At 46.7% G+C, this 57017-nt stretch carries 59 protein-coding genes and 6 pseudogenes (2 of these 65 cut by a window edge); 31 read left to right on the plus strand and 34 right to left on the minus strand.

Features of this window, described 5'->3' with window-relative positions; genetic code table 11:
* Positions 1-52: the end of a class I SAM-dependent methyltransferase gene (locus tag MKR94_RS01675; RefSeq protein ID WP_241645162.1), read on the plus strand. The gene continues 524 nt to the left of window position 1, outside the view; 52 of the gene's 576 nt are visible here — the last part of the coding sequence; its start codon lies beyond the left edge, outside the window; the stop codon is at positions 50-52.
* Between the two features lie 12 nt (positions 53-64).
* Here the strand turns inward: MKR94_RS01675 and MKR94_RS01680 are convergent, their stop codons facing one another.
* From MKR94_RS01680 to MKR94_RS01695, 4 genes are all read right to left on the minus strand, one after another.
* On the minus strand, positions 65-1231 hold the full coding sequence (locus MKR94_RS01680; RefSeq protein ID WP_241645163.1) for an amidohydrolase: 1167 nt from the start codon (positions 1229-1231) through the stop codon (positions 65-67).
* 1 nt (position 1232) lies between these two features.
* Positions 1233-1805, minus strand: a complete 573-nt coding sequence (locus MKR94_RS01685; RefSeq protein ID WP_241645164.1) for a TorD/DmsD family molecular chaperone — start codon at positions 1803-1805, stop codon at positions 1233-1235.
* A 126-nt stretch (positions 1806-1931) separates the two neighbouring features.
* A complete protein-coding gene (locus MKR94_RS01690; RefSeq protein ID WP_099825181.1) occupies positions 1932-2180 on the minus strand; it encodes a GlsB/YeaQ/YmgE family stress response membrane protein in 249 nt (82 codons plus the stop codon).
* 142 nt (positions 2181-2322) lie between these two features.
* Positions 2323-2976 carry a transglycosylase SLT domain-containing protein gene (locus MKR94_RS01695; RefSeq protein ID WP_241645165.1) on the minus strand — a complete coding sequence of 218 codons (654 nt, stop codon included), beginning with the start codon at positions 2974-2976 and terminating at the stop codon, positions 2323-2325.
* 251 nt (positions 2977-3227) lie between these two features.
* Here MKR94_RS01695 and ldcA point away from each other — a divergent pair, with 251 nt between their 5' ends.
* The 5 genes from ldcA to MKR94_RS01720 all read left to right on the plus strand — a co-directional run bounded on the left by ldcA (position 3228) and on the right by MKR94_RS01720 (position 6520).
* Entirely contained in the window at positions 3228-4151 is a 924-nt protein-coding gene (ldcA, locus tag MKR94_RS01700) for a muramoyltetrapeptide carboxypeptidase (protein WP_241645166.1), read from the plus strand.
* 38 nt (positions 4152-4189) lie between these two features.
* The gene (locus tag MKR94_RS01705; protein WP_338327998.1) at positions 4190-4540 is read left to right on the plus strand and encodes a hypothetical protein; all 351 of its coding nucleotides are present in this window, start codon (positions 4190-4192) and stop codon (positions 4538-4540) included.
* A gap of 101 nt (positions 4541-4641) precedes the next feature.
* The gene (locus MKR94_RS01710) at positions 4642-4890 is read left to right on the plus strand and encodes a glycine zipper domain-containing protein (RefSeq protein ID WP_241645168.1); all 249 of its coding nucleotides are present in this window, start codon (positions 4642-4644) and stop codon (positions 4888-4890) included.
* A 283-nt stretch (positions 4891-5173) separates the two neighbouring features.
* On the plus strand, positions 5174-6088 hold the full coding sequence (locus MKR94_RS01715; RefSeq protein WP_241645169.1) for a DMT family transporter: 915 nt from the start codon (positions 5174-5176) through the stop codon (positions 6086-6088).
* Between the two features lie 249 nt (positions 6089-6337).
* Positions 6338-6520: a hypothetical protein gene (locus MKR94_RS01720; RefSeq protein ID WP_099822707.1), complete on the plus strand. Its 183-nt coding sequence runs from the start codon at positions 6338-6340 to the stop codon at positions 6518-6520.
* A gap of 51 nt (positions 6521-6571) precedes the next feature.
* On the opposite strand, the gene MKR94_RS01725 is transcribed toward MKR94_RS01720, so the two are convergent.
* Positions 6572-7408, minus strand: a complete 837-nt coding sequence (locus MKR94_RS01725; protein WP_241645170.1) for an endonuclease — start codon at positions 7406-7408, stop codon at positions 6572-6574.
* Between the two features lie 196 nt (positions 7409-7604).
* Between MKR94_RS01725 and MKR94_RS01730 the strand changes: the two genes are divergently transcribed.
* Positions 7605-8525 (plus strand): Kdo(2)-lipid IV(A) acyltransferase, encoded by a 921-nt coding sequence (locus MKR94_RS01730; protein WP_241645171.1) that lies wholly within the window; start codon positions 7605-7607, stop codon positions 8523-8525.
* Positions 8526-8551: 26 nt separating this feature from the next.
* Here MKR94_RS01730 and MKR94_RS01735 read toward each other — a convergent pair whose 3' ends face one another.
* Together MKR94_RS01735 and MKR94_RS01740 are read right to left on the minus strand one after the other, a co-directional pair.
* On the minus strand, positions 8552-9298 hold the full coding sequence (locus tag MKR94_RS01735; protein ID WP_241645172.1) for an ABC transporter permease subunit: 747 nt from the start codon (positions 9296-9298) through the stop codon (positions 8552-8554).
* Positions 9299-9316: 18 nt separating this feature from the next.
* A complete protein-coding gene (locus tag MKR94_RS01740) occupies positions 9317-10267 on the minus strand; it encodes an extracellular solute-binding protein (RefSeq protein ID WP_241645173.1) in 951 nt (316 codons plus the stop codon).
* A 187-nt stretch (positions 10268-10454) separates the two neighbouring features.
* Between MKR94_RS01740 and MKR94_RS01745 the strand changes: the two are divergent.
* A pseudogene (locus tag MKR94_RS01745) lies at positions 10455-11458 on the plus strand (Gfo/Idh/MocA family oxidoreductase).
* 49 nt (positions 11459-11507) lie between these two features.
* Here MKR94_RS01745 and MKR94_RS01750 read toward each other — a convergent pair.
* Positions 11508-12509 (minus strand): zinc-binding alcohol dehydrogenase family protein, encoded by a 1002-nt coding sequence (locus tag MKR94_RS01750; RefSeq protein WP_241645174.1) that lies wholly within the window; start codon positions 12507-12509, stop codon positions 11508-11510.
* A gap of 177 nt (positions 12510-12686) precedes the next feature.
* Between MKR94_RS01750 and MKR94_RS01755 the strand changes: the two genes are divergently transcribed.
* Positions 12687-12926, plus strand: coding sequence for a DinI family protein (locus MKR94_RS01755; protein ID WP_241591855.1), 240 nt, complete (start codon positions 12687-12689; stop codon positions 12924-12926).
* A gap of 41 nt (positions 12927-12967) precedes the next feature.
* Here the strand turns inward: MKR94_RS01755 and MKR94_RS01760 are convergent, their stop codons facing one another.
* Both MKR94_RS01760 and MKR94_RS01765 read right to left on the minus strand, forming a co-directional pair.
* Entirely contained in the window at positions 12968-14356 is a 1389-nt protein-coding gene (locus tag MKR94_RS01760) for a sugar porter family MFS transporter (protein WP_241645175.1), read from the minus strand.
* Between the two features lie 185 nt (positions 14357-14541).
* The gene (locus MKR94_RS01765; RefSeq protein ID WP_241645176.1) at positions 14542-15129 is read right to left on the minus strand and encodes an Lrp/AsnC family transcriptional regulator; all 588 of its coding nucleotides are present in this window, start codon (positions 15127-15129) and stop codon (positions 14542-14544) included.
* 141 nt (positions 15130-15270) lie between these two features.
* Between MKR94_RS01765 and MKR94_RS01770 the strand changes: the two genes are divergently transcribed.
* Positions 15271-16953, plus strand: coding sequence for an alpha-keto acid decarboxylase family protein (locus MKR94_RS01770; RefSeq protein WP_241645177.1), 1683 nt, complete (start codon positions 15271-15273; stop codon positions 16951-16953).
* Here MKR94_RS01770 and MKR94_RS01775 read toward each other — a convergent pair.
* The 5 genes and pseudogenes from MKR94_RS01775 to MKR94_RS01790 all read right to left on the minus strand — a co-directional run bounded on the left by MKR94_RS01775 (position 16943) and on the right by MKR94_RS01790 (position 19656).
* Positions 16943-17848, minus strand: coding sequence for a DMT family transporter (locus tag MKR94_RS01775; protein WP_241645178.1), 906 nt, complete (start codon positions 17846-17848; stop codon positions 16943-16945). The two genes, MKR94_RS01770 and MKR94_RS01775, sit on opposite strands and share 11 nt — an antisense overlap.
* Positions 17845-18174 (minus strand): hypothetical protein, encoded by a 330-nt coding sequence (locus tag MKR94_RS01780; RefSeq protein WP_241645179.1) that lies wholly within the window; start codon positions 18172-18174, stop codon positions 17845-17847. Before MKR94_RS01780 ends, MKR94_RS01775 begins: the two co-directional genes overlap by 4 nt.
* Positions 18175-18210: 36 nt before the next feature.
* A pseudogene (locus MKR94_RS17100) lies at positions 18211-18285 on the minus strand (hypothetical protein); the annotation flags it as partial.
* A gap of 78 nt (positions 18286-18363) precedes the next feature.
* Complete coding sequence (locus MKR94_RS01785; RefSeq protein ID WP_241645180.1) at positions 18364-19116, minus strand: SDR family oxidoreductase; 753 nt, start codon at positions 19114-19116, stop codon at positions 18364-18366.
* Between the two features lie 63 nt (positions 19117-19179).
* On the minus strand, positions 19180-19656 hold the full coding sequence (locus MKR94_RS01790; protein WP_241645181.1) for an OsmC family protein: 477 nt from the start codon (positions 19654-19656) through the stop codon (positions 19180-19182).
* Between the two features lie 1168 nt (positions 19657-20824).
* Here MKR94_RS01790 and MKR94_RS01795 point away from each other — a divergent pair.
* The 4 genes and pseudogenes from MKR94_RS01795 to MKR94_RS17420 form a co-directional block, all read left to right on the plus strand.
* A complete protein-coding gene (locus MKR94_RS01795) occupies positions 20825-22045 on the plus strand; it encodes a cupin domain-containing protein (protein WP_241645182.1) in 1221 nt (406 codons plus the stop codon).
* Between the two features lie 209 nt (positions 22046-22254).
* Positions 22255-23283, plus strand: a complete 1029-nt coding sequence (locus MKR94_RS01800; protein WP_241645183.1) for a TIGR04086 family membrane protein — start codon at positions 22255-22257, stop codon at positions 23281-23283.
* A gap of 270 nt (positions 23284-23553) precedes the next feature.
* Entirely contained in the window at positions 23554-23781 is a 228-nt protein-coding gene (locus MKR94_RS01805) for a putative quinol monooxygenase (RefSeq protein ID WP_241645184.1), read from the plus strand.
* Between the two features lie 93 nt (positions 23782-23874).
* A pseudogene (locus MKR94_RS17420) lies at positions 23875-24045 on the plus strand (DUF4225 domain-containing protein); the annotation flags it as partial.
* Here the strand turns inward: MKR94_RS17420 and MKR94_RS01815 are convergent.
* Positions 24042-24356, minus strand: coding sequence for a hypothetical protein (locus MKR94_RS01815; RefSeq protein WP_241645185.1), 315 nt, complete (start codon positions 24354-24356; stop codon positions 24042-24044). The pseudogene MKR94_RS17420 and the gene MKR94_RS01815 sit on opposite strands and share 4 nt — an antisense overlap.
* 574 nt (positions 24357-24930) lie before the next feature.
* Here MKR94_RS01815 and MKR94_RS01820 point away from each other — a divergent pair.
* The gene (locus tag MKR94_RS01820; protein ID WP_241645186.1) at positions 24931-25431 is read left to right on the plus strand and encodes a hypothetical protein; all 501 of its coding nucleotides are present in this window, start codon (positions 24931-24933) and stop codon (positions 25429-25431) included.
* Positions 25432-25447: 16 nt separating this feature from the next.
* On the opposite strand, the gene MKR94_RS01825 is transcribed toward MKR94_RS01820, so the two are convergent.
* Complete coding sequence (locus tag MKR94_RS01825) at positions 25448-26032, minus strand: glycoside hydrolase family 19 protein (protein WP_241645187.1); 585 nt, start codon at positions 26030-26032, stop codon at positions 25448-25450.
* Positions 26033-26438: 406 nt separating this feature from the next.
* Here MKR94_RS01825 and MKR94_RS17105 point away from each other — a divergent pair, with 406 nt between their 5' ends.
* The 3 genes from MKR94_RS17105 (at position 26439) to MKR94_RS01840 (ending at position 27818) form a co-directional block, all read left to right on the plus strand.
* Positions 26439-26786, plus strand: a complete 348-nt coding sequence (locus MKR94_RS17105) for a HigA family addiction module antitoxin (RefSeq protein ID WP_422047489.1) — start codon at positions 26439-26441, stop codon at positions 26784-26786.
* 319 nt (positions 26787-27105) lie between these two features.
* Positions 27106-27474, plus strand: coding sequence for a tlde1 domain-containing protein (locus MKR94_RS01835; protein ID WP_241645188.1), 369 nt, complete (start codon positions 27106-27108; stop codon positions 27472-27474).
* Positions 27471-27818 (plus strand): hypothetical protein, encoded by a 348-nt coding sequence (locus MKR94_RS01840; protein ID WP_241645189.1) that lies wholly within the window; start codon positions 27471-27473, stop codon positions 27816-27818. Before MKR94_RS01835 ends, MKR94_RS01840 begins: the two co-directional genes overlap by 4 nt.
* 200 nt (positions 27819-28018) lie before the next feature.
* Here MKR94_RS01840 and MKR94_RS01845 read toward each other — a convergent pair whose 3' ends face one another.
* The 6 genes and pseudogenes from MKR94_RS01845 to MKR94_RS17020 all read right to left on the minus strand — a co-directional run.
* On the minus strand, positions 28019-28219 hold the full coding sequence (locus tag MKR94_RS01845) for a hypothetical protein (protein WP_277755581.1): 201 nt from the start codon (positions 28217-28219) through the stop codon (positions 28019-28021).
* Positions 28220-28228: 9 nt separating this feature from the next.
* On the minus strand, positions 28229-28354 hold the full coding sequence (locus MKR94_RS01850; RefSeq protein ID WP_241645191.1) for a phage tail protein: 126 nt from the start codon (positions 28352-28354) through the stop codon (positions 28229-28231).
* Positions 28354-28767 (minus strand): phage tail tape measure protein, encoded by a 414-nt coding sequence (locus MKR94_RS01855; protein ID WP_241645192.1) that lies wholly within the window; start codon positions 28765-28767, stop codon positions 28354-28356. Before MKR94_RS01855 ends, MKR94_RS01850 begins: the two co-directional genes overlap by 1 nt.
* A gap of 68 nt (positions 28768-28835) precedes the next feature.
* Positions 28836-29705 (minus strand): DUF968 domain-containing protein, encoded by an 870-nt coding sequence (locus MKR94_RS01860; RefSeq protein ID WP_241645193.1) that lies wholly within the window; start codon positions 29703-29705, stop codon positions 28836-28838.
* Between the two features lie 204 nt (positions 29706-29909).
* Entirely contained in the window at positions 29910-30311 is a 402-nt protein-coding gene (locus MKR94_RS01865) for a hypothetical protein (RefSeq protein WP_241645309.1), read from the minus strand.
* A 48-nt stretch (positions 30312-30359) separates the two neighbouring features.
* Positions 30360-30650: pseudogene (locus MKR94_RS17020) on the minus strand (ORF6N domain-containing protein); the annotation flags it as partial.
* Between the two features lie 404 nt (positions 30651-31054).
* On the opposite strand from MKR94_RS17020, the gene MKR94_RS01875 reads away from it, so the two are divergent.
* The 3 genes and pseudogenes from MKR94_RS01875 to MKR94_RS01885 all read left to right on the plus strand — a co-directional run bounded on the left by MKR94_RS01875 (position 31055) and on the right by MKR94_RS01885 (position 32861).
* Positions 31055-31663, plus strand: coding sequence for a lysozyme family protein (locus MKR94_RS01875; RefSeq protein WP_241645194.1), 609 nt, complete (start codon positions 31055-31057; stop codon positions 31661-31663).
* On the plus strand, positions 31660-32064 hold the full coding sequence (locus MKR94_RS01880) for a lysozyme inhibitor LprI family protein (RefSeq protein ID WP_241645195.1): 405 nt from the start codon (positions 31660-31662) through the stop codon (positions 32062-32064). The genes MKR94_RS01875 and MKR94_RS01880 overlap by 4 nt, the downstream gene beginning before the upstream one ends.
* 127 nt (positions 32065-32191) lie before the next feature.
* Positions 32192-32861 (plus strand): annotated as a pseudogene (locus MKR94_RS01885) (IS1 family transposase).
* Positions 32862-33028: 167 nt separating this feature from the next.
* On the opposite strand, the gene MKR94_RS01890 reads toward MKR94_RS01885, so the two are convergent.
* The 4 genes and pseudogenes from MKR94_RS01890 to icd form a co-directional block, all read right to left on the minus strand.
* Complete coding sequence (locus tag MKR94_RS01890) at positions 33029-33520, minus strand: hypothetical protein (protein ID WP_241645196.1); 492 nt, start codon at positions 33518-33520, stop codon at positions 33029-33031.
* Positions 33521-34236: 716 nt separating this feature from the next.
* Entirely contained in the window at positions 34237-34686 is a 450-nt protein-coding gene (locus tag MKR94_RS01895; RefSeq protein WP_241645197.1) for a hypothetical protein, read from the minus strand.
* A gap of 76 nt (positions 34687-34762) precedes the next feature.
* Positions 34763-35455 (minus strand): annotated as a pseudogene (locus tag MKR94_RS17025) (conserved phage C-terminal domain-containing protein); the annotation flags it as partial.
* A 49-nt stretch (positions 35456-35504) separates the two neighbouring features.
* The gene (gene icd, locus MKR94_RS01910; protein ID WP_241645198.1) at positions 35505-36755 is read right to left on the minus strand and encodes an NADP-dependent isocitrate dehydrogenase; all 1251 of its coding nucleotides are present in this window, start codon (positions 36753-36755) and stop codon (positions 35505-35507) included.
* Between the two features lie 380 nt (positions 36756-37135).
* Between icd and rluE the strand changes: the two genes are divergently transcribed.
* The 9 genes from rluE to MKR94_RS01955 all read left to right on the plus strand — a co-directional run bounded on the left by rluE (position 37136) and on the right by MKR94_RS01955 (position 46024).
* Positions 37136-37741 carry a 23S rRNA pseudouridine(2457) synthase RluE gene (gene rluE / locus MKR94_RS01915; protein ID WP_241645199.1) on the plus strand — a complete coding sequence of 202 codons (606 nt, stop codon included), beginning with the start codon at positions 37136-37138 and terminating at the stop codon, positions 37739-37741.
* 18 nt (positions 37742-37759) lie between these two features.
* Positions 37760-38200 carry an NUDIX domain-containing protein gene (locus MKR94_RS01920; RefSeq protein WP_241645200.1) on the plus strand — a complete coding sequence of 147 codons (441 nt, stop codon included), beginning with the start codon at positions 37760-37762 and terminating at the stop codon, positions 38198-38200.
* Between the two features lie 156 nt (positions 38201-38356).
* Positions 38357-39310 carry a DMT family transporter gene (locus tag MKR94_RS01925; RefSeq protein ID WP_241645201.1) on the plus strand — a complete coding sequence of 318 codons (954 nt, stop codon included), beginning with the start codon at positions 38357-38359 and terminating at the stop codon, positions 39308-39310.
* A gap of 92 nt (positions 39311-39402) precedes the next feature.
* On the plus strand, positions 39403-40524 hold the full coding sequence (gene mnmA, locus MKR94_RS01930) for a tRNA 2-thiouridine(34) synthase MnmA (protein ID WP_241645202.1): 1122 nt from the start codon (positions 39403-39405) through the stop codon (positions 40522-40524).
* Complete coding sequence (hflD, locus tag MKR94_RS01935; protein ID WP_338327999.1) at positions 40524-41177, plus strand: high frequency lysogenization protein HflD; 654 nt, start codon at positions 40524-40526, stop codon at positions 41175-41177. Before mnmA ends, hflD begins: the two co-directional genes overlap by 1 nt.
* Positions 41178-41214: 37 nt before the next feature.
* Entirely contained in the window at positions 41215-42585 is a 1371-nt protein-coding gene (gene purB, locus MKR94_RS01940) for an adenylosuccinate lyase (protein ID WP_241645203.1), read from the plus strand.
* A 100-nt stretch (positions 42586-42685) separates the two neighbouring features.
* A complete protein-coding gene (gene phoP, locus MKR94_RS01945; RefSeq protein ID WP_241645204.1) occupies positions 42686-43357 on the plus strand; it encodes a two-component system response regulator PhoP in 672 nt (223 codons plus the stop codon).
* Complete coding sequence (phoQ, locus tag MKR94_RS01950; RefSeq protein WP_241645205.1) at positions 43347-44813, plus strand: two-component system sensor histidine kinase PhoQ; 1467 nt, start codon at positions 43347-43349, stop codon at positions 44811-44813. Before phoP ends, phoQ begins: the two co-directional genes overlap by 11 nt.
* 68 nt (positions 44814-44881) lie before the next feature.
* Positions 44882-46024 carry a ribosomal protein uL16 3-hydroxylase gene (locus MKR94_RS01955; RefSeq protein ID WP_241645206.1) on the plus strand — a complete coding sequence of 381 codons (1143 nt, stop codon included), beginning with the start codon at positions 44882-44884 and terminating at the stop codon, positions 46022-46024.
* 38 nt (positions 46025-46062) lie between these two features.
* Here the strand turns inward: MKR94_RS01955 and cobB are convergent, their stop codons facing one another.
* The 4 genes from cobB to lolC are packed head-to-tail and all read right to left on the minus strand — an operon-like array spanning position 46063 to position 50093.
* Positions 46063-46893, minus strand: coding sequence for a Sir2 family NAD+-dependent deacetylase (cobB, locus tag MKR94_RS01960; protein ID WP_241645207.1), 831 nt, complete (start codon positions 46891-46893; stop codon positions 46063-46065).
* Positions 46894-46952: 59 nt separating this feature from the next.
* The gene (gene lolE / locus MKR94_RS01965; RefSeq protein ID WP_241645208.1) at positions 46953-48197 is read right to left on the minus strand and encodes a lipoprotein-releasing ABC transporter permease subunit LolE; all 1245 of its coding nucleotides are present in this window, start codon (positions 48195-48197) and stop codon (positions 46953-46955) included.
* Positions 48197-48901 (minus strand): lipoprotein-releasing ABC transporter ATP-binding protein LolD, encoded by a 705-nt coding sequence (gene lolD, locus MKR94_RS01970; protein ID WP_241645209.1) that lies wholly within the window; start codon positions 48899-48901, stop codon positions 48197-48199. The genes lolE and lolD overlap by 1 nt, the downstream gene beginning before the upstream one ends.
* Positions 48894-50093 (minus strand): lipoprotein-releasing ABC transporter permease subunit LolC, encoded by a 1200-nt coding sequence (gene lolC / locus MKR94_RS01975; protein WP_241645210.1) that lies wholly within the window; start codon positions 50091-50093, stop codon positions 48894-48896. The genes lolD and lolC overlap by 8 nt, the downstream gene beginning before the upstream one ends.
* A gap of 272 nt (positions 50094-50365) precedes the next feature.
* Here lolC and mfd point away from each other — a divergent pair, with 272 nt between their 5' ends.
* Entirely contained in the window at positions 50366-53821 is a 3456-nt protein-coding gene (gene mfd / locus MKR94_RS01980) for a transcription-repair coupling factor (protein WP_241645211.1), read from the plus strand.
* 36 nt (positions 53822-53857) lie between these two features.
* Here the strand turns inward: mfd and MKR94_RS01985 are convergent, their stop codons facing one another.
* The 3 genes from MKR94_RS01985 to nagZ all read right to left on the minus strand — a co-directional run.
* Positions 53858-54409: a glycine zipper 2TM domain-containing protein gene (locus MKR94_RS01985; protein WP_241645212.1), complete on the minus strand. Its 552-nt coding sequence runs from the start codon at positions 54407-54409 to the stop codon at positions 53858-53860.
* A gap of 224 nt (positions 54410-54633) precedes the next feature.
* Positions 54634-55938, minus strand: a complete 1305-nt coding sequence (locus MKR94_RS01990) for an NAD(P)/FAD-dependent oxidoreductase (RefSeq protein WP_241645213.1) — start codon at positions 55936-55938, stop codon at positions 54634-54636.
* Positions 55939-56176: 238 nt separating this feature from the next.
* On the minus strand, positions 56177-57017 hold the 3' portion of the coding sequence (gene nagZ / locus MKR94_RS01995; RefSeq protein WP_422047490.1) for a beta-N-acetylhexosaminidase. 185 nt of this gene lie beyond the right edge of the window; the window shows 841 of its 1026 coding nt (coding positions 186-1026); the start codon falls outside the window, past its right edge; its stop codon occupies positions 56177-56179.

Here is a 57017-nt window from a genome sequence, read left to right on the forward strand (position 1 = left end):
CGCTTGGGTGTACCGGTGCCAGCATAATTGGTCTGATAAAACCTTAGGCTAGATCCATTACGACTCAGCGACGATACTCTGCACGCGCATATGCAACGTTAAGCCACCAATCAATACCTTGACCAATGACTCCATCATCAAAATCGTACTCAGGATGATGGCACATTGGTTTATCACCTATCCCCAAGAAGCCATATACCCCTGGTGCATAATCAAGATAAAAGGCAAAATCTTCAGAAGGTCCTACAGGGCTATTCGCAAGATAGCAGCACTCAACACCGCGCCATGACTGCAGTGCAGTAACCAATTCCCCTGCTAATTCGGTATTGTTTATCACCGCAGGACATCCAGCAAGATAAGTGATATCACCTTCACCGCCGAAACCTTGTGCAACGCTGTCGAGTAATTGCTGCATACGCTGCTTCACTTCAACACGGACTTGCGGATCATAGGTGCGAACCGTGCCTGTCAAGGTCACTTGATCAGGAATGATATTATGAGAACTGCCGCCCTGAATGGAACCGAAGCTGATTGTCACCGTGTGGAGAGGGCTTATAGAGCGGCTGACGATCGTTTGGTAATCCGCGATTAACCGTGCCGCCATTACAATAGGATCGACACACCGCTCGGGAACCGCACCATGTCCGCCTTTGCCCTGTAACCTCAGGCTGAAAATATCACTAGCGGTAAGGGTTGCCGATTGATTAACTTCGATAATGCCACGAGGGCGACCCGGCATATTATGTAGCCCATAGATCTCATCAAAAGGAAAACGCTTATGCAGCCCATCGTTGAGCATTGCCGGGGCACCCAGTAAGTTCTCTTCTGCGCACTGGAAAATAAAGACTAGCGTTCCAGCAAAATCACGGTGTTGGCCCAATAATTTTGCTGCGCCCAGCAACATCACGGTATGACCATCATGGCCACACCCATGGAACCGACCAGTGATAGTTGAGCAATACGCCACCTGCGAGGCATCGTGCCCTTCTTGCATGGGGAGCGCATCCATGTCCGCACGCAAGGCAATCATTTTACCTGGTCGATCACCTTTGATCAGGGCAACAATGCCGGTTTTACCGATACCCGTGTGGATCTCATCCATATTACACTGTTGGAGGTAGGCCTCGACGGCCGCGGCCGTAGCCACTTCTTCAAATGCCACCTCAGGATGCTGGTGCAAGGCACGGCGCAGGGCGACTAACTCGTTAATCAATCCCGTGTCATAGTGCATATTACTGCTCCTCTTCGTCTTCAAGACCCTCAGTCTCTATCAGCTCTTCGGCCATTGCTTGCACCGCGCCACGGGTTATCATCGCGAGTGCTCGATAAAATCCAGTCTGTGCATGGGCTTCGACTTTGCCTAAGAATGCGCCACACCAAGGTAGAAGCAGTGTTTCAAACAGAATGATAATGGCTTGGTTTTCGTCATCCTCAGCGTGGTCCTCCAGCCAAGATGCAGCAAGGAGAAGTAAACCAAAATGGTCTGCAGGCGTATCGGAAAGTGTCATGCCGCGAGTGGTTAAGAAGTTTTTTACCTCGGCTTCGGCAGGACCTTGTGGCCATTGGTGACCAAAAGGTGGTACTGCTGGCGATTCGCTGCCAAATAGTGCATCGTAATCGGAACTTAAGGTATCACGCTGGTAGGAACGTTGTAGCTGAGCCAAAAGGTCATCTTGCTCGAGAGGCCAGTGTTGATTGAGCTTACCTTGTGCGAGAAGGTCCCAGAGTGGCTCAACCGCAGGATCGTTCGGGTGGCGGTAGAAAAGTGTCCCTAAAATTCGACAAAGTAACGAGAATTCATTCATCAGATTGGCCTATAGTTAGCAATTGCGTTAAGTAATTGTACCATGAAGGCGATGCCGTACAGTGATTCCTGATCACTAGACATAAAAAAAGGCCATCATCAGATGACCTTTTTCATTCGTCAGAATTTAGCTTCTGATTTTGCGGTATATCCACAGCACGACGATTGCGCCGATGACTGCGACCACAAAGCTTCCGAAGTTGAAGCCGTCAACGCGGCCGTGACCGAAAAATGTACTGATCCAGCCACCTACGACCGCACCCACAATTCCCAGAATAACGGTCACAATAAAACCGCCACCGTCTTTACCTGGCATAATCCATTTCGCAAGGATCCCTGCGATCAGACCAAAGATAATCCACGAAAGAATACCCATTTACTGCTCCTTATCTGACAAACATCAATTTAGTCATTCACAAAGTGATTAGTGAATATTATTAAACACTGTCAAAATTATTATAGGCAACAATTTTAACAGTGGCGAATAAAAATTAATAAAAACTTTACTATTTATGATGTTAACTGTCTTGATAAGCCTCGGTTACTTTACGCAGATACCGTGGTGCTTGGGCTGCAGGGTGTTCGCGTTGCACATAACTAATAAATTGCTCTGGTGTCATGCGATTAATTTTCGCAATCGCTCGCTCACGACTTGAAGAGAAAATACGCATCAATGCTCCTGCGCCATTGGCATAGGAAACAATGGTGGCATAGCGTAGCGTCACCGGGTTTTTTATTCCCGATAACTCATTTTCCTGAAGCAACTTTAAATAGGCCGTGCCAATTTGAATATTTTTTGCTGGATCTTTTAGCTCGTGTCCCGTCGGTTGCCCACGACGTCCCGTCGCTTGGTAGACCGCACGCCCCGCCGTCGAGGCTTTTATCTGCATCAAACCGATAGCGTTAGAGTGACTCACCACTTTCGGATTTCCACCGGATTCGACACTAATAATGGCGCTGACAAGTTTCGGGTCAACGCCATAATGACTGGCGGCATCTTGGGTATAATGGGACCAATGATCGTTGGTGATCACCTTACCCGGTTTAGGAATTTCTTGGGGATCGAGTAAAAATTTAGTGCTTTGGCCAGAAGGGATTTCTGATATTTGTGTCGGATGCTGTGAACAGGCTGACAGCGTAAGGACCGTCAACAGCAAAAGTTTGCTTTTCACGTCATGGAGTTCCTAGAGAATGAATTGCGAGCTATATTACTCAGCAGCAAAAATTTAAAAATGGCAGTTTGTCTTAAATCACGACGCCCTTTGCCTCATTAATCAGAAAATTTTCATGATTTGAACGGTTTTTAGCATAAAAAGCGGAAAGATCCTAATATTGATTCCCCATCATCAATTTTTTTATAGAGTTCTTGCCATCAAGCGTTGGCTGACTCATCATAAATTTTTGCCCAATACTGAGTACATTTATGTCGACTTCTCGCACTATACGTTTGATAGCGCCTTCGGGGTATTGTCAGAATCAACCGGCTGCTGAGCTTGCCCTTGAACGACTCAGCCGCACTCATCGAGTCGAGAATACATCCGTCATTGGTCGTCGTTCACAGCGCTTTGCGGGAACAGATGCTGAGCGGCTGAACGATATCAATGAATTGGCTTCACTGATCGACCTCCCGGACATCGTTCTGGCTGTACGGGGGGGATATGGCGCAAGTCGGCTACTGGCAGATATCGACTATCGCGGTTTACGTGAACGGTTTAGCCATCAACCGCCGCTACTCTGCGGTCACAGTGATTTTACCGCCTTGCAGCTTGCACTTCTGGCTAAGTCTGAACTCGTCAGCTTCAGTGGACCGATGCTTGCCGGGAATTTCGGTGCGCAGACGCTATCGCATTTCATTGATACACATTTCTGGGGGTTACTCTCCCAGCCAGAATATCGCCTCGATTGGCAGGATAGTCGTGAATGCTCTGGACGCTGGCAAGGGCAACTCTGGGGCGGAAATTTAGCGATGATCTGTTCTCTTATTGGTTCGCCTTGGTTACCGAAAATCAATCAAGGGATCCTGGTTATCGAGGATATCAACGAAAGCCCCTTTCGTGTCGAACGAATGTTACTGCAACTGCATCATGCGGGTATTTTGGCGCAACAACAGGCAGTTATCACCGGTAGCTTTACCCATGGAGAACCTAACGATTACGATAATGGTTACCAGCTGGACACAGTTTGGCAGTATCTTGAACAAAAAACCGGTATTCCTTTTATTAATCACCTCGACTTTGGTCATAATGCCGATACTGTGACCTTGCCGATCGGGGCACAAGCCACGTTAATTGCGCAACAAAAGCAACGACAATTGCGGTTGAGCAGCTATCCTTATTTACGACCATAATTAATCGAACTCGTTATGACGCGACAAAGGGAGTTATGATGCGAGGAATGATTTATGCAGTTCCCCTATTCCTTTTACTGTCTGCTTGCAGTCATAAACCTTATGGGCGACTCTGTCCGGGTGAAGTCTCGACACTAAGTGGGCAAGTGACAGGTCGCTCTCAAGCTTGGATTTTCGACGAAATTCAGCGTTTTACCGTCACCGATAATGGGACGACTGTGCAGAGTGGTTACCTTCATAGTGTCAATCGTTCTCTTTATGTTCCTAGCGCCACCACCTCTGAAGGTTTTTTGGCTCAACGTCTTTCGACCGATCGCTTTAGAATTATTGATGCGGAGCAAGATGCAATGGTCACTTGGACCTGCCCTGTTTCTGTACCAGCGTCTTGAAGTGCTATTCGGTTAAGAAAACTCTGTAAGCGCTACATAATTTTTTTTCTTTGCTATAGTTTAGTTATTAACATTACATCAGCCTACCAAGGAGCATTTCAATGGTTAGTAAAATCCAAGATAAAGTTGAAGAGTATGCAGGTGCAGCGGAAGAAGCCTACGGTGATGTCACTGATCAAGGTGATCACTGTGCGCGTGGCGCAGCACGCAAATATGCTTCACAAGCGAGCTACGCAGTGAAAGACGCGGCTGACACCATCAAGCAACAAGTCTCTGACAAGCCTTATGCAGGCTTAGCCGTCGCCGCAGCAGTCGGGGTTGCCTTTGGCTATCTGTTAGGCAGAAAATAATCTGCACTAACCGTTCAGAAAGCACCTTCGGGTGCTTTTTTTACGTCTACGCCCCGAAATAATGTTGCAATATGTGCGATGTGGGGCTATTTTTAGGTAGCGAAATACTTGAGTGATTTAATCAAGTATTCGCCTAACTTACTCACATTGCTCAAGTTATCTTGCCCGCACTTTGCGGGCTTTTTTTTTATCGGCGGATAATCGCTTTCTGCACGCGAACCATTGATAAGTTCTATGATATAGTCCGCGCCCACTTATTATTCTGACACTAAACAGGAGCATTATGGACGTTAGAAAACAACTTGATGGTACTGCGGTTATCGCAATGCTATTGATTTGTCTTGTTTGGAGTTCACAACAAGTCATTTTGAAAGAAATTGCCGGTAATTTCTCTCCTCTCTTATTATTGGCCTTTCGTTCAGGTATCGCCGCATTAATGCTCGGAGTATTAATGACGGTACAACGCCAACGTTTCCCTATGGCCAATGGGATGTGGTTAATGGGCGGTTTGGTCGGTCTACTGTTCTCGCTCGAATATTTCTTCGTTTCAGAAGCCGTCAAATACACAACAGCAGGTCACGTGGTCGTCTTTCTTTATACCTCGCCCATTTTTGCTGCAGTAGGGTTAAATTTTGCCATTAAGGATGAACGTCTATCTGGGTTACAGTGGGTAGGGATTGTCTTCTCCTTTATCGGTATCTGCGTCTCGTTTTCCGGTGGTTTCGGTGATAGCACCATGCTTAAAGGTGACTTCTTTGCATTACTTTCTGGCTTAATGTGGGGCGCGACGACAGTGGTTATTCGCAGTACTCGTGTTAATCAGATGGGATCTCGCCCTATCCTGCTTTATCAATTAATTGTCTCGTTTATTATCCTATTACTCGCGAGCTGGTTAAGTGGTAACACGCTGTTTGAACCAACGTTAAAAAATATTACCGCCCTGACTTTTCAATCTTTGGTGATCTGTTTTATCAGCTTTCTGGCGTGGTTTGCTTTACTGAAGAAATATGTTGCTTCGCAACTCGGTGTGCTGACATTTATGACCCCACTGTTCGGAGTCATTTTAGGTGCCTTACTTCTGCACGAAACCATTCAAAATACATTTGTTTGGGGAGCTAACTTAGTGGTGATTGGTATCATTCTAGTCACAGTGAAAAGTGGTGGTATCAGAATCTTTAGACGCCGTCGCCCATTGTAAGTTTCTACGTTAGCGTTCAGCGCCGCGAGTAGACCCTAACGGTCTACTCGATTTTTCCCGCTTTACTCATACGCAAATTCAGGTAAGAAAAAAATTTCAATTTTTGTAAAAAACACAGCCGTCATCTGATTGTCACACTATAGTTATTATATGGAACTAGGAATTAGCAGTGATGCAATAAAAAATCCTAATTCCAATTCCCTGCGGGGACCGTTAAGTCTGGTGTAGAACAATCCGAGGAGAAGACGAATGTTTACCTTAACACGAAACGAATTTGAATCGATTAATCCTGACTACCGTGGTGTATGGCAAAAAGAGTGCACCGAGCTACCTAAATGGCCGCAAATCCGTGAGCAATATGTTGGCAAGCGTACTATCTTACGTCAGGGAGCATTACTGATTGAAGATATGCACTTTGCTATCATGACTTGACCCACCCGTCTGATGAGAAAAAGGTAAAGTGGATGTCATCTTTACCTTTTTTTATTCGTCTAGAGGAATGATTTCTACCCCACTAAATAGCGCGCGGCAGAGAATGCGGTAGCTATCCCCATCGAAGCTATTTTCGTACTGTTCCCGCGGCAGACTCGCTAACGTGTTCACGGTATTGATATAGCGCCAGTGATCGATAATATGGTAATCATTAAACCCTTCCCTCTGCTCGTGGATAGCCACTCTCCCTTTATAGGGCCACATTTTTATCTGCCAAGCAGAGAGGGCGTGGATAACACGGCGACTATGCTCCTCAACAGTTTCCTTCCCTTGGCACACTCCTCGGCATTTTCCCAACATCGATCGAAAACATCCCCGGCCTCGCTGTGTGGTCTCAATTCCTAAGGTGGCAAGGCAAAGCTGATGCTCGTCGGCTAAACTCCTGATAAATTCCATCGCCGCTCGCTTATTACGAAAGAGGCCGTAAAGGTTCGGGGTGCGGGCAAAGTTCTGTTCGCTAGAACTGACAAACGCTATTCGGGGCTCAAGCCATCGCAAGCTAAAAAGCGAGCGTTGTTTGCGTAACTGCTTATTGTGAAGCGGGATAAGTTGCTTGATAAGGGTAGCCTCTAGTAGCTGTGCACCGATATCTCCAGCGGTCTCGGAGAAAGTAATCCTATCCGTTTGCCGCAATAATTTGGCCTCTCTGACAGTACGTAAATGTGAGAGTACACGAGAACGAATATTGACACTTTTACCAATATACACAGGCACATGGCTGTTCGCTGCCCAGAAAAAGTAGACGCCAGGCGTTGCAGGAAGATGCGCTAAGGTGTCGCGAAGTTGTTGCGGGTAACGGTAAAGTTCAGTGTCATGTTCACGGGCCATAGAGCGTCTCTATCTTTATACAGTAGGTTAAGTGTAGCAAATTGATAGGGTTTAAGGGCTGGCTTAAGAAAATGACAATCCGTAGTCATCTCTATGATGTGTAGGGCTTTTACAAAGCTAGGCCAGCATTTTTTCTCCGATTACGATATAATGCCCGCCATATTGTTAAAATTTATTTAGATGATTAGGGTTTATAATGACCATTTTGCCTAAGTTTACTCGTCAATTACTACATCCACGCTATTTTCTATTATGGTGTGGCATTGGCGCGCTTTATTTAGTCGTGCAGTTACCCTATAAGTTCTTAAACACGCTAGGCCCGCTAGTCGGACGATTGGCGATGAAAGTAATGACCGACCGCGTCTATGTCGCCGCACGAAACTTGCACCTCTGTTTTCCCGAGAAATCGGAGCAAGAAAGGGAGAAACTGCTTAAAGAGAACTTTGAGTCTGTAGGGATGGCGCTACTTGAAACCGGCATGGCATGGTTTTGGTCTGATGCGCGGGTAAAAAAGCACTTCTACGTCACTGGGTTGGAACATATTTCGAAAGCGCAGCAAGAGGGTAAAGGCATCCTATTGTTGGGTGTCCACTTCCTGACATTGGAACTTGGTGCCCGCATTTTTGGGATCTATAATCCCGGGATCGGCGTCTATCGGCCAAATAACAATCCGGTGATTGATTGGCTACAAACCTACGGTCGTATGCGTTCTAATAAAGATATGATTAACCGTCGTGATGTAAAGGGTATGCTACGGGCCCTCAAAAAAGGGGACATTTTATGGTATGCCCCAGACCATGATTATGGCCCGAAAAGCAGCGTGTTTGCGCCGTTTTTTGCTGTTGAGCAAGCGGCGTCGACGAAAGGGAGTTATATGCTGATCCGCATGAGCCAGCCAGCCGTCATTCCTTTTTTAGCACGCCGATTACCGGGTAATAACGGTTACGAAATGGTGATCTTGCCTGCTGCGGAAGATATCCCGGTGGACTCCGATGTTAGTGCTGCCACTGCACTCAATAAATTGGTCGAGCAGTGTGTCATGATGGCCCCAGAACAGTATATGTGGTTGCATCGCCGCTTCAAAACCCGCCCACCCGGTGAGCGTTCTTTGTACTAACCCCTCACCCGCCTTTTGTTGGCGGGCTAGCTTTGCGGTTTGCGTGAACGATAGAAACACCACAATGGAAACGGCAGACTGGTTAACAGCAGTATCCACAATAGGGCATAGACCGCATTAACACCGCCATTTTGTAGGTTTACATAGAGTTTGACTGGTATCCCCTGCGGGAAATAGCAGAAGATCATCACAATCCCAAATTCACCCAATGCTCTGGCCCAGGCTAAAGAAAGACTATTGAGTAAGCCACGCCGAGCCAGTGGCAGTGTCAAGCGGCAGAGGATCTGCCAACGATTTGCTCCGAGCGTCTCAGCCACTTCACTGACCGTCGTGGGAACCGCCTCGAACGCACTTCGCGCCATTAGTACGTAAAAAGGCAATGCTGCGTAAAGTTGGGCGAGAATAAACGCTGCGGGAGTGTTAGTCAGGTTGATGCCCAGTCGGGCAATCATCTCCCCTACCGTGCCATAAGGGCCGTAGGCCGCCACCAGTAAAATCCCCATTGCTAGAGGGGGGGTTAACAAGGGTATAAGAAGTCCAATTTCGATCCCTACCCGCCATGATGACCGTGTTTTTGCTAACCACAGTGCAACAGGCGTACCGAGTAACACGATTAGAGGCAGGCTGGCTAGACTGAGACTCAATGAGGTCCAGACGGCGCGCGCATCGCCATAAGCTAAGGTAAAATGCAGCCATGGCGTGACCACCAGCAAGGTGATAAACGGCACGGCGAGCAGGCACAGTGCTGGAAACAGTAAACCACGCAGTAACATCAGTAACAACGCACAAGGTTACTGCTGATACAGGGCTTTCCCTTTCGGCTGATCATAGCCATTATCCTTGAAAATTTGTTGTGCTGGGGCACTAGTGAGATAACGGACGAACTGTTGCGCCAACTCAGGTTGTGGTGCATTGTTCAGGACCGCAGCATAGAAGACTAAGGGCTGAGGATGATACGTTTTAGGCTGCCCACTATGATCGACCAAAGTAAAGTTGACCTTGTCGTACCATTGTTGGCTGTAATCTGGATTACTTAGGTTAATTTGGTCGGGCAGTACCATATAAGGCAGTTTCGCCGAGCGGGTTGCGCTTTCATAGCCTGAGGCCGCATCGACTTGGCCCGCCTCTAAACGCGCTAACAAGCCACCCTCCGCCGCAATCTGTTGCGGGTTAAGCAAATCACCCATGATGGTGCTGGCTAATCCCGGTTGCTGATAATAACGTTCCGCCAGTTTTAGGGTAAAGATAATGTTTTGGCCTTGTGGATCGCTGGTAGGGTCCGTCCGGCCAAAACGTAAGCCAGGCTCAGACAGGATTTTCCACCAAGGCATCTTATTATTATCGCCTGACTGAGCAAACTGCTGTGCAAAACGACTCTTTGGATTATAAGCGATCACCATACGTGTACTGGCGACCGGTTGTGCTTGATCGACCAGTCTCGCTTGTTTCAATACCTCGATGGGTCCAGGCGTGATTGACACAAACACATCTGCAACCACTTTTTTTGACGCTAACAAGCGTGCCATCCCATATGCCCCCTGCCCTTGCCCCTGGTAATCAACATGATTTTTTTTGGCAAAGTCTGGCCCCAATCCCTTATCCATCACCACCCCCATCGAGCCGGCATAGGTGACCGTCAAAGTATCGGCACTCGCCGATTGGTAGGAAAAAACAAGGCTGCTCAGTAACAGTAGAGACGTTAAATAACGTTTTCTTGCGGTATAAGGTGATAGGGTCTGCACGGAAGGCACACTCGTTTAGGAATAAGATTTTAACACCATAATCGGCCTGAAAAACGAAATCAAGTCGCTTAATGCCCCGCTTGTTCGCCACTTGCACGGCTAACGTATTAAATTAGTTAAAATAATCTACCATTTACCCCACAGAGAGGACGCAAAATGAGTCAAACTCTTCAACACCCCCTCCCGCATCAAGGCAGCACTCATTGGTTATGGGGTTGTCGGTAAAACCATCCATGCCGGGTTAGAGCTGTTTATTATCGTTTCCAGTGACAACCAAAAAATGCATCGCGATTATCCGGCTGTCGAGGTTATTGCCGATCCCAAAATCGCCATAACTCATCCGGAGGTCGATCTCGTGGTGATTGCCAGCCCGAATCCCCCCCATGCCCCCTCGCCAAACTCGCTTTGCTGGCTGACAAGCATGTTGTCGTAGATAAGCCTTTAACCCTCGATTTCGCCGAAGCACGTGAACTCATTAAGACCGCTGACCAGCAACAACGCTTACTCTCCATCTTCCATAATCGCCGTTGGGACAGTGACTTCTTAGCGAGCACGCCGCAATGGCTAACCGACAATATCGCTCAATTTAAGTTTCAAATGGACTGTTTTCGCCCACAAGTGTGCGATCGCTGGCGTGAAAAAACTCAACCGGGTAGCAGCTAATGGTTCGATATCGGCCCGAATTTGATCGATCAGACGCTACAGCTATTTGGGTTACCCGACTCGGTTGAAGGTAATATCTGCTTATTACATAGAGGCGCGTAAATTGATGACTGGGCACACGTCATTGTGAACTCCCCTAAGCATCGGGTCATTCTACATTGCTCAATGCTTGCCGTAGGCGTTAGCTTACGCTTTGTCACCCATGGCGCCGAAGGCAGTTTAGTCAAGACAGGAATTGATCAGCAAGAAGCTCACCTAGCCGCCGTCGTCCGACCAGGAAGTGAGACTTAGGGTCAGGATAACGATCCTGTGATCTATTATTGTTCAGAAGAAGGCGCACTCACTTGCAATATCCGCCGGCGATCTAAGTCGTTACTTGATGCGTTACGCCAAGGGGCCCCTGATCTGGTTTCTAGAGTGGAAGCACTGGCTGTCATGGCCGTAAAGGATGCGGCCGTCGCGGATCCCCAACGCGGTCAGCGCCAAGTCATTAGGTTAACCGAGCACGAAATTGCCCAACTACGTTAGTCTCTCGCTGGTGTAAAGGGAGTTTTGTACTCCCTTCACGTCACGTCGATTAGAAACCAGACAGTACAATTTTGCCCTTCGCCTTATGGCTCTCTAGCATCGCATGCGCCTTACGTAAATTTTCCGCATTGATAACACCGTAGTGTTCTGCCAAGGTCGTTCTTAATACTCCCTGATCAATCAGGCTAGCTACACGCGTCAAAATCTCGTGTTGGCGGATCATATCGTCGGTTTCAAAAAGTGACCGTGTAAACATCAGCTCCCAATGCAGAGAGATAGCTTTACGTTTAAGCGGCAGTGCATCGAGGGTTTCCGGGTCATCAATCAAGCCTAATTTTCCCTGAGGCGCTAACAACTCGATAATATCTTCGTAATGACTGTCGGTGTGGGTCAGGCTCGCCACATAATCCACTTGCTTAATCCCTAGTTGTGCACAGCCCTCAACCAACGATTTTGTATGGTCGATTACCTCATCAGCGCCTAACGCCTTAACCCATTGCGTCGTTTCGGGGCGTGAGGCGGTGGCGATAACGCGTAACTGGGTCAGTTTACTGGCCAGTTGGGTTAAGAGTGAGCCCACCCCCCCTGCAGCACCAATAATCAATAAAGTTTTAGGCTGTTCAGTCTCCACCGCTAACCGGTCAAACAGCAGTTCCCACGCGGTTAAGGCCGTCAGAGGTAATGCCGCGGCTTCCGCATCATTACATTGATTAGGCTTCTTAGCGACAATACGCTCATCCACTAAGTGGTATTCTGCATTGGTCCCTGGACGAACTAAGGATCCTGCATAGTACACCCTATCCCCAGGAACGAATAAGCTGACCTCTTCCCCCACCGCCACCACTTCCCCCACGGCATCCCATCCGAGGATACGCGGTTCTGCGGTGTTGGCCGTGCGGCGTATTTTCGTATCGATGGGGTTCACAGAAATCGCCGTAATCTTCACTAATAAATCGCGCGCGCCTGGGGCCGGTTTATCAGTCTCGATTTCATAGAGCGCATGCGAATCAGTAATGGGTAATTGGTGGTCTTGGTAAACAATCGCTTTCATAACACTCTCCATAGAGTTCATCTTTAGGTTCTTCGCCTGAACAAAGCATAGTGGATTATCTTGAACGCGAGTGCCAATGATTGCAAACAACACTGCCTAAAGGAATAAAAACCCTACTTGACAACCACTTAACGACTAGGCACTATACTGGATATCTATACAGTTATTGGGTAAGTTATGTACGTAGAATTGGTGTATGATAAAAGAAATGTTGCCGGGCTCGATAACGCTGCAGAGATCATTCTGCAAGAATTAACCCAGCGAGTAAGACGACTATTTCCTGATGCTGAAGTCCGAGTTAAACCGATGCAAATGAATAGCTTGAATAGTGATGCCAGTAAGAGCGATCGAGAAAAGCTTAACCGAATGTTAGAAGAGATGTTTGAAGAGGCCGACATGTGGCTGGTTGCCGAATAAATCAACGCCTGAGGGTGACGCCCATCACCCTCAGGGCTTGATTACTTTCCGATATCTCGCAAGGCTTTACCCTGCATCAAGTTGCGTTCAATATGCTCTAACGAGACATTTTTCGTTTCCGGTACCAGCCATAACGTAATCACAATAAAGAGTAGATTTAATCCACCATACAACCAGAAGGTATTGGCATTGCCAAAACTTTCCAGCAAGGTCAGAAACGTTGCCCCAACGATCATATTGGCGACCCAGTTTGTGGTAGTGGATAAGGTGATGCCGAAATCACGCCCTTTCAGTGGCTGAACCTCTGAGCACAGTAACCAGATCACTGGGCCTGCGGCCATGGCGAAACCAATAATAAACAGCAGTAACATTACGATGGCCGTGTATTGAATCACTACCGAGTGGATACCGTTATGAATAAACAGGCCTAGCACGCCCATCCCCACCGCCATGACCAAGAAACTGGTTAGTAGCATCGGTTTTCGTCCCCAGCGATCAACCAAACCTACCGCAATCAGGGTGGCCAACATGTTGGTTAAACCGACCACTACTGTGCCCCACATCTGCTGTGAAGTACTGGCAAAACCGGCGATAGCGAAAATCTTGGGCGCGTAATACATCACCACATTCATTCCGGTAAATTGTTGCATCACTTGCAATAACACGCCTAAGCCCACTGAACGGCGGAAATTAGCATTAGTACGGAATAATGACCATCCGCTCTGCTTAACCTTTAAGCTTTCGCGTATCTCATCCAGCTCTTTTTTGGCTTGGGTATCGCTACTGCGTAAGCGCTCAAGGACCTTCTGCGCATCGTGATAACGGCCAGTCGCGGCTAGCCAGCGTGGACTATTGGGAAGAAAGATCACGCCGATAAACAGTACTAACGCAGGGAATGCGATAACACCCAGCATTAGCCGCCAGTTGCCGCTATAACTTAACGCGGCATCAGAGAGAAAGGCCACCACAATACCGGTCGTTAACATCATTTGATACATCGAAATCATCGATCCACGATAGCGCTCAGGCGCGATTTCTGCGATATAAAGTGGGGCAGTGTAAGAGGCAAATCCGACTGCCAAGCCCAGCACCACGCGTGCGCAGACCAGACTGGTGACATCAGGGGAAAATGCAGACCATAACGAGCCAATAATAAATAAGATTGCCCCAGCTAGAATGCTTTTTTTGCGGCCAAGGCGGTAGGACATCCAGCCAGCGGTTAACGCCCCTATTGCGGCACCAAACATCATAGCACTCACGACCCACTCTTGCTGGTGACTGGTTATTGAAAGGTCTTGCGCTAAAAAGGGCAATGCTCCGGCGATAACGCCAATATCCAGTCCAAACAACAGTCCCGATAACGCGGCGATACCGCCGACAAACCAGGTAAAATGTTTCGCTTTACGTTGTCGAAGCGTAGTCTCAGACATGTTAACATCCCAATAAGTTATAGTTATGTAAACACATGGTAATGTTATGTCATGATAAACAGTGTGTTACCGGTCACAGAATGTTGCTAAAATGTTTAATACTTTTGAAAGGAAATATTAATCGTGCGCCACTATACCTATTTTTTGTCAGTCTACTGTTAACCGGGGGGTTAACCGCTCCTCCTTCACCGCAACGATCTACTGCCGCGTGCATCGCCTACCAACAGATGATGACCGCTCACTCGCCTCCTTATCAGCCTGAGCAGCTGCGACGACAATGTGAACGATCGCGCGCGGAGCCCAGCGCCCCTTAGACTGGCTGTGTCGGAAGCTGACTGATCTGTTTCAGTTTTTTTCAACACCACAAAGGATTTAACATGGCTTATAACCTCGCTGGCTAATAAAGTGTGAGAAATAAAATCGGCTAACTGTTGCAAATTGGCGGCAATAATCTTCAATAAATAGTCGGCTTCACCACTGACCATAAGGACCTCCTGAATGGCCGACTCACCGTCAAGAATATGTTGAAAATGGCGCATCGATTTAGGATCGTGGCTGTGTAAATTGATATGCACATAGGCTAATACCTGTAGGCCAATCGCTTGCCCATTTACCCGAGCCGAATAGCCCTGAATAATCCCAGCCTTTTCCAATGCGGTTCTGCGACGTGAACACTGCGAAGCAGACAACCCCACTTTTTCGCCTACTTCTTGGTTGGTCAGACGTCCATCAAGCTGTAACGCTGAAATAATTTTCCAATCAAAGTTATCCATCCTCTCTCCGCACAATTTATGTAACTTAAGCCGTTTCAAACCAAAACATGCACACTTCTTGTGCCGCTTTGCCGCTAGACTGATTAGAAAGATTTATTTTCTGCACAAATCATTCATCACTTTTAGCACGAGGTGGCATCGATGCAAATGCAATTGGGACAATTTTTACTGCGGCGATTACATGAAGCCGGTATCGAACATCTCTTCGGTGTACCGGGCGATTTCAATCTCTCCTTCCTTGAACAAACCGTACCCCCCTCCCCAATTAGATTTATCAATAATTGTAATGAGTTGAATGCCGCTTATGCAGCAGATGGCTACGCACGCAGTAAGGGAATAGGGGCTTTTATTACCACTTGGGGAGTGGGCGACCTAAGTGCACTCAATGGCCTCGCGGGGGCTTACGCTGAAAATATTCCCGTAGTGCATATCAGTGGCTTACCGCCGCTGCATGCGGTCAACGATCGCGCCCTTCTCCATCACACCTTAGTCGATGGCGATTACGATAATATTGGTCGTTGTGTCGCAGAGTTTACCGTGGCACAAACGCGGCTGACCCCGGCGAACGCAGTGATGGAGATCGATCGTTTGCTGCAATGTTGTTGGCTTGAGCGGCGTCCCGTTCATCTACAGCTGCCGTCCGATATAACACATTTGATGATTGAAGTACCCAGCCAACCGCTACGTTTAGTCGAGCCGACGAGTGATCCACGGCAACTCAATCGTGTTATTTCCCACCTGCAAGCGCAATGGCGGCCAGAAAATGGCCCCGTTTTTTTACTCGATAACGATGCGGTACGATTTGGCGTTATCGATTTTATTCGTACAATCAGCGAAAAGCTGGCCATCCCTTATGCGGTACTGCCCAGTGCCAAAGGGATTATGGATGAAAACTCTGCCCTGTATCTCGGGGTATATGCCGGTCAGGCAAGTTTACCTGCCGTCAGTCATGCTATTCATCATTCAGTGTGCGTGATAGGGGTTGGCCTACGTCTGACAGACTGTAATACCGGGTTGTTTAGCCAGCTTATCGATAACTCACGACTTATCGCGCTCAGACGCTTCGATGTCACTATCAATGGCGCACAATACCCGGGCGTCATGCTTCAAGAATTATGCCGACATCTCGCTGAACAACTTCGTGACTGCGCACCTAGGCCTCTTCCCCCTCGATCTTCCTTACCGATCTCGACTCAGCCGCACACGACATTTTCTCAAGCCTATTTCTGGCAAGCCCTACAAGCGTTTATTCGACCACAGGATAGTATTTTTGGTGAGGCAGGCACCGCGCACAGTGGTGCATCCAGTCTGCAATTACCAGCGGGCGCGCGTTATCACTCGCAGATTATTTGGGGGTCCATAGGTTTTACACTGCCGGCTCTACTGGGATCACTTATTGCGCGACCCGAACAACGGCATCTGCTATTTATTGGTGATGGCTCGTTGCAACTGACCGTTCAGGAACTTTCTACCCTATTACAACAGCGCCTGACACCGATTATTTTCCTTATCAATAATTGGGGATATACCATAGAACGACTTATACTTGGCGAAAATTCTGCGTATAACGATGTCAACGAATGGGATTATGCCAAGCTCCCTAGTGTGCTCGATAAAGGTAATCATGCCTTATCCTTTGTTGTTGATGATATCCCATCACTGCATCAAGCGCTGCAAGCCGCTGAGAATCCAAATAGGGATAAAGCCATCTTTATCGAAATACGCTTCCCCCCCTTGGATGCCCCACCTCAGCTCAAGCATTTCGCTAAGCGCTTTGCCGACTACGATTACGGCAACTGTGGACCCCGCAACCTCAATCACTAACCGTTAATCGCTTTGGCCAGGCGATAATCACCAAACTGGCTATGATTAACCCTATCCCCGTCCATCCCATGGGGGATAGGGTCTCATTGAGGATAAATACGGCGAGCAAAGCGGCCACTACGGGTTCGAGTAAGGTGATTGCCGTGGCGATGCTGGCTTTGATTCGCGCCAACCCTGCACCGTAACATAAGTAGCCAATCCCCATTGGAAAGAGTGCCATATAGCCGCCTACCACAGCATTTTGCCAGGATGCGAGCAAGGAACCACCGGTCGCGATTAATAATGGCAAAAGGAGCAGTCCCCCCACGCCAAATGTCGAGCCCATTGCCGCACGGCTTATTATCCCGTTTACCATCATTCTCCTTGCGGTCCACGAATATAACGCGTAGGTCAGCCCAGCCAATAAGCCTAAGGCAACCCCCACGGACAAAGATGCTTGGGCTGGGTCGCCGCCTGCTGAAAACACGGTGTGCATCTGGGCGAGCAAGCTAATTCCAATGACACCGACGAATGCGCCCCCTAACCACTGCTTAGTTAAGGCACTTTTTTCCAAGCGGTTTTCGATTAAGGCAGAAAAGAGGGGGGCGGACCCGATAGAGATGACAGTACCCACTGCTACCCCAGCAAAGTCCATTGAGCAGTAGAAAGCAAGCGGATAGATGGCAACCGCGCAGGCGCCGATAATCAATAAGCGGCGCTGTTGCTGCAGTTGAGGGAGCGAGCTCAGTATGGCTGGCAGCGCTAATACCGCTTGCAAGATCCCACCGAGCCCCATGGCGACGCAGGCGATAGTTATCGGGCTTAATGCTGGCGCTAAGCGTGCGGCAGTCCCTGTCGTTCCCCACAATAAGGCGGCGATCACTACGCAACTCTTCCCAATTAAGGTAGGGCTCATAGGTACTCCAGTCGTTGGGCTGCATCGGAGGGAACACTCGGGATCTCGTTCAGCGCGGTAAGAATAAACTGTTCGATTTGCGTTTTTTGTTCTGCCACACAACGTCTTTCTAAAGAATCGACTGGAAATTCCGCCGCAGCGTTGAGTAGGCCACAACCCCGAAATCCATTTATATAAGATTTCTCAGCATGCTCTTGGTAGGCATCATAAATCGTTAAAATACGATTTGGCGGCGTTATCGTTTGTTGCAATCGGATCACATAGAGGTCAAGCCATTGTTGATGGCGAAGCGCGAGGTAATCCAACACCAAACACTGTTTCGACATGAAGTGGTTATAAAAACGTTGTTTCGCGACATCGGCGAGCTTGATAATGCTGTCGATCCCCGTCGCATGAATACCTCGATTGTAAAATAAGCTATGCGCCGCTTGGCGGATTTTTCTTTAGCCGACATGATGCCCTCCATATAGACAGACCAGTCTACCTATTATGGAGGGGATTACAGCTTACTATCGCTATTTGCCCCCTGCAACATCGATAAAGCTGCCTGTAACGTAAGAGGCTTCTTCAGAGAGTAACCAAGCGATAGCATAAGCCACCTCAATCGGCTGCCCCCCTCTGGCCATCGGTAATTGCGACTTCACTCGCTCAATACGGTCAGCCTCGCCCCCCTCAGCATGCATCTCGGTATAGATAAAACCGGGTCGTACCGCATTGACGCGAATACCTGCTGCGGCCACTTCCTCACTCAGACCACGGGTGAACGTATCGATCGCCCCTATAGACGCAGCATAATCGGTATATTCGAAAGCTGAACCCAGTCTTGCTGCCGCCGAGGAAACATTAACGATTGCGCCACCCCGCCCTTGATTGTGAGTAGACATCCGTTTAACCGCCTCACGCGCGCAAAGTATCGAACCACTGATATTGGCCGCAAAGATCTGCGCCAAGCGGGGACCAGAAAGTTGCTCAACCCGTGATTGCGGTAAGAGTCGAGCCGCATTATTGACTAATCCAGTGATCGGCCCCAAGCGTTGATCGATCTCGGAGAACATTTTACTGATTTGTTGCTCATCACTGATATCGGCGGCGATTGCGATGGCGCAGCCGCCCTGCTGACGTATTGTCTCAACGACCGCCAGAGCTTCTTCCTCTCGCTGCCGATAATTAATACAGATCTGATGCCCGCGTTCAGCCAATAAAAGTGCCGTAGCCCTGCCGATGCGCCGTGAGCCTCCTGTGATTAAGGTAATTTTTTGCTGTGCCACACTCAGGTCCTTCTATGTTGAACAAATCAGCTAGGGCCATTATGGATGACTGGCCCTTAAACATTAGACGGCATCGGACGCGATAATAAATTCAGGCTGGTAGGTTATGGGAAAATTAACGGAACGCGCGATAAAACAGACTGGGTGTACGTCGTCATGCAGTTTACGTGCGAGATCGAGGTCGGTAGTAGGTAACACGGTAATCACAGGGTGCAAAGTCATCGACAGAAAGCGACCCGCCCCACTCGGTAAGACTTCACCGACGGCTGTTGGACTGTCTTGGTAACCGACAACGGTGACACCGGCTGCAGAAGCGAGGTGTAGATACCACAACATATGGCATGCAGCCAATGATGACATTAACAAATCTTCAGGATTCATCTTGGTTGGATCGCCCCCCAAGAGGGGATCATTTGAACAAGCGATAACTGCTTTGCCGGGCAGTGCAATATCCCAAGTGCGCGCGTAGCTGCGATAATGGGCGGTGCCCTCTCCCAAGTTACCGGTCCAAGTAATAGAGGTGTGATAAGTGTGTTCCATAACGCTATCCTTTAGAAAGAGTAGAGCGTTACTGAAACAGAGTTTTAGACAACCGTAAAGAATTTATTTGCCGAGAGGCGTTAATATTTTTTGGGGCAAGAATATCAAAGCATTTAGCCTCGTAAACTCCCCCAATATTGGATTAATAAGGTTTTACATACATCACTGTTACCAATAATGCGGCCATAATAATACAAGGCACAACGATTACCGCGAGTAACGTGATAATCCAGAATTTACGCTTAGATTGAGACATTAGGCGTCCATTGGCGGTCGAAAATAATTAACTATAGAGTAACGTAGAAAGGCTGTGCTATCTAGATGAGGTGAGTAAAAAGTAGCGTTGTGTAGACCGAGCGGCTTTTAGTTAGGGATTAATGAATAAACAAGAGATGTTAAATTTAAGGAAATGTTTGCAAGGGCTGTTCAATTCAGTGAGGTCTTATTCTTACTTAAAAATGGCATAGCGGCACTCATCCCTGAGTGATCGAAAATCCCTGCTCTTCGACGCTATATCTTAAGTGTAGTCGACAAATAAAAAGATGCAATAATTTTTCTAACTATTAACATCCTTATCACCAATGCAGTGATTCACCTGACATAATGGCTCGATGTAATGTTTCTGTGCGCTCAGCTTGAGAGCCAGGTAAAGCACTTCTCTCTGGAAAAACGTCTACTCCTCCCCGCGGCGAACGGGAAGCATCATGATCAATGAATCAGCCACTTAACATAAGGCATCAATAATCCAAAATGTATGCATAACTTGCCTATCCTGTGCCGGGCAATGAAGTAAAACAGTAACCGAGTTAAGGATTATTTTGTTATCGATATTTACGATTTGATCGCCTAGATTTCAAATGATTCAAAGGCTATCTCTACGCCTGTCCTTATACCAATTGTAAATAAAATCCTAAATGTAACGCCTGACTGATAATTTTTGATTGTAACGATAAGGACGCTTCCCACATTGTTTGAAGTAAGTCATCATCCAGCGCTTTATAGGCAAAGATTGTCACTCTCTGCACTGCTGCGCAGGTCGCTGGCGGTAATAACTCCCCTACTGTTTCGAAACGGGAAAATAACATTGTTAATAAAATGTTACATCAGCTATTTCTGATACACCGTCTGCTGGCGTAAAAGTAAAGCTACACACAGACAGGAGGTTTAGATGGCTAATTTCACACGTCGCAATTTTATGTCTTTCGCCGCAGGAGGCACCATGATACTTGCGGCAGGCGAAGTGCATGCACACGATAATGACACCAAAGCCTATCCATTTAAGGCTGATTTCCCTGGCCCCCACGATCCATTGCGCGAACAGGAAAATAAGGATTTAGTTAACCCACCGGCAACCGATAACGGAACACTGCCTAACCTTCGTTATTCTTTTAGTGATGCCCATATTCGCCGCAGTAGTGGCGGATGGACCCGACAAGTGACTAATCGGGAATTAGGGGTCTCGAAAACGATCGCTGGCGTAGATATGCGCCTCAATGCGGGGGGAATTCGAGAACTGCATTGGCATAAAGAAGGCGAATGGGCTTTTATGACCTATGGTCACGCCCGAGTCACTGCGTTCGATACCGAGGGGGGATGGTTTATTGACGATATTTCTACCGGCGATCTGTGGTATTTTCCACCGGGTATTCCGCATTCTATTCAAGGCATCGGTAATGACGGTTGTGAATTTTTACTGGCATTCGACGACGGTGGATTCGATGAGGACAGTACTTTCTTACTTTCTGACTGGTTTAAACATATCCCCCCTGAAGTGTTAGCCAAAAACTTTAATCTGCCTGTATCGACTTTTTCACATTTACCCTCTCCGCAAGATGAATATATTTTTGCAGGTAAAGTTCCCGGTGATATTTCATCTGCCAGCCCTAAGAAGGGAAAAAAATCCAAACAGAAATTCACTCACCGCATGATGCAGCAATCCCCCATCACCTCAGCTGGAGGTGAGGTCCGTATCACGGACTCATCCAATTTTCCCGTGTCCAAAACCATTGCTGCCGCATTAGTCGAGATTGCGCCGGGGGGGATGAGAGAACTGCATTGGCACCCTAATAACGATGAGTGGCAATATTATCTCGAAGGGCAAGGAAGAATGGGCGTTTTCGCCTCATCAGGTCAGGCGCGTACTTTTGATTATCGTGCAGGCGATGTCGGTTATGTCCCTTTTGCCATGGGGCATTACATAGAAAATACCGGCGATACCCCGCTGCGTTTTCTCGAATTATTTAAAAGCGATTATTACGCTGATATCTCACTCAACCAGTGGTTAGCCAGTACTCCACTTGAATTGGTGAAGCAACACCTACACCTTGATGATCAATTTATGTCGGCGTTATCGGCGCAAAAAAATCCGGTTGTCAAAGGCATTTCATAATTTCGAGTAAAAGATGGGCGGATTAACATACCGCCCTATTCCACTATACCGCACCTCACTTACGCCGTAACTCTCCGCTCGAAAGCTAGCAACACAGCGATCTATCATTTTTTGTGAGGTGCATAATCAGAGTAAAGATCAAAAATTAGAATTTTCCTAACTTTGAACTACATTGATTATTGAGTCATTCTTTTAAAATGGAGTTAAAGATGGAATTACAAAACGAAATTAAAATTACCAACAGGATTTCTTGGGGTAGCATTATTGCAGGCGTGATTACCGTTTTAGCAGTCTCGCTACTATTAACCACTCTCGGCGCGAGTTTAGGCTTTTCTCTTCTTTCTCCTACACAGGACGATATTATTAACGGTGCTGATAAAGCCGTAATGATATGGACTGTTATTGCATTAATGATTAGTTTGGCGGCAGGCGGATTTGTAGCGGGTCGTTTAGCCGGTGCTGATGGCTTAATTCATGGCTTCCTTATTTGGGGAACGACCTTATTGGTTGCGACCGTATTAGGTTTCTCTGCACTCGGTGGCCTACTCAAATTAACCGGGAGTGCAGTCAGCTCTGTAGCCTCCGGTGCGGGTAGCGTGGTCAGTGGTGCGGGTAAAGCCGTTGCCAATACCGCTGATTTCAGCAAAGACATGTTCGATAAACTCGGGGTCAATACTCATATCGATATGTCTGATACCAATCAACAGGTTATTAATGCGCTGAAGAAATCGAATATTCCTGAACTACAGCCTCAATATCTGCAAGACCAGCTACAACAAGCAGGTGACGATGTGATGGATGCCGGTAAAGCGATAGCCACCCATCCGGATAACAGTGACCAAATTATTAGTCAATTGACTGATAAATTGAAATCTCGTACTGAGACCATCAGCAAATCGGTAAACCGCGATGATGTGAAAAATGCCTTAGCGCAAAATACCTCCATGACACAGGAACAAGCTGATCAAGCGGTTGATAATTTCATTCAAGCGCGTGATAAAGCAGTACAACAAGCGAATCAAAGCATTAACCAATTGCAAACTAAGGTCGACCAAGCGAAAGCGCAATATGCGCAATTTAAACAAGAAGCAAAAGAGAAAGCTGATGCGGCAGCCAAAGCGGCATCCAAAATTTCTCTATGGTCGTTCGTCGCATTACTGCTGGGCGCGATTGTCAGCGCTGTGGCAGGAATGTGGGGCGTCAATACTCTGCCTAACGGCAAACGTATCAAAGCCTAAGTGTTTACGCCCTAATCTTCGGATTAGGGCTTTTTTTCCACGTAACTTTTGTGCTTATACGGTGTTAATCTTTAACGACATATCAGGCCAATTCTATACGCTTCGTTAGCCACTCCTGAGTTATTTCTTGACCTTTTACCGAATAAAATGATTAATATTTTCACACTGCGGATAACCATTTGTTTCGAGAGCTCTATAGCCCGAACCGCTAACTAATTTGATAACCCCTTGTAATAGAAACGTGAGTAACATAACTTGCGAGGAACAACAGTGATCACTGCGATAGTTAAAGGGCTTATCCGTAACGGTAAGCAAGAAGAACTTAGACGTATAGCTAATATCCTTCAGCATGAATATGCGGCAAAAGAAGATGGCTGTATCCAATATGAATCTTACATAGACGGATTAACATTCATAACTATAGAGAGATGGGCTGATCAAGTTGTATTGGATAAGCACCTAGCTCAAGATCACCTGAAAAATATATCCCTCTCATGAGAGAGTGTGTCGAAAATGGTACTTTTGATGTGTTGTTCATCAACGGCGGTGAGATTGACACCTTCACAATTTAATACCCATTTAACATAAGGCGGTCTTGTACGAAAACAGGGAGTATGGATATTATTCAGATGGATGCCGAGTGACTATTATCGCAAAGTCGAGACGATGAGCCGCCCCAAATTAACAATTAAGATTGTTGGTTACGGTGTGAAAGCAAAAGTGATTTTCGACCTTCTGACGACAGATAATGGTAATAACTAACACCTATTTAACTTAACATAACGCCATGATTTGTATGAAATAATAAGGGGCTGCATAAACGAAATAATAGTAATAGCGAAGACAATGGCCAGCCCGCCTGCTATTACTTTGATTGTGGAACTAAAAACAACCAGTAATAGAAAAAAAACAATACATATACCAGTGACCCAGAGCCATGACCTGAATCGGCGAGCGAGATCATTTATAGCTTCCTCAAGAGTTCCGCCATAATTTTCCACATTACTTTTTATTTTTTGAAGTTCATCATGGCTAAATCCCGACTCCAGCAATGCTGTTTCACTTACTTTCATAGCAACGCACCTTCCATCCTTAAATGTAGATACCTTTCATCAGCAAGAATACACAAAAGCCAATGGAAAAGCAGAAGCATCACAACATGGTCCTTTGCACACTTGACCTTCAACCTCATTAAAGATCTACAAATAAACTCCATTAGTTACCATAATATCCCATTCAACGACATTAAAATCATACCTGCACCTTAGACACTCAGGTCTACGCCCCGGACTCCGGCATGATAAACAGGCATACGGTGGGAATAAGATCCTAAACAACTCGGGAAAGAAGTTGGCTCTACCCCGTCTCGCAGTACGATAACTGGCACCTGATAAAGTGAGTTTCTAAGGAGTAGTAAGCGGCATAGTGTGATTACAGAAGTCTGGCACTATGCCCACACAATCAAACCTTTTCAAACAAGAAAAGAGCTAGTCGATGGTCGCTACGCTCCCCGTGATTTTTATATACCCACCACGGGGGCATTAGGCAGGCTTTTATCTAAAAAAAGGTAAGCATAAACTGTTTTGACTTTACTAAATTCAATATAGTATTTTTACAAAAAAACACATATAAACCACGGGTAGTTATATGAAAAAGAAGATCATTTTTTTATCATCAATATTATTTACATCACCTTCATTTGCTACGACTGACATGATACCAGATTGTAGGAATTACAATGACAAAAGCCTAGACAACGCAATAATAACCAACCTTGATCAAACAAAATCAAAATACATGGAAGAATATTTAGGGAATGACGAGAAGAACATAAAGGAATTAAAGATAGAAAGATTATCTTCTTATAAATTAAGTGATTCAGAAAGGAATGTTCAACTATATAAAAAAGCAAAACAATTCGGATACTCTAAAAAAGAACTAGATGAATCAGGAATTAGGGAAGAATACAACATCCCGATTTACAAGCAAATTTACAAGTTAACATCAGATAAGAATGTTAGTTTTATAGTTGAAACATATGGCAATAGAAATAAATGCGCTTTAGATATAGGTAGGATTTTTGTGATTAAGGATGAAATAAAAAGCATAGCCCCTGAGTATTTTATAAGCAGAGAGCTTTTAGAGTGACATTATTACCTATGATTCACTTGATATTCAGGAATCTCTTCGCTCGGATCAAGGCAGCTCGCCTTTCTTTTATGCCATTTTCATAGCCATTCACCTTATGGGTTATATTTAAAAATGCATCACTATCAGCAAAACCATTTAGCCCATTAGTTTTCCAAAATAGACATGCCGTTCTTACAGCTATATCAAAATCGCTAGCAACTAACTGAGGTTGTGATTCAAGGTCAACACCAATTTTCTTGCCAGCCGTTCGATAGTTATACCTACCGGTAAGATGTAACAACCCTCGCCCAATATATTTCGGTCCATCACCTGGATGAGTATTACCAAGAGCGGCGCCTATCCTTGTTCCAAAATCATATTCTCTTTCTCCGTTGGAAGGAATCTCCGGCATATCTGAAAAATAAAATGTTTCACAACAAGCTTGAGCTAGAAAGTGAGCAACTCTTAATGGTGTATTTATCTCATAAACTCTGAACCAGTGATTAAGAGGATTAACCAAAGATTGAATGTTTGATAACTGTCTATTATTTCTCTCTTTAAATTTTCTAGATCTAAAGTGAAGGCAAATTGCATTAAGTAACTTTGCTGTAACAATCATAATTAACCATGCATAAATCAGTATTCATTGTAAAATACAAAATATAATTTTTCACATAAGAAAAACCATAAGAAATTTATTAAAAAAATCTGATTAATAAAATTTGACATTCCCAGGCCCCAGGCAAATAGAGGAAAAAATTTAATATAAGCAGGTCTTACGCGCACCGCTCAAACGCCCTCAGAGCCATTCTAGGGCGTAACCCCTAAAATCCCTACGCCTCCCCCCCTAAAAGCCGCTCAAAATGGCGCAGATGAATTCTGAGGCCATGAATCGTTATGCATCCAAGTGATTAGCGGATGATTTCAAGCTGATTTGATACCTAACCCCACAAAAAACTGTCCGATCACCTCAATAACCGCTAAAAAAGAGACCTAATAACTGGAGACTTAAGAACATGAGCGTAATGCGAAACCCACCTCATCCTGGTCGTTACATCGAGGAAGAAAGAGCCTATCTCGATATCAGCGTACAAGAGCTCGCTAACGCATTGGGGGGACCAACGATAGAGATAACCCAGCTCATTGAAGAACGTATCTCTTTGACGCCCGATATGGCTAGACGATTAGCCAACGTCATCGGTAGCATACCTGAAATGTGGATGAGACTAAATCACTCACACAGATCAAAGCGGAAAAGCGAGGCTCGGTGCCGCCAGCGTCATTCGATACCATACCGTCACAGTATACCGCGATTTGATACAGGCTTCATTTGTACAATCATGGAAGCATCGACATGGTTATCCATGCCGTAAATCTTATCCAGAATTAGGTCGTAGAATACCCACGCTGGGTTGTTGCTATATGCAAGCTTAAAGTTACCTGACCAGCTACCAGAGTAAGTCCGTATATCAGGGTCATAGTTATCCGGCACGCGGATTAACTTACCTTTCATTTCCACCGTGATGTAATATTATAATTACAAAGTGGCGTTATGTATAATGTAAGTTATATACTCACCTAAAAAGATCATATTAATGAATGAGGATATAAACAAAATAATCATTATTCTTTCACAAAGAGAAAATATAAATAATTTATCAATTCAATTTTTAGATTAATGGAGTATTCGTTATGACATGGATTTTTGAGCAAAGCACTGGAAAATTGAGCAAAAATGGACATTTTATAATCAAAGGTTACTCAGGAAAAGGGCCCGGAAAATTTAATCCAGATATGGAAAAAAAACCTAATATTCGCCCCCTACCTAGAGGGAAATATCAAATAATAGGGAGACCATTTCATCATTCTCACACAGGCGCTTACTCTATAAGGCTACAACCAGATCCAACGAATAATGTGTATGGACGAGCAGGCTTCTTAATCCACGGAGACAGTTCTAAACACCCTGGTGAAGCATCGAACGGTTGCATAATTCTACCCTTGAATGTAAGGCAGAAAATATGGGACAGTGGTGATAAGCAAATTGAGGTGGTTCCATGAAAAAAATAATAGTTTTTTTTACAATTATTCTTCTTCCTACCACCGTGCTAGCCAAAACAAATGGCCCTGATTGCCATTCATGGCCTATGAATATGACCGAAGGCTGGTTGAAAAACTCAGGGATTGTTAATATCACAGACCTAGATGAGACAAAAACTAAGTACGTATTGTTGGCATCAGAGAAAAAGGTGAGTAACATTTATAATCAGATTTATCGCTTTCAATTTTTTAATAAAAATGGCCAATCATATGAGGTAATTACCACCAGCTATTCATCTTATGATGAATGCTCATTGGGTAGTGTAAATAGTTACCTTATATCTAAAAAAGATATAAATTATTAGAAGCAAGTAAAAAGGTTCATTCGTTGATCCTTTTTCTTACATAACCATTTCATTTTAAAAAATTCCCCCTTTGATGGGCTTTGTATATTTTCAAATGTTCTACCAATAGAATTGCTACCACAAATTTCATCTACTCCCCCACCCCATAAAAATTAAATGTATTCAATAAACAATTTTATAATCACTGAAGATATAAAATATCAGGGTGCAAAGGCCTGTTCAAATGTGAATGATAGTTCTACATACTGCCCGGTAACGAAATTAGGCGTAATGGAATCGGCTTTGACTCGATACATCTTGGTTTCGCCCCACGGGTTCTTCCAATTGAAAGATGATGCACAATGTGAGGTGAGGAAATCCCCCACTTTCTGCATATCTGCCAGCGACCCTTTGCTCGTCAGGTTCCACGTTTAGGCGACTGAGTTAATGCCAACGCCGCTAACCTGCTTATACCCGTCGTCGAACTGTGCCGAATTAACCTTCACTGGCACCGTTCCTGTTGCGCCTATTTGGACGCAATAACTGAATGTATCCATTACCGCCCCTTAATGGCTCGCCAGAGTGGAGTTCCCTGTTTGGTTGCTTGTTCGTTTATGGTGTTGATCACAGCAGACTGTATTTGCTTACCAATTCCTTGGCCATCAGTAGCTGAACCACTAGAAGCTTTGCCGCTACTATCGACATTGACTGTGATGTTCCCAACACTTGCTACACCGCCGTTTCCTGATAGCTGGCTAACAGCTTTAGGTGTTACTACCGTCCCTGTTACATAGCCTCCATCAGAGTACCCACGCATCATCTTGTAAAGGTTATCCACACCGATTCTGCTGGTAGCCTCCTTGGTGAAAACAAACTCTCCTTTGTGGACAATTCCAGCAGGATCGTACTTACCACCATCGCCTGTGAATCCGCCATCATCATATCCTGTGTAGCTAGTGGATAGTCCCATAGCACCAAAACCCGAAGCCGTACAAGCTGTGTCCCGTATTTGTTTTCAAACTTACTCTGGTCTGCGTGTCATTCATCATGATGCTTTCTGCATAGAGGGATCACAAACGGGTCATGCGTTTTGGTACCCATTCCGCCCTGCCCGTAACCGATGATATGGTGAGGGTCGTCAGCCGGTTGTCCACAGCATGCACAGGTCTGAGATTTAACCCATCGGGTGTACTTCTCGTTAACCTTAGGTCTGCGCATAAATGATTCTGGTGACTCGGGATCCACACCTATTGCTAAGACTTGCTTAACAGCTTCTGCGCTCTCCTCAATGATATGCCGTCCTGAATTATCGAGCGGCAATATCGTTGATTCCTTTTGTGGGCCAAACGGTACCTCTGTCGAACCTTCCGGAAGTAAGTGGACTAAGCCCTTCACGAACGCCCAGCAACATAGCTCTGGTAAAGTCAGCTGGTGGCCTTCAGGCAGAGTGAGGTTATAGATTACTCTCCCATTCACCCAATTAGCTGTATTCAGCTTTGCAATATCCTGGAGCGGTTGCGAAATATGAACATCGCGAAAATTATTATCGTGCGTGTAGCACAGAGAAACATAACCGGTACCGGACTTTAACGTCGTGTAATACTTAGGGTGGTCTTCCTCTGACTCAAACTGGTAGCAATGAAATCGCCTTAAGTGATCTCGGAGCACTTCACTACCGCCAGCCGCTGCAATTACTTCGTCCTGACATATGAAATCAATAATTGAGGGGTTATCCATGAGCGGCTGCGCTGAGTCACTCAGTCGCCCGGCTGGTGTGTCTCGCAAGTTTTCAGGCACGTTAGAGACCAATACTTTGCCGGCACGGAACATAGAGAGCAGCTCATTACCCGGCTTGAAAATTACGGTACCCGTCAGTGGCGCAACGTCTGGGGTTAATATTGCTCTCATCAGCGATTAGCTAGATAAAGCAAGTTGTGTGGCGATTTCCCTGACATCACACCTCCCCAGCCAAATATCTATCATGCGTAAAGTCACCATCCCACGTTACCTTCATTGGTAGTTGGCCTTTGAGGTACTTGCGGTAAAGCCACACAGCACCAAATCTTAATAAAATAGGCTAATACGTGGTGAAACTAGCTGTCGACTTGGGTGTTATCGTCGTAAATTTTCTGTCAGGTATTTGTCCCGTGCAGCCGATCTAACGCGCCACTGAGCATGGGAGCCGTTAGTGTTATCATCATAGAGCCAGTTGGAGGACTGCAGATAGCTGCTTATTTTGGTGGAGTTCACGCCGTTCAAGCGCCTGCAGAATTGAACCGGTGACAACCCCTCAGCGAATAACTCTTCCAGATGCTCGATGTATTCGGCCTGTGTATGCGTAAGTTGTTCAGCTTGTTGCTTAGCCTCCATCGCATCCGCCCAAGATCTAGCCAATAGAATCGGAGCGTCAATATTGGGCAGCATAACGCCGTGCACTTCCCGCAAATTGAAATAGCTATCTTCCAGCTTCTCGAAGAAATCCCATGCCTGATTGGTATCAACAATCTTAGACATTCGGGCGGCGACCTTTTCTGTCCAGAGTGTTAGAGACCTAGCGTTACTCCCAACAGAGTGACTTTCAGTCACTCTGTTCTTAAACAGCTTTAGTTCTTGGCCTGTTAGGAGGAAATGATGCGTTCCCTCTTCACATCGATGAAGATTTCTGGTGAGATTTTGCCTGATGTTACCCTCATCAGTTCCATAGCCTTGCGCAAGGGTTTCGGTAGTGACAACACGGATATCTCGGTAGGTCAAAATAGGAAATTTTTCTGATACGCCAGCGAGCGGAACAGACTTTAAACGGTTTTCGGACGTAGTAGCCCTACTTGTTGGTAAGGATATAATTTTCTCCACACGTTTTTGTATCGGCCCCGCCCCATCATCTGCAAATGAACGGGACCAACCTTAGCCAGTGAATCGTAATCCACCAACTCGTTTATCGTACTAAATAACTGATCATACAACCAGTTTTATAATAAAAATCTTAAAATATTTTGTTTATCTTAGAGAAGAGTATCTCTCAATAAATTGAGTTCCATCAGATCTCTACTACATGAAAATGATAGTTAGCCTGCGACATTAATTAAATTAAATATCCTAGAGCGTTCACAGGTAACTGATTTAACAATGATTTCTTACTTTTAAATAAAGAAGGGCAATGATGGAAATAAGGAATAAGAATATATAGGCTTGTTTTAGTTCAAACGATGTTGATAATAGCTGTATCTATTATTTATTCATGTGAGTGAGTGTTGATTATGTTGGAACCAAAAAAAGGTATTGTGACATTCAGGGCTGAGGGAAATAATATTAAAAATAGCCCATACTATTCTCGTGTCATACATTGGCCAGAAAGCGTGAAAACATGCTCATCTCTAAATGAAAGATCAGGTGTAACTATTGGTAGAGGGTATGATATGAGGCATCGCACAAGGGATGCGATAATTCGAGATCTTCGTACTGCAGGAGTACCCTTAGAACAAGCCAATAAAATATCACTAGGTTCTAAATTACATAACTGCAATGCTGCATCTTTTGTTTTAAAAAATAGAAATGAGATTGGTGAAATAACCGAAGATCAGCAAATTAGGCTATTTAATTTAACTTATCAAAAATATGAGATTGATGCTAAAAGATTTTATGAAAAATATAGAAGAATTGATTCCCCACGATGGGATGAACTTAATATCAAGTTGAGGGATATATTTGTAGACATGAAATACCAAGGGGTTTTACATAAAGTACATATTTTGACATTCGAGAAAAATAGTACTAACGAAGTTATAGAACTAATAGAATCAAGGCAAGAAATAAGGCAGTACGAAAATGGGCGTAACCGAGTTAAATATTTGAAGGGTGAGTCATGATTAGATTTTTATATTTGTTAGTCTTCATTGGATTCTCTGCTATAGCTGGAAACAAAGAAAATACGTATTCTGAGGATTGCTTTGCAAAGAAGGTTACTGATGAAACTTATGTGTGCATTTCTGAAAAAAAAACTTCGTTCAAGAATGAATATAACAACACATTCAAAAAACTGGTGTTAAATGTAAAGAAGAATAAAAAGTATGTTATGAATTATAGTGACCTAGTAAAAGGTTTAATCCAAACAAAAATAATTTGGGATAAATGGGTTGAATCTGAGTGCTTGATGGAAGCTAATGTAAATGAAAAAGACACTAAGTATTATGAGAGTATATATAATAGTTGTTTAATTAGACGTTACTCAGAACGAATAAATTATTATAACCATTTTGGATTTATGTGACAATTCCCTATCTATGGATATAAGTAGTCACCCCTACTTATATCCATATCACCCAATACTTTCCAATATCAAAGTAATGACTCCAATTTATTGATTTAGTATGTAATAGTGTTTTTGAGGTACTTCTGTGGCTTCCATCTACGTGCGCTGAACCTCCTGTTCCGTAACTGAAGGCGTTGTCTTTAACGGCAAAAGTACCGCTGACCATCAGCGTTATCTATAAATCGCGTCGTAAGACATGGCAACTCACTCACACCTACATCCGCTTTCCAACCTAGGACACACCAGAAAATCATTAATATGGCGATGAATGGGGTTGGATGTCGCGCTAGCGCTCGCATTATCGGGGCTGGTTTAAACACTATTTTACTACATATAAAAACTCAGGCACCGCTCAGTAACGTCTAAAACACACCCGGGCAGTGATGTGATTGTTTGTGCTGAAATGGATTCGCAGTGGAGCTACTTTGGGTCTACATTTCGTCAATTCTGGCTGTTCTATGTCTATGACAAGATACTGAGGTGTTTGTGGCTCATCGCTTTGGCGAACGGACGATAATAACCTTGGAGCGTCTTCTGAATCTTCTGTCACCCTTTGAGTAGTCGTGTGGATGACGGATAGATGGCCGATGTATGAATCACGCTTGAAGTGTGAGTTTCACGTTATTAGTAAGCGCTATACACAAAGAATCGAACGACATAATCTGAATATTAGGCAACGTCTGGCAAGGCTGGGACGGAAATCACTGTCATTCTCAAAGTCGGTAGAGTTGCACGACAAGGTCATCGGATACTAACTCACGATATAACACTATCAATAAATTGGAATCATTACTAAAAAATATAAAAAAAGAAATAGTTAGTAAAATTGTACATAACATAAAAAACTGATGTTGGGTTATTAATAAACATATAATGCTTGACAAAAACTATTCATACTTAATAAAAAAAATATCTCAAATACTTACTCTATCTCAACAAACCCTTGAAAATCAGAACCTGGACCTCTATTGAGCCCTATAACCATAAGGTAATTACCACTAGTATTTATCTTAGTATCAACATTTCTTGCGTTATCATAATCTGATGCTCCATCAATAGTCTCTCCAGTGTAAGTGTTAGATCGATCTCTGTAACTACCCTCGTCATTTTCAGGAAGGAAAGATAAATCACCACTACCGTAAGATATCTTAACACCAGGTTTATATAAAGAAAGTGCAGAACTCCCATCACTATCGGATAATTCAATATGTAATTTATTACCTGCCTTTAATGGTAAAAACCAACACTGCTGCTGAAATCGTAATATACTACCTTTAAAATAAATTCTTTCCCTTGACCCAACATCTAAACTCTTTATATTAATACAGCTTTTTTCTGGAATAGGCTTATCATCCCCAGCTATTGCACATTTGGAAATAATAGCTAGTAATATAGGCAACACAATCTTTTTCATTATTAATTCCTGGAGGTTTTGTGAAAGCTATAGATGCTAAAACACTTTACGCAATTTCTTACCACTTTAAAGGTAATAAGGGAAGGCATCAAGATCTGATCATAAATGAAATGGTTAGATGCCTGCCATATGTCATTGATAATTACAAAATTAACACCCCCCCTAAGAATGTGTCATTTTCTGTCTCAACTATGTGAGGAAAGTAGAGGTTACAGTTCTTTGGTTGAAGAGGGAATCAACCCTCAACATAACCGTTATGAGCACAAAAAAATCTAGGTAATACAGAAGACGGAGATAGTTTTAAGTACAGAGGAAGAGGTTTCATACAAATTACAGGGAGATATAATTATAAAAACTTAAGTAAGATAGTTAATCTTGAGTTAATTTCTAGACCTTAATTTTTATCAAATGACATAAGATTAGCATTAAATGTATCGGCTATTTACTGGACTCGAAATCATATCAATACGCCTGCTGATAAGGATGATGCAAGAGAGGTAACATATAGGATTAATGGCGGCTATACCAATTTCCCAGATAGACTAGAGTTTTTAAGATGAGCTAAAAATGCTTTACTTTAATTACTCATATGTTAAATATATTTAATGTATATTTCGATTTTGCAGACCTGCTTTGTCAAATCTGCTTTTCATTAAAAACTTATTAGAAATAAAGTTTCTCCAAATGTAACTGTACTTATTGTCACGTATTGACCCTTAATATTTTCCTGATCCAGAACCTAAGCAGCTCGAAATGCCGTTCAGCGCTATTCGCCCCGCCATCTCGCCCATGCTCTCGTAGCACAAACGCTTTACCTTGCTCTCGCCGTTCTCAATGTGCTTAACCTCTTTAGTGCGAAGGTGAACCTCACTGGTGCTTTCGAACGCTGTTTGCCATGCTGTTTGCGCGGTAGGGTACCGACCAGAGATTTCGTACCTTTCGGTGGTTTGCGCGTGTTTGTAAAATTCTGGGTTACTCAGTGCTAAATATTCACCTTGCAAAAATGCCCAGCGCCCGGAGTAAATTTTTGCGGCGCCACTCTCAACCAAATCACTAATAAACTTGCCGACTTTTCTGCATCCGATCCCCGTCTTTTCGCTAATTTCAATCGCAGTTAGCGGCTTGTCGAGGCTTAAAACTTTCAGTATCTCTACTTTTCTTTCCATCACGCCCCCTGAAAGCAGCTGGTGTGAATTGATCTGGAGTATCAATCTCGGTGATAACTCGTTCTCCCGGCTTGGACCAGCGGCCGTTGATTCGTTGTGGCCTACCTGCTTTGTCCCAATAGCCCGCTCTTTGCAGGTAGCCTGCAAAGTTTGTTGGGATGAAAAGCGTCTTGGGTCGGATGTATTGCTCTTGCTCAGTTCCCCGCCATTCCTCGGTCTTGTAGTCGATAACGAGTTTTAACTCTGCAACGGTGAAGTCTTCACGAAACCGAATCCGGATATGCTCCAGAGAGGATTTATTTGTCGTGAAGCGTGATCCCGTGGTTTAGTCCAAATGAGTTAACACTTCACGAGCCTGTTCGGTAAGAATCACCTCTGGGTCGAGTTGCCCGGCAACCTGACAAGTGGGTTTTGATTTTACTGATGGTTCTTGTTTTGAAGTTACTGACTGATCCCCGCCAGATTCTGGCGGGTGAAAATGGTCCGTATTGCTCGATTCTGACGCGTCGGATTTCGACCGGTCAGATTCTGATGCGTCAGAATTTGAGGGATCAGAATCTGGCGTATGAGATAAAGCAACGCGTTTAAACTCAATTACATTCAATTGGTAAATATTCGGGGCATTACCATTTCCCGAACGTCGTTGCTGACGAGTTAACCACCCTTCTTTCTCAAGTTTACCGATCGCCGTGCGAATGGTTGATACCCCTCAAAGTTGCCGAGCTATCGTCTCGATACTGGGCCAACATACCCCATCATCGTTACAAAAAACGGGCCCCTTTCGGCGCCCGTTCTAATCAATCACTCAGAGTGATTAACTACATATTAGCGATGATCGCATCACCAAACTCTGAACATTTCAGTAACTTAGCGCCTTCCATCAGACGTTCGAAATCGTAAGTCACGGTCTTATTGGCGATTGCGCCTTCCATTCCTTTAACGATTAAGTCAGCTGCTTCGAACCAGCCGAGGTGACGGAGCATCATTTCAGCAGAAAGGATCACTGAACCTGGGTTCACTTTATCTTGGCCAGCATACTTCGGTGCAGTACCATGGGTCGCTTCGAACAGTGCACATTCGTCACCGATATTCGCGCCCGGTGCAATACCGATACCGCCAACTTGCGCCGCCAGAGCATCGGAGATGTAGTCACCATTCAGGTTCATACAGGCGATAACGTCATACTCTGCAGGGCGTAGCAGGATTTGCTGTAAGAAAGCATCGGCAATCACGTCTTTAATGATGATCTCTTTACCCGTTTTCGGGTTCTTAGCCTTCATCCATGGGCCGCCGTCTAATAGTTCAGCGCCAAACTCTTCTTTCACCAGTTGGTATCCCCAATCTTTGAAGGCACCTTCGGTGAATTTCATGATGTTACCTTTGTGGACCAGTGTCAGTGAATCACGATCATTGTCGATAACATATTGGAAGGCTGCACGTACTAAGCGTTTAGTTCCTTCTTCAGAACAGGGCTTAACGCCAATACCACATTGTTCTGGGAAACGAATTTTCTTCACGCCCATTTCGGTGCGTAAGAAGTTGATCACTTTATCTGCTTCTGCGCTACCCGCTTTCCATTCGATACCCGCATAGATGTCTTCTGAGTTTTCGCGGAAAATAACCATATCGGTATCTTCAGGGCGTTTGACCGGGCTTGGTGTGCCAGTGTAGTAGCGTACTGGGCGCAAGCAGACATAAAGGTCTAACTCTTGGCGCAATGCAACGTTTAATGAACGGATACCGCCACCGACTGGCGTCGTTAATGGCCCTTTAATCGCGACACGGTATTCTTTGATCAGATCCAGTGTCTCTTGCGGTAACCATACGTCTTGACCGTACACTTCTGTCGACTTCTCGCCGGTAAAGATTTCCATCCACGAAATCTTACGCTCACCGTTATAGGCTTTGTTTACCGCCGCATCGACCACTTTTAACATCACAGGAGAGACATCAACACCAATCCCATCCCCTTCGATATAAGGAATGACTGGGTTGTTGGGAACAGCTAATTTGCCTTGATTTAGCGTGATTTTCTGGCCTGATGCAGGAACAACTACTTTGCTTTCCATCAACCTCTCCTTCGAGCGTTTTTGTTAATGACTTGTAATTTGTCGGGGTATGTTACGCGAAATCATCGCGAATTTCCTAGAAAAAAATCATTACGATATGTCGCAGAATTCTTTTTTATTACAGTTAACCTATTGCAATACCTAATATAATTACTATTGTTATACGGCTGAGTTGCGATAGGGTTCACACTTTTCACTTTACACAATTACACAACAAAAGATTAACGACGAGCGTTAACCAGACCTTATCTGATGAGTCTGGCCCTGAAAAACTTACTGCAATCTCTGCCAGACATCAACTGAAAGCCCATGAATACTAGGGTTAAATTATCTCAAGTCTAAGCTATACTGAGCGAAATAAAGCGCCGGATAACCTTACTATGAAGCCTCTAACCCGCCCACCACGCCGAAGAAAACCGGCTCCCCCGCGACCTCGTCAGGGTCCTACCACAATCATTGTGTTTAATAAGCCGTTTGATGTACTGCCACAATTCACGGATGAAGCAGGACGCGCGACGCTTAAAGACTATATAACGGTGCCAGATGTCTACGCTGCCGGCCGCTTAGATCGCGATAGTGAGGGACTGCTGCTGCTGACTAATAATGGCAAACTTCAAGCTGACCTAACGCAGCCGGGTAAGCGTACTCATAAGATCTATTATGTACAGGTAGAAGGCGATCCGAGTGATGAACAACTCGCGCCATTAAGACGCGGAGTCACCTTAAAAGATGGGCCTACCCTCCCCGCTGATGTCGAACGCTGTGATCCGCCGCAGTGGTTATGGCCACGAAATCCGCCGATTCGAGAGCGCAAAGCCATCCCTACCCAATGGCTTAAAATCACCTTATACGAAGGTCGTAATCGACAAGTCCGCCGTATGACCGCTCACATCGGCTTTCCCACATTACGACTTATCCGCTATGCCATCGGCCCCTATGAACTTGATGGGCTAGCGTTAGGTGAGTGGCGTAAAATCGATAAATAACTGACTTTAGGAGCCTCTATGTTTACGCCCCATATCACCGTTGCTTGTGTTGTCCATGCCGAAGGTAAACTGTTAATCGTTGAAGAACGTGTCGATGGGAAAGTGACCTGGAATCAGCCTGCAGGCCATCTCGAGGCTGAAGAGAGTTTGATTACCGCGATGGAACGTGAATTGTGGGAAGAGACCGGACTCCGCTTATCTCCTGAACACTTGCTTGGCGTGCATCAATGGACAGCGAACGATGGCACACCTTTTATCCGCTTCTTATTCAGTTGCGAGATTGAGGCCTGTCTCGATACCTGCCCGCACGATGACGATATCGATTGTTGCCATTGGCTTACGCCTGCAGAGATCTTGCAATCCTCACAATTACGTTCGCCGCTGGTAGCAGAGAGCATTAGACTTTGGCAATCACCCCTCCGATTCCCGTTGACGGCGCTACACTGGTTCGAACAATAACTCCTGCATTTATAGCTAATAATGAAAAGATTTTTCTCATAAACATTATATGATAGAAATATATTCCCTAAAAACGTCATTTTGATGCCTAACGGGAAAAATCATTCTCTCGAAATCTCGATATAGTGTGGACCTCTACTTGCCGAGGTTATCGAGATGAATTCTGCCATTAAAACGTTACTCTTTATCATTGTTGCTTTAACGTGGGGAACCACTTGGCTAGCAATGAAAATTGCGGGAACCACGATTCCCCCTCTCTTTGCCACAGGCTTACGCTTTCTCTGCGCGGCTCCCCTATTATTGCTCGCCTTAAAATACACCCGCTCCCCACTTCTTTTTCCTGAAGGGCAGCGAATGTTTCAGGCCATTATTAGTCTCTTTTACTTTGCCATTCCCTTTACGTTAATGATTTACGGCGAACGCTGGGTAAGTTCCGGGCTGGCGTCAGTAATTTTCGCCATGATGCCAGTGGCGGTACTCTGCGCGTCGATTCTGTTACTGCGTGAGAAAACCAACTCGGTACAATTGTTGGGGTTAACAATTGCCTTGGTGGCGTTAATTTCCGTGTTGCTGCACGAATCTCAAGGCGCGGCCTCTGGTCAGCTGGTGGGGATAATGATGCTTATCGCGGCAGTGGTGATTCATGCCGTCATGTATGCTTTATGTAAAAAACGCTGTTGTGAAGTCTCAGTGCTGACTTTTAATGCCTTACCTTGCTTAATGGCAGGCATACTGTTAACCCTCGTCGGTGGTTTTGTCGAACATCCGGTCATTGCTCAGTTCTCCTCACACTCTATCCTTGCCGTCGTCTATCTCGGGGCGTTTGCCGGGGTATTCGGCATACTCTGTTACTTTATGCTGCAAAAGCGTGCCACGGCGTTTCAAGCCTCGATCGTATTCTTAATCTTTCCGGTTATTGCGCTGAGTTTAGAGAATATCCTCTACGGTCGTTCGCTATCTTTCGCCTCCCTCTGCTTAATGTGTCCTTTGGCTCTCGGCATATTTTTAACGTTATTCGGCAATCAACTAAATCAGCGGCTAAAAAGAAAGGGCCAATCGGTGGTGTTATCCGCGCAATTGGAGGTCAACAAGCGTCAACATCGCACATAGCGCGTAATTGGGCGCGGTAATACAGGTGCGATTCGCCTCGGTGCATGGTACACTGAGGCGTTCGTATTGATTGCCAACTTCAGTGAGTATTTATGTTTGACCAGAGTGCAAAAAAAGTCATCGTCGGTATGTCCGGGGGTGTAGATTCTTCCGTTTCAGCATGGTTACTGATGCAACAAGGTTACCAAGTGGAAGGCCTGTTCATGAAGAACTGGGAAGAAGATGATGGTGAAGAGTATTGTACTGCTGCTGAGGATCTCGCCGACGCACAAGCTGTCTGCGATAAGTTAGGGATCACACTACACAAAATTAACTTTGCTGCCGAGTATTGGGACAACGTCTTCGAGCTCTTCTTGGAAGAGTACAAATCAGGGCGCACGCCTAATCCCGATATCCTGTGCAACAAAGAGATCAAGTTTAAAGCCTTCTTAGAATTCGCGGCCGAAGATCTCGGTGCTGACTATATCGCTACCGGTCATTATGTGCGCCGCAAAGATGTCGACGGTAAAAGCCAATTACTGCGCGGCCTCGATGGTAATAAAGACCAAAGTTATTTTCTCTATACCCTAAGCCATCAACAAGTGGCGCAGAGCCTATTTCCTGTAGGAGAACTGGAGAAACCAGAGGTTCGCCGTATCGCCGAAGAGCTCGACTTAGTTACCGCACGGAAAAAAGATTCCACGGGTATCTGTTTTATCGGTGAGCGTAAATTTAAAGATTTCCTTGCTCGCTATCTACCGGCCCAACCCGGCCCTATTTTTAGTGTAGACGGTCAAGAAGTCGGGACCCACCAAGGCTTGATGTATCATACTCTAGGTCAGCGTAAAGGATTGGGTATCGGTGGACTCAAAGAGAGTAATGACGACCCGTGGTATGTGGTAGACAAAGATGTTGCCACCAATCAGCTAATCGTCGCACAGGGAGGTGAACACCCCCGCCTAATGTCTGTCGGACTTATCGCCCAGCAGCTGCATTGGGTTGACCGCGTTACGCTTACCGAACCACTGCGTTGCACGGTGAAAACACGTTATCGCCAAACCGATATCCCTTGCCTTGTCACCCCGCTTGATGCTGAGCGCATTGAAGTACGCTTTGATGAGCCTGTCGCGGCGGTAACACCCGGTCAGTCAGCCGTATTCTATCTTGGTGAATGCTGCTTGGGCGGTGGCGTGATTGAACAGCGCCTCCCTCTTATGGATTCGGAAAACGCGTAGTGGCAAAAAAAAATATCTATGAGATGACCCTCGCGTTTGCAGGCATCTGTCAAGCTGCGCACCTCGCGCAGCAATTAGCCCGCCACGGGCGATGCCCCGAAGAGACCTATCACTGTTCGCTGCGTAGTCTCACCCAGCCTCTAGAAACGAGGGGGGGGGCATTAGACTTTTTTGGCGGTAACGAAGCGACCTTACGCTTCGGATTAGAGACGATGATAGCCGTGCTCAACACCCCCTCACAGAAAGGGGCACTCGCCGAGATAACGCGTTACAGCCTAGGCATGATAGGCTTGGAGCGTAAACTGGCTAAAAATCGCCAAGCACTCAGCGATCTTGAACAACGGCTACGCCAACTCGACCGCCAGTTACAACATTTCGGTATTGACTCATCGCCCCTCGCCTCTGCCACCGCCAGTATTTATACTGATATCGTTAGCCCACTCGGCCCACGAATTCAGATTACCGGCGAGCAAGCTATCCTGCAAAATTCGCTAGTACAAAGCCGGGTGCGGGCAGTCCTGCTCACCGGAGTACGTTCAGCGATGCTGTGGCAACAACTGGGAGGCGGACGACTACAGCTACTATTCTCTCGGGGTAAGCTGGTCGAGATGGCAAAATTAATTTTATCTGGCTTGCCCTACGCGGACGCGTAGTGGCAGCAATGTTTATTTTTTACTCAGGAGTTTACTGATGGAATTATCCTCACTCACCGCGGTCTCCCCTATCGACGGCCGCTACGGTGACAAAGTCAACCCATTGCGCGCGATCTTCAGCGAATTTGGATTATTAAAATTTCGTGTAGAAGTCGAAGTTCGTTGGCTACAAAAACTTTCATCAGTGACACAAATCGCTGAAGTTCCTTCATTTAGCGCTGACGCAAACGCTTACCTAGATAAAATTGTCGCAGAATTCTCGGTAGAGGATGCGCAAACGATTAAAACGATCGAGCATACCACTAACCATGACGTGAAAGCCGTTGAATACTTCCTCAAAGAAAAAGTTGCGGCGATTCCAGAATTGCATGCGGTGACTGAGTTTATTCACTTTGCCTGCACATCAGAAGATATCAATAACTTGTCCCACGCCTTGATGCTTGAAACGGCGCGCCAACAAGTGCTGCTTCCTGAGTGGCGTAAAGTCCTGAGCGCCGTCGAAGCGCTGGCTGCAGAGTACCGTGATATTCCTTTACTCTCTCGTACCCACGGCCAGCCCGCAACCCCTTCGACATTAGGTAAAGAGATGGCCAACGTGGCCTATCGTTTAGCTCGTCAAATCGCTCAACTGGAAAAGTGTGAGATCCTCGGGAAAATCAATGGTGCTGTTGGAAACTACAATGCGCACCTTGCAGCCTATCCTGACGTTGACTGGCATCACGTCAGTGAAGAATTTGTCACGGCGTTAGGGATCCGTTGGAACCCTTATACCACTCAAATCGAACCCCATGATTATATCGCTGAACTGTTTGATTGCGTCGCCCGCTTTAATACCATCATTATCGACTTTGACCGCGATATTTGGGGTTACATCGCCCTCAATCACTTCCGCCAGAAAACCATTGCCGGCGAAATCGGGTCATCCACCATGCCTCATAAAGTGAACCCTATCGATTTCGAAAACTCCGAAGGTAACTTGGGCCTGGCTAACGCTGTGCTCCAGCACTTAGCGACCAAGTTGCCGGTTTCACGCTGGCAGCGCGATCTGACGGACTCTACCGTATTACGTAACTTGGGCGTCGGCTTAGGCTATGCACTGATCGCCTATCAATCTACGTTGAAAGGGATCTCGAAGTTAGAAGTGAACCAAGAGAAACTGTTGGCCGAACTTGACCAGAATTGGGAAGTCTTAGCAGAACCAATCCAAACAGTAATGCGTCGTTATGGTATCGAGAAGCCATACGAGAAGCTGAAAGAGCTAACCCGTGGTAAGCGTATCGATGCCCAAGGGATGCAGCAATTCATCGATAATCTTGATCTGCCTGAAGCGGAGAAAGTACGTCTGAAAGCGATGACACCGGCTAACTATCTAGGCCGTGCCATCCAGCTAACCGACGAACTAAAATAACCATCTGGGGGCTTCTCGCCATTTTTTGGCTGGCGTTAAGTCCCCGTTTAGACCCTGAGTGTTACTCTTGTGTGTTATTGAATACAGAGAGGGTGTGCAGATGCGCGTGTTAGTGGTCGAAGATAATCCATTATTACGGCACCATTTAGCCGTTCAGCTTCGTGAAATGGGTCATCAGGTCGATGCGGCAGAAGATGCCAATGAGGCTGATTATTTCCTCAATGAGTACGCCCCAGATGTGGCGTTAGTGGATCTCGGCCTGCCGGACGAAGATGGAATGAGCCTTATTCAACGCTGGCGGGCGCAAGAGATTAAGCAACCTATTCTTGTGCTTACCGCTCGCGAAGGTTGGCAATCGAAAGTGGCCGCTTTGCAAGCGGGTGCAGATGATTACGTGACCAAACCCTTTCATATCGAAGAGGTCGCCGCTCGGTTACAAGCCTTACTGCGACGTACCGCGGGCCATGCCTCGCAAGTGATTCATTTCGCCCCCTTTCATATCGATCTTTCTCGCAAAGAGTTGGCCGTCGATCAGCATCCGGTCAAACTGACCACCTTTGAATATACCATCGTCGAGACCTTAATGATCAATGCCGGTAAAGTGATCAGTAAAGAGTCATTAATGTTACAGCTCTATCCCGATGCGGATCTACGCGAAGGCCATACCATTGATGTACTAATGGGCCGCTTACGCAAAAAAATCCAGCAGCATTATCCTCACGACGTTATTACCACCCTAAGAGGCCTAGGATACCGTTTCGATGCCCCATAGCGCCACTACGCCGCCGCGGAGTAATAAATTTTCGCTGTCGCCACTCTCCTTACGAGGCCGCTTTTTACTCGCTGCCTCAGCGTTAGTACTGATCATCTCACTCTGTTACGGTATCGTCGCCGTGATTGGCTATGTCATCAGCTTCGATAAAAATACCTATCAAGTGATGCGGGGCGAAAGCAATCTATTCTTCACCCTCGCCCAGTGGCGAGATAATAAACTGGTGATTGATCGCCCGGATAACTTAAAGTTAAATTTTCCTACGCTTGTCTATATCTACGATGAGCACGGCCGGTTGCTCTGGCAGCTGCGAGATGTACCGGAGATCCGTCGTAGCATCGCTAAAAGCTGGCTGCAAACCAATAATTTTTACGAGATCGACGCCAGTAATAAAGTGAGCATTGCGGCAATTGGCAACAATCGTAAGGCGCAGAAAAAAATTGCCGAGTTAGATAGTGATGATACTTTTACTCACTCGGTGGCCGTCAGTCGCTACGATGCTACGGCAACGCTACCTGCCCTGACCATTGTGGTGGTGGACTCTATTCCACAAGAGCTACAACACAGTGAACTAGTCTGGTCTTGGTTTAACTATGTGTTAGCCGCAAACTTCTTATTAGTCATTCCATTACTTTGGCTCGCCGCTCGCTGGAGCCTTAAGCCTATCGGTCAACTGTCGGCAGAATTGAAAGCCCTGGAATCAGGACAGCGAGAGTCGTTAGGCGATTCCCCTCCGAAAGAACTGAAAGGCTTGGTCAGTAACCTCAACCTGCTACTAAAGAGTGAACGTAAGCGTAGCAGTCGCTACCACACCACCCTCTCCGATCTGACGCATAGCCTAAAGACGCCTTTGGCAGTATTGCAAAGTACCTTACGCTCTCTACGGGGTGCTAAACCGATGCCGATCGAAGAAGCGGAACCCTTAATGCTTGAGCAAATAAGCCGTATCTCTCAACAGGTGGGTTATTATTTGCACCGCGCCAGTTTGCAAGCTGAAAATAATCTACTAAACCGTGAAATACACGCTGTCGCCCCTTTAATAGATGGTTTGTGCTCCGCACTCAATAAGGTTTATCAAAACAAAGGGGTAGATATCACTGTCGATTTGTCACCCGAACTCACCTTTTCTGGAAATCGCGATGATTTAGTCGAGGTGATGGGTAATGTTTTAGATAATGCCTGTAAATATTGTCTGGAATTTATTCATATCAGTGCAAAACAGGATGACAGCACGCTGACCTTAACGATTGATGACGATGGCCCAGGAATTCCTGCGGCGCGACGTGAGATGATTTTTCAGCGCGGACATCGCGTCGATACCCTTCGCCCAGGTCAAGGTATCGGCCTGTCCTTAGCACGTGAGATTGTCGAAAATTACGCAGGCGAGATACGGGTTTCGCGTAGCCATTGGGGCGGAGCGCGGATGGAAATAGTCTTCGCCAATCAGATGGTTTGATTTCCTGTCTCATTCTTGTTGTCACACTGTTATACTCTCGCCAGTTTTTCTCACTCTTTGAGGGTATTATGTCTTTCGAACTTGCCATTGACTGGCCTACATTTCTTGCAACCTACTGGCAGAAAAAGCCAGTCGTTATCCGCCAAGCGTTTGCTGATTTTCAGGATCCAATCACTCCCGATGAACTCGCTGGACTGGCGATGGAAAATGAAGTGGATAGTCGATTGGTCAGTCAAACAGCTGAAGGCTGGCAAGTCGCCCATGGCCCCTTCAAGGATTTCGACCATCTGACTGAGAGCCACTGGTCGTTACTGGTTCAAGCGGTTAATCACTGGCACCCTGCCGCGGCTGAGTTGATGCAGCCGTTCCGCACCCTCTCTGATTGGCGAATGGATGATTTGATGATCTCCTTCTCAGTGCCAGACGGTGGCGTTGGGCCGCACCTCGATCAATACGATGTCTTTATTATTCAAGGTGCAGGACGTCGCCGCTGGCGAGTCGGTAATAATGATGTGGTGGCTCAGCACTCTCCTCATCCCGATCTGCTGCAAGTGGCCCCCTTCGAAGCGATTATCGATGAAGTCCTCGAACCGGGTGACTTAGTCTATATCCCGCCTGGATTCCCCCATGAAGGCTACTCATTAGAAAACTCGCTTAACTATTCGGTCGGTTTTCGTGCACCGTCGGGCAAAGAGTTACTCAGTGGCTTTGCAGATTATGTCTTAGCGCAAGAGCTTGGCAGTCGTCGTTATCAAGATCCTGGGTTAACCTTACGCGATGATGAGGCGTCAGTCTTACCCGAAGAGGTAGATAGCTTACGCGCCATGATGAACGAATTAGTCAATTCAGCGGATTTCACCCCATGGTTAGGTGAGTTTCTCTCACAGTCTCGCCATGAGCTGGATATTGCTCCGCCACAACCCGCTTACCAAGAAGATGAAGTGCGTGACGCATTGCAGGAAGGCACACCGCTCCACCGTATCGGTGGCTTGAAGGTATTACAACTGGGCTCCCATACTTTTATCAATGGCGAACGGTTTAGTAGCGCAGCGCCTGGCTTCTTGCATCTATTAGCCGCTACAACCGAGATCGAATCGGAGCAATTACTGTCTGTGATTGAACAGCAGAATGTGCTGACCCAGCTGACAGGCTTGATCAATGCTGGTTATTGGCATTTCGCCGGAGAGGAAGAAGAGGAAGGCGACGAGTAACGATAATAGGGCAGTCAACGCTGACTGCCCTATATTGCTTAACACTGGCTGAGAAACATCTCCACCCATGCGGGTAACGTCTCGGAGGCTGGGCCATAGTGACCTTCAATAAATTCCTCTTTCGACGCAGTCGGCTCAAGATTAAATTCGATCGTTTCCGCACCCTGAATTTTCGCTTCATGCACAAATCCGGCAGCGGGATAGACTTGGCCCGATGTCCCCACCGCGATAAAAATGTCACACTCGGCAATCGCCTGATAAATCCTTTCCATCTGCAGCGGCATCTCCCCGAACCAGACAACATGCGGTCGTAACGGCGCTGGAAATTGGCAACAGGTACAGCGATCGGTCGGTTGCAGATCATCCAGCCAGGTGATGACTTGCTGGCTTTGAGTACACCGTACTTTAAGTAACTCACCATGCATATGGGTAATATTCGCACTGCTCGCCCGTTCGTGCAGATTATCAATATTCTGCGTAACCACCAGCAAGTTATCTCCCAACAAGATACCCAGTTTCGCTAACGCACGGTGCGCGTTGTTGGGCATGATTTTAGCCGACTGCAACTGGCGGCGGCGCTCATTATAGAAGTTATGCACTTGTTGCGGATCACGGTGATAGCCCTCTGGCGTGGCAATATCTTCTATTGCATGATTCTCCCATAAGCCATCGGCAGCACGAAATGTCGCAATACCTGATTCGGCGGAGATCCCGGCCCCGGTCAGTACCACCACTTTCGGCAGAGGTTTGGAGACGAGTTTCGCTATGCGTGCATCTTCGAAATAAGATTGTCGAAAACGTTGGCGCATTTTTCGCTTGTTCTTTTTAAAACGGGCGACGCGAATGCGACGACGGTTGCTGGTACGCATGAGAACTCCTGCAGAACACGTTAAACATGGTGCTCGCCACCCAGCGAGCCCCTCATAAATTATTGCCCGCTTAATACCCGCGCAGGCTCAATACGGCTTGCCCGACGAGCGGGATACCAACTGGCCAGTAAACTCAGTAACAACGCACAACACAGCACGATCACAACGTCGCGCCAATGCAGTACTGAGGGCAGAAAATCGATAAAATAGATATCGCCGGAGAGAAAGTGATGCCCGGTCAACGATTCAATGCCTTTAATCAGCCGTGTCAGGTTCAGAGCGCCGAGTACCCCCAGCACAACGCCAATCAGGCTCCCGGTGATCCCTGCCAGCAATCCATACCAGATGAATATGGCACGAATCAGCCGATCTTTTGCGCCCAACGTACGCAGTACGGCAATATCGCTGCTTTTATCTTTTACCGCCATCACCAACGTCGATACAATATTAAAGCAGGCCACCCCAATCACCAAGATCATGGCTAAATACATGATGGCGCGGATCATCTGAATATCGCGATACATATATCCGAAATCAGAAGTCCAGTTACGGATATAGACATAACCATGAGTGGCTTCACCAGCGGCACGAACGACGGCGGGTGCTTGAAAGGGATCACGCATTTTCAACGCAATACCGGTTACCGACTGCCCCATATCCAAATAGTGTTGCGCATCGGCTAACGGGACCAAGGCTAGACTATGATCGAGCATCCCGCTTAACTGTAGGATGCCACTCACCTGCAGTCGAATACGCTTAGGTTCTAACAGTTTATTCTGCTGATCGTTGTTGGGGATCAGCACCGTAAGCCAATCACCGGTCTTAAGGCCGAGACTCTTCGCAATTCCGCCGCCAATAATAATTTGCTGCTGACCGGCATGAAACGATGACCAAGCATTGTTTTGCACGAATTGTGGCAGGCTACTTAGTCGTGTCTCTTGCTGAGGATCCACCCCTTTCACTTGGATAGCCTGTAACTTTTGAGCGCTTTCAATTAATCCGGTAAAGGTAATAAATGGCGCGGCCGCCGCTACGCCCTTCACCTGCTCAATCGGTTCAAGTAAGGATTGCCACTGCTGGAAAGGTTGATGCACGGGAATAATTTCGCCGTGAGGCACGACATCCAAAATGCGTTTGTTCAATTCACGCTCGAAGCCATTCATTGCACTCAAGCCGATAATCAGCACCGCGACCCCCAGCGCAATACCGGCGGTCGAGAGGACTGAAATCAAGGAGACCATGCCCCCCCGACGACGCCCACGGCTAAAGCGGAGTGCCAGTAAGAAAGAGAGAGAGCCTCGCATCAACTCACCCCTTGTAAGACCGGCTGAGCATGTAAGACACCATCACGCATTTCCATCTGGCGGTCTAATCGCTTAGCGAGGGCGAGATCATGGGTCACCACCAGGAATGCGGTCCCTTGACTTTGATTTAACTCCCCCAGCAAGGCGAAAATCGCATCGGCATTACGCGCATCAAGGTTCCCGGTCGGTTCATCGGCCATCACCAGACTCGGCTTATTCACTAACGCGCGCGCGATTGCCACACGTTGGCGTTCCCCACCCGATAACTCGGATGGACGGTGTTTCCCGCGTGGACTGAGACCTACCGCTTTTAACATCTCATCGGCACGATGGGACGCCTCTTGCGCAGAAAAACCGCCGATTAACAGTGGCATTGCCACATTTTCCAAGGCAGTAAAATCTGGCAGTAAATGGTGAAATTGGTAAATAAAGCCAAGCTGTCGGTTGCGTAAATCAGCCTTCGCTGAGGCACTTAGCGTATTAAGGGATTGTCCCTTAAAGAGCACCTCGCCAGAGGTAGGTTGGTCTAGGCCACCCAATAAATGCAGTAACGTACTCTTCCCCGACCCAGAGCTACCGATAATCGAAACCAGTTCCCGCTCGGCAATACTAAAACTGACTTGCTTCAACACTTCGGTGCTGACTGCGCCCTCACGATACGTTTTACATAACGCTGAACACTGTAATAAAGGAGTATTATTCATAACGTAAGGCCTCAGCGGGTTGAACGGTGGCAGCGCGCCACGATGGATAAAGGGTTGCCAATAAGGCCAAGATCATCGCACAGAGAGTGATCATCACCACTTGGCTGATATGAATATCAACCGGCAGTGCCGCACCCTCTAGCAGTAAGCCGATAACCGGTAACAAATTATTCAATTGACTGGCCAGCAGGCAGCCCAATAACGCGCCACATAAGGAACCGATGATCCCGGCGCTAGCGCCCTGAACCATAAATACCGTCATAATCTGCCGACGCGTTAAGCCTTGAGTTTGCAATATCGCCACTTCACCCTGCTTCTCCATAATCAACAATCCCAGGGAGGTAATGATATTAAAGGCTGCCACTGCCACGATCAGGCTCAGTAACAGCCCCATCATATTTTTTTCCATGCGAACGGCTTGGAACAGATCGCCTTTACGCTCCCGCCAATCTTTCCAGACCGATTTTTCAGGCAGTGCATGCTGATCAATTTCATCCACGGCTAAGGGATGGTCAAGCCACAATCGCCATCCTGTAATCTGTCCTGCTGGATAAAGCATGATACGAGAAGCATCTTGTTGATTGACCAGAATTTGGTAACTATCAACTTCGCTGTTGGCCGCGTAGATCCCAGCGACGGTAAAAAGACGCTGACTCGGCATCCGTCCCATCGGCGTAAATTGACTCACTGAAGGCACCATTAGCCGCAGCTTATCGCCGGGTTGTACGCCGAGCTGATTGGCCAATTGTGCACCGAGAATCACTTGATAGCTTCCCGCTGCCGGGATATGACGAAGACCTTGCTCGATATAAGACAGTAATGGGTCCTGCTCCCCCGGTGCGAGGCCAAGCATCACCCCCACCGACACATTGTGCGCGCTTTGTAGCACGACGTCGGCGGTCGTTAGGGGCGCTACACGGTTTACACCGGCGAGCTTGAGAGAGGAGGCAGGAAAGTGTTGTGGATCGATATGCCCAGCCGGTTGAGACACCACGGCCTGCGGCATTAATCCAAGAATATTACCTTCCAGTTCCCGTTCGAAGCCATTCATCACCGACAGTACCGTGACCAATGCTAACACCCCTAAGGTAATACCAATCGCTGAGAGCCAAGAAATAAACCGCCCGAATCGATCAGTTGCACGGCCACGCATGTAACGTAGACCAATAAATAAAGCGACAGGTTGATACATGTAGTCCATCCCGGACGGTAAAAAAAGTTATGGGAATGATAATGGAGGTATCGTCTTTATGAAACCTTTACCGGGGTGATCATCAAGGTAAACTTTCGGAAAAACGCTTAGTTGTATAAAAATACGCCAAACGCATCCCCTTATCGATGAAAGCGAATACCGCTTCGCAGTGCAGAGTGCTACTTTAAAGAGAGAGAAAAACGCGGCGCATCACGTTTCTGTCCTCCTGGCAGCAACGTTAATGCATCAATAAAATGAGATAATCTAAGTTTATGACGGATATCCAGCAATATTCGCTGCCAAGTAAGGCAGGCGATGTGCGGCAATTAGGTGAACTGGTTGGCTCTGCCTTTGCCATTGAGGCGGCTCGCATCGCAGAACAGCATGATGGCTTGGTGGTATTGATCGCCAGTGATATGCAAAATGCACTGCAGTTAACCAGTGAAATCGGCCAATTCACCACCCTAAATGTGAATACCTTGCCTGATTGGGAAACGCTTCCTTACGATAGCTTCTCCCCCCACCAAGATATTATTTCAAGCCGTTTATCCATGCTCTATCAGCTGCCATTGATGGAGAAAGGATTATTGATCCTGCCGGTCAATACGCTGATGCAGCGTGTCTGCCCGCACAGCTTCCTACATAGCCACGCCTTAGTGATGCAGCGCGGGGATAAACTCTCTCGCGACACCTTGATTCGGCAACTCGACCAAGCGGGCTATCGCCACGTGGAACAAGTAATGGTCCACGGTGAATATGCGACCCGTGGTGCGCTGCTTGATCTCTTCCCAATGGGCAGTGAAGCGCCTTATCGCTTGGATTTCCTCGATGATGAGATCGACAGCCTACGCTCGTTCGATGCCGATACGCAACGTACGCTTAACGAAGTCGATGCCATTAGCCTGCTACCTGCGCATGAATTCCCGACGGACAAAACGTCCATCGAGCGCTTTCGTACCCAGTGGCGTGAACAATTTGATGTGCTACGTGAATCGGAACATCTCTATCAGCAAGTCTCTCGCGGCACCTTACCCGCAGGGATAGAGTATTGGCAGCCTCTATTTTTTGATGAGCCATTACCGCCGCTCTTCAGTTATTTCCCGAAACAAACGCTGTTGGTAAATACCGGTGACTTAGCGGGCAGCAGTGAGCGTTTTTGGCAAGACACCGGCAACCGTTATGAGAATCGTCGCGTTGACCCAATGCGGCCTCTAGTCGAACCGGCTGCCCTTTGGTTAGCGCCCGATGTTTTATTTGCCGAATTAAAACGCTGGCCGCGTATTCAACTATTATCGCAAGCGCTGCCTAAAAAAGCCGCTAATACTAACTTAGGTTACACTGATTTACCGGCGCTTCATCAGCCAGATAATCAACAGAATCCACTCGATCCCTTGCGCACCCTGTTAGAAGCACACCGCGAGGATCGCGTCATCTTCTCTGTAGAGAGTCAGGGTCGCCGCGAGCGTCTACAGGAGATGTTGGCACGTATTAAGTTACGCCCGACCTCTATCAGCCAGTTCACCCATGCACAGCAAGCGGGCGCCTACTTGATGGTCGGTGCTGCGGAAAAAGGATTTATTGCCGCGCCACAGCATCTCATCTTTATCTGTGAAAATGACCTATTAGGTGAGCGCGTGGTGCGCCGTCGTCAGGACACCCGCCGGGCGATTAACCCAGATGTATTGATTCGCAACCTAGCCGAATTGCATCCCGGACAACCGGTGGTCCACCTTGACCATGGTGTCGGGCGCTATGTCGGCATGACCACCTTAGAGACCGGTGGTGTCACCGCTGAATACTTGGTGTTGAATTATGCCAATGAGGCAAAGCTCTATATCCCTATCTCGTCGCTGCATCTTATCAGTCGTTATGCGGGTGGGGCCGATGAGAATGCGCCGCTGCATAAACTGGGCAGTGATGCGTGGAACCGAGCGCGTCAGAAAGCGGCGGAGAAAGTGCGTGATGTCGCGGCAGAGTTACTGGATATTTACGCACAGCGCGCGGCAAAAACTGGTTTTGCCTTCACTCAGAACCGTGAGCATTATCAGCAATTCTGCGAATCATTCCCCTATGACACGACACCCGACCAAAAACAAGCCATCAGCGCGGTGATCAGCGATATGTGCCAACCGCTGGCCATGGACCGCTTAGTCTGTGGCGATGTCGGTTTCGGTAAAACCGAAGTCGCGATGCGTGCCGCCTTTCTCGCAGTTGAAAATAATAAGCAAGTTGCCGTACTGGTCCCGACCACCTTATTGGCACAGCAACATTACGATAATTTCCGTGATCGTTTCGCCGACTGGCCGGTACGCGTCGAGATGTTATCTCGCTTTCGTAGCGCGAAAGAACAAAGCCAAGTGCTGCAAGATGCGGCCGACGGTAAGGTCGATATCCTAATCGGTACCCATAAGTTACTGATGAGCGATCTGCAGTGGTCCGACCTTGGGCTACTGATTGTCGATGAGGAGCATCGCTTTGGCGTTCGCCATAAAGAACGCATTAAAGCGATGCGCGCGGATGTCGATATCCTCACCTTAACCGCCACCCCAATTCCTCGCACCTTGAATATGGCAATGAGCGGTATGCGTGATCTCTCTATCATCGCTACGCCCCCTGCCCGACGTCTGGCGGTTAAAACCTTTGTCCGTGAGTACGATGCCTTAACGGTGCGTGAAGCCATTCTGCGTGAAATATTGCGTGGCGGCCAAGTCTATTATCTCTATAACGATGTCGAAAACATCAACAAAGCGGCAGAGAAATTATCCGAGTTGGTGCCCGAGGCGCGAATCGGTATTGGACACGGGCAGATGCGGGAGCGTGAGCTGGAAAAAGTGATGAACGATTTCCACCATCAACGTTTCAATGTGCTGGTCTGTACCACCATTATCGAGACAGGTATCGATATTCCTACTGCGAACACCATTATTATTGAGCGGGCCGATCACTTCGGTTTGGCACAGCTCCACCAATTACGGGGTCGCGTTGGCCGTTCGCACCATCAAGCTTATGCTTGGTTATTAACGCCTCATCCTAAAGCGATGACCACTGATGCCCGTAAACGCTTAGAAGCTATCGCTTCGCTGGAGGATTTAGGAGCTGGATTCGCGTTGGCCACCCATGATTTAGAGATCCGTGGTGCCGGTGAGTTACTGGGGGATGACCAGAGCGGCCAGATGGAAACGCTCGGTTTCACACTCTATATGGAGCTGCTGGAAAATGCCGTAGAGTCACTCAAAGCGGGGAAAGAACCGTCGCTAGAAGACCTGTCACACCGCCATACCGATGTCGAGTTACGGATGCCAGCGTTGATTCCTGATGAGTTTATCTCTGATATCAATACCCGCCTATCGCTCTATAAACGTATTGCCAGTGCCAGCGAATCGGCAGAATTGAACGATATTAAGGTCGAGATGATCGACCGTTTCGGGCTATTGCCGGATCCAACACGTAATCTCTTGATGCAAACGGAGATCCGTCTTCATGCTGAATCATTAGGTATTGCGAAGATTGAGGCCGGAGAGAAAGGCGGTTATATCGAGTTTGCCGAACACAATAATGTCGATCCAGGCTGGCTGATTGGGTTACTGCAACAAGACCCAAAACAGTGGAAGCTGGAAGGGCCGGTTAAACTGCGCTTTACCCGTGACTTAACTGAACGTCAACTACGGATTGATTGGTTATTGGAGTTGTTAGCGCAGATGGATAAACATCGCGTGAAGGCTCAGTAAATCGTCTTACAGCCACCCAAGGGTGGCTGTTTACGTTTAACTCTTCTGAACGGTGGGTTCGCTCAGTTTCAGATTCCCTTGCGCGTCCAGCGGGATCACCGAACCGGGTTTATGATCCATCATAACCGTGCCTTGTTTATCCCCGACCTTATAGGTCACTTTGTACTCTTTAGTGCGTTGCTCCTGGGTGTATTGCGTCGAGCAACGACGATGAGAAGTCTGATAGGTATCGCTATTTTGTAGGCTTTGCTGCGCTTGATTCCCCGCATAACCTCCTGCCAGTGCGCCAGCGACGGTTGCAATATCCCGTCCATGTCCGCCTCCGAACTGGTGACCTAACACCCCTCCTGCTACGGCACCTAATACCGAACCGGTAATACGGTTTTCATCTTGTACCGCTCGACGATGGACCACATTCACGTTATGGCAGACTTCGTGTGGCGTTTTAACCGTTTCGGTCTGCGGCTGTACAGCAATGACTTCAGCAAATTGTGGCGGTTGTTGCGTGAAATGACTGCCTGCAACGGCGGCAACCCCTAGCGCGGCTAATACGCCGATACCCACACCGGCAACTAATGATTTATTCATATTCTCTCCTGCAATGTATTCTGGTTAATGGATACAGGGTTAACACTTTGCTTACGCAATCACTGCGCTGAGTGTGTCAAAGCAATCTAGTATCAGCTATCGGAATTATGGAGAAAATTAGGATAAGATTCTGCTTAAAATTGTGCGTCGCTATTTTATCTGCCAATAGCGAGGGGTGAGCGGAGAAAGCCTGAAAAAAAAGGCCGCTTTCGCGGCCCCTAACTTTAGTGCAATTTTAATTTTGGTCGAATAACTTTATTGATACTACCTGAAAGCATCATCAGTCCGGTACGGAAGTAGCCATGCAGGGCAACTTGGTGCATACGATACAGTGACAGATAAACTAACCGGGCAATACGTCCCTCCACCATCATCGAACCGTGCATAAGGTTACCCATCAAACTGCCGACCGTACTGAAACGCGACAGCGACACTAATGACCCATGGTCTTTATATTTATACGCCGTTTGTGGCTTATCTTTACGCGCCGCTAAAATATTTTTCAGGACTTGTGACGCCATTTGGTGAGCCGATTGCGCACGCGGTGGCACGAAGCCGCCTTCGGGTAGCGCGCAGCTAGCACAGTCACCAATCGCATAGATATTCTCATCACGCGTGGTCTGTAACGTCGGCTGAACCACCAGCTGGTTAATACGGTTAGTTTCTAAGCCCGCGATCTCTTTCATAAAATCTGGTGCTTTAATCCCTGCGGCCCACACCATCAGATCTGCCGCAATAAAGCTACCGTCTTTGGTATTTAAGCCATCCTGTTGCGCACTGGTGACCATGGTACCTGTTTTGACTTGGACCCCTAATTTTGTCAATTCCTGATGCGCCGCCGCCGAAATACGGGTCGGTAAGGCGGGTAGAATACGTTCACCCGCTTCCACCAACGTGACATTTAGCGCTTCACGGCCTAAAGTTTTATAGCCGTAGCTGTTCAACTGTTTGACGGCGTTATACAACTCGGCGGACAACTCCACGCCCGTCGCACCACCGCCGACAATCGCGATATTCACCGGCTTATCGTTTTGTTGCGCAGACGAGTGTTTCAGGAACTGATTCAGCATTTCATTACGGAAGCGATGCGCTTGCTGAGGGTTATCTAGATAAATGCAGTGATCTTTGACGCCCTGTGTACCGAAGTCATTCGAGGTACTGCCTAGTGCCATCACTAAAGTGTCGTAGCCAATGCTACGTGACTCCACTAATACATTGCCCTGTGCATCGTGGATAGGGGCCAGTTCGAGTTGCTGGGTCTCGCGGACAATATTCACCAGACTCCCTAATTGAAACTGGAAATGGTGATGGTGTGCATGAGCCATATAACTCAACGCATCTATCCCTTCATCCATCGATCCGGTAGCAATTTCATGTAATAACGGTTTCCATAGATGCGTCGGGTTGCGGTCAATCAGCGTGATCTCTGCTTCGCCTTTACGTCCCAGCTTATGTCCGAGTTGCGTAGCAAGTTCCAATCCCCCTGCACCGCCACCTACTATTACAATTTTTTGTTTCGTCGTAGTCACATGACCCCCAAAGATTAACCTTACCTAGTTAAATTAATGTTAAGAATAAACTTAATTAACATAGGGTTATAAAGTAAAATCGTTCACTGATTTCAGCATAGCACGCTCAGATTATTCAGCGTAATAAATTTGATCTCAATCAAGTCGATTGGCACAGATGCATAAATTAAGTTGTTTGATAGGATAAAAAAACGTGGTGGGCGTCATAAATGGGGGCCATGCTGCCCCCTTTTAACGATTACTTGTCGCGTGGCATCTGTTTTGCTTCTAACCAGCGCTGCTGAAAGGTCGCCAATTGTTGATGATTCATTACCCAACGGCGATGCTGTTGTCGTGTTTTCCATTCGAAGCGGCCATGATGGTAAAGGCGTTCAAGGCCAGCAGCTTGAGAAACCGGCAACTGGTCCAAAATACTGATCACGCCCGGACGATGGTTGCAGACGAGGATCGCATCACACCCGGCATTAAGCGATTGTTTTGCACGTTCGGGATAGCTCCCCATCACGGCAGCACCTTCCATATGTAGATCGTCAGAGAAAATTACGCCTTTAAAGCCCAGTTCGTTGCGCAGAACCTCTTTCAGCCAATAAGGTGAACCACTGGCAGGACGATCATCAATGGTCGGATAAATCACGTGTGCAGGCATCATCGCATCAAGCTGATGCTGCTCGATAAAGTGGCGAAAGATCGCCATATCTTTCTGGCGGATTTCATTGGCTTCACGCAAATCGATAGGCGTTTCTTTATGAGAATCCGCGACAACCGCACCATGTCCTGGAAAATGTTTACCAGTGGTTTTCATGCCTGCACTGTGCATGCCTTCCATAAAGGCTGCTGCCACAGGTAAAACTTTTTCTTGCTGATCGCTAAAGGCCCGATCACCAATGGCTAAGCTAATGTGGCCAAGATCTAATACCGGGGCAAAACTGAGGTCAATATCCATTGCCGTCATCTCACTGGCCATCTGCCAGCCCGTCTCGCGAGCGACCTGAATCGCCTCATCGACAGTCGCGCTGAGCGCAAGGAAAGATTGCATCGCCGGGAGTTGCGTAAACCCTTCACGAAAACGTTGCACTCGC

It is taken from the genome of Rosenbergiella metrosideri (genome assembly GCF_022602565.1).
Taxonomy (GTDB): Bacteria; Pseudomonadota; Gammaproteobacteria; order Enterobacterales; family Enterobacteriaceae; genus Rosenbergiella; species Rosenbergiella metrosideri.

Bases quoted from the DNA above. Each gene is read 5' to 3' on its own strand.
- MKR94_RS01865 (WP_241645309.1), bottom strand. From the start codon at position 30,311: ATGTCTAAGATTGTTGATACCAATCAGGCATGGGATTTCTTCGAGAAG.
- MKR94_RS01770 (WP_241645177.1), top strand. From the start codon at position 15,271: ATGCAAATGCAATTGGGACAATTTTTACTGCGGCGATTACATGAAGCC.
- MKR94_RS01685 (WP_241645164.1), bottom strand. From the start codon at position 1,805: ATGAATGAATTCTCGTTACTTTGTCGAATTTTAGGGACACTTTTCTAC.
- MKR94_RS01985 (WP_241645212.1), bottom strand. From the start codon at position 54,409: ATGAATAAATCATTAGTTGCCGGTGTGGGTATCGGCGTATTAGCCGCG.
- MKR94_RS01840 (WP_241645189.1), top strand. From the start codon at position 27,471: ATGAAAAAAATAATAGTTTTTTTTACAATTATTCTTCTTCCTACCACC.
- MKR94_RS01855 (WP_241645192.1), bottom strand. From the start codon at position 28,767: ATGGGACTATCCACTAGCTACACAGGATATGATGATGGCGGATTCACA.
- lolD (WP_241645209.1), bottom strand. From the start codon at position 48,901: ATGAATAATACTCCTTTATTACAGTGTTCAGCGTTATGTAAAACGTAT.
- MKR94_RS01750 (WP_241645174.1), bottom strand. From the start codon at position 12,509: ATGAAAGCGATTGTTTACCAAGACCACCAATTACCCATTACTGATTCG.
- rluE (WP_241645199.1), top strand. From the start codon at position 37,136: ATGAAGCCTCTAACCCGCCCACCACGCCGAAGAAAACCGGCTCCCCCG.
- MKR94_RS01820 (WP_241645186.1), top strand. From the start codon at position 24,931: ATGAAAAAGAAGATCATTTTTTTATCATCAATATTATTTACATCACCT.
- MKR94_RS01875 (WP_241645194.1), top strand. From the start codon at position 31,055: ATGTTGGAACCAAAAAAAGGTATTGTGACATTCAGGGCTGAGGGAAAT.
- MKR94_RS01755 (WP_241591855.1), top strand. From the start codon at position 12,687: ATGTACGTAGAATTGGTGTATGATAAAAGAAATGTTGCCGGGCTCGAT.
- MKR94_RS01775 (WP_241645178.1), bottom strand. From the start codon at position 17,848: ATGAGCCCTACCTTAATTGGGAAGAGTTGCGTAGTGATCGCCGCCTTA.
- MKR94_RS01730 (WP_241645171.1), top strand. From the start codon at position 7,605: ATGACCATTTTGCCTAAGTTTACTCGTCAATTACTACATCCACGCTAT.
- MKR94_RS01735 (WP_241645172.1), bottom strand. From the start codon at position 9,298: ATGTTACTGCGTGGTTTACTGTTTCCAGCACTGTGCCTGCTCGCCGTG.
- MKR94_RS01705 (WP_338327998.1), top strand. From the start codon at position 4,190: ATGCGAGGAATGATTTATGCAGTTCCCCTATTCCTTTTACTGTCTGCT.
- MKR94_RS01760 (WP_241645175.1), bottom strand. From the start codon at position 14,356: ATGTCTGAGACTACGCTTCGACAACGTAAAGCGAAACATTTTACCTGG.
- MKR94_RS01835 (WP_241645188.1), top strand. From the start codon at position 27,106: ATGACATGGATTTTTGAGCAAAGCACTGGAAAATTGAGCAAAAATGGA.
- MKR94_RS01895 (WP_241645197.1), bottom strand. From the start codon at position 34,686: ATGGAAAGAAAAGTAGAGATACTGAAAGTTTTAAGCCTCGACAAGCCG.
- mfd (WP_241645211.1), top strand. From the start codon at position 50,366: ATGACGGATATCCAGCAATATTCGCTGCCAAGTAAGGCAGGCGATGTG.
- MKR94_RS01710 (WP_241645168.1), top strand. From the start codon at position 4,642: ATGGTTAGTAAAATCCAAGATAAAGTTGAAGAGTATGCAGGTGCAGCG.
- MKR94_RS01720 (WP_099822707.1), top strand. From the start codon at position 6,338: ATGTTTACCTTAACACGAAACGAATTTGAATCGATTAATCCTGACTAC.
- lolC (WP_241645210.1), bottom strand. From the start codon at position 50,093: ATGTATCAACCTGTCGCTTTATTTATTGGTCTACGTTACATGCGTGGC.
- ldcA (WP_241645166.1), top strand. From the start codon at position 3,228: ATGTCGACTTCTCGCACTATACGTTTGATAGCGCCTTCGGGGTATTGT.
- lolE (WP_241645208.1), bottom strand. From the start codon at position 48,197: ATGCGAGGCTCTCTCTCTTTCTTACTGGCACTCCGCTTTAGCCGTGGG.
- MKR94_RS17105 (WP_422047489.1), top strand. From the start codon at position 26,439: ATGCGAAACCCACCTCATCCTGGTCGTTACATCGAGGAAGAAAGAGCC.
- MKR94_RS01925 (WP_241645201.1), top strand. From the start codon at position 38,357: ATGAATTCTGCCATTAAAACGTTACTCTTTATCATTGTTGCTTTAACG.
- MKR94_RS01690 (WP_099825181.1), bottom strand. From the start codon at position 2,180: ATGGGTATTCTTTCGTGGATTATCTTTGGTCTGATCGCAGGGATCCTT.
- MKR94_RS01800 (WP_241645183.1), top strand. From the start codon at position 22,255: ATGGAATTACAAAACGAAATTAAAATTACCAACAGGATTTCTTGGGGT.
- MKR94_RS01715 (WP_241645169.1), top strand. From the start codon at position 5,174: ATGGACGTTAGAAAACAACTTGATGGTACTGCGGTTATCGCAATGCTA.
- MKR94_RS01680 (WP_241645163.1), bottom strand. From the start codon at position 1,231: ATGCACTATGACACGGGATTGATTAACGAGTTAGTCGCCCTGCGCCGT.
- MKR94_RS01890 (WP_241645196.1), bottom strand. From the start codon at position 33,520: ATGAAAAAGATTGTGTTGCCTATATTACTAGCTATTATTTCCAAATGT.
- MKR94_RS01825 (WP_241645187.1), bottom strand. From the start codon at position 26,032: ATGATTGTTACAGCAAAGTTACTTAATGCAATTTGCCTTCACTTTAGA.
- MKR94_RS01725 (WP_241645170.1), bottom strand. From the start codon at position 7,408: ATGGCCCGTGAACATGACACTGAACTTTACCGTTACCCGCAACAACTT.
- MKR94_RS01850 (WP_241645191.1), bottom strand. From the start codon at position 28,354: ATGGATACATTCAGTTATTGCGTCCAAATAGGCGCAACAGGAACGGTG.
- cobB (WP_241645207.1), bottom strand. From the start codon at position 46,893: ATGCGTACCAGCAACCGTCGTCGCATTCGCGTCGCCCGTTTTAAAAAG.
- purB (WP_241645203.1), top strand. From the start codon at position 41,215: ATGGAATTATCCTCACTCACCGCGGTCTCCCCTATCGACGGCCGCTAC.
- phoQ (WP_241645205.1), top strand. From the start codon at position 43,347: ATGCCCCATAGCGCCACTACGCCGCCGCGGAGTAATAAATTTTCGCTG.
- MKR94_RS01795 (WP_241645182.1), top strand. From the start codon at position 20,825: ATGGCTAATTTCACACGTCGCAATTTTATGTCTTTCGCCGCAGGAGGC.
- phoP (WP_241645204.1), top strand. From the start codon at position 42,686: ATGCGCGTGTTAGTGGTCGAAGATAATCCATTATTACGGCACCATTTA.
- MKR94_RS01920 (WP_241645200.1), top strand. From the start codon at position 37,760: ATGTTTACGCCCCATATCACCGTTGCTTGTGTTGTCCATGCCGAAGGT.
- MKR94_RS01790 (WP_241645181.1), bottom strand. From the start codon at position 19,656: ATGGAACACACTTATCACACCTCTATTACTTGGACCGGTAACTTGGGA.
- MKR94_RS01955 (WP_241645206.1), top strand. From the start codon at position 44,882: ATGTCTTTCGAACTTGCCATTGACTGGCCTACATTTCTTGCAACCTAC.
- MKR94_RS01765 (WP_241645176.1), bottom strand. From the start codon at position 15,129: ATGGATAACTTTGATTGGAAAATTATTTCAGCGTTACAGCTTGATGGA.
- MKR94_RS01815 (WP_241645185.1), bottom strand. From the start codon at position 24,356: ATGAAAGTAAGTGAAACAGCATTGCTGGAGTCGGGATTTAGCCATGAT.
- mnmA (WP_241645202.1), top strand. From the start codon at position 39,403: ATGTTTGACCAGAGTGCAAAAAAAGTCATCGTCGGTATGTCCGGGGGT.
- icd (WP_241645198.1), bottom strand. From the start codon at position 36,755: ATGGAAAGCAAAGTAGTTGTTCCTGCATCAGGCCAGAAAATCACGCTA.
- MKR94_RS01880 (WP_241645195.1), top strand. From the start codon at position 31,660: ATGATTAGATTTTTATATTTGTTAGTCTTCATTGGATTCTCTGCTATA.
- MKR94_RS01860 (WP_241645193.1), bottom strand. From the start codon at position 29,705: ATGAGAGCAATATTAACCCCAGACGTTGCGCCACTGACGGGTACCGTA.
- MKR94_RS01780 (WP_241645179.1), bottom strand. From the start codon at position 18,174: ATGTCGAAACAGTGTTTGGTGTTGGATTACCTCGCGCTTCGCCATCAA.